Origin of the sequence: Thermococcus sp. CX2 (assembly GCF_012027555.1) — an archaeon.
Classification (GTDB): Archaea; Methanobacteriota_B; Thermococci; order Thermococcales; family Thermococcaceae; genus Thermococcus.
This window is the reverse complement of the sequence record NZ_SNUQ01000001.1, coordinates 162,583-216,854: the sequence shown is the minus strand read 5'-3', so window position 1 is coordinate 216,854 and position 54,272 is coordinate 162,583. Positions and strand designations below refer to the sequence as shown.

At 53.4% G+C, this 54,272-nt stretch carries 59 protein-coding genes and 1 tRNA gene (2 of these 60 only partly in view); 36 read left to right on the top strand and 24 right to left on the bottom strand.

Going from position 1 to position 54,272, the window contains the following annotated elements; genetic code table 11:
* From E3E23_RS01230 to E3E23_RS01215, 4 genes are all read left to right on the top strand, one after another.
* A protein-coding gene (locus E3E23_RS01230; RefSeq protein ID WP_167905824.1) for a formate--phosphoribosylaminoimidazolecarboxamide ligase crosses the window boundary here: on the top strand, nucleotides 1-582 show its 3' portion. Its footprint begins 351 nt before the window's first position; the window shows 582 of its 933 coding nt (coding positions 352-933); the start codon falls outside the window, past its left edge; its stop codon occupies nucleotides 580-582.
* A complete protein-coding gene (locus E3E23_RS01225; protein ID WP_167905822.1) occupies nucleotides 579-1,169 on the top strand; it encodes an IMP cyclohydrolase in 591 nt (196 codons plus the stop codon). Before E3E23_RS01230 ends, E3E23_RS01225 begins: the two co-directional genes overlap by 4 nt.
* Nucleotides 1,170-1,250: 81 nt before the next feature.
* Nucleotides 1,251-3,101, top strand: coding sequence for a prolyl oligopeptidase family serine peptidase (locus E3E23_RS01220; protein WP_167906527.1), 1,851 nt, complete (start codon nucleotides 1,251-1,253; stop codon nucleotides 3,099-3,101).
* A 180-nt stretch (nucleotides 3,102-3,281) separates the two neighbouring features.
* Nucleotides 3,282-3,986 (top strand): ATPase domain-containing protein, encoded by a 705-nt coding sequence (locus E3E23_RS01215; RefSeq protein WP_167905820.1) that lies wholly within the window; start codon nucleotides 3,282-3,284, stop codon nucleotides 3,984-3,986.
* Here the strand turns inward: E3E23_RS01215 and E3E23_RS01210 are convergent.
* Nucleotides 3,978-6,581, bottom strand: a complete 2,604-nt coding sequence (locus E3E23_RS01210) for an ATP-dependent helicase (protein WP_167905818.1) — start codon at nucleotides 6,579-6,581, stop codon at nucleotides 3,978-3,980. The genes E3E23_RS01215 and E3E23_RS01210 overlap by 9 nt on opposite strands.
* Before the next feature lie 91 nt (nucleotides 6,582-6,672).
* Between E3E23_RS01210 and E3E23_RS01205 the strand changes: the two genes are divergently transcribed.
* The 5 genes from E3E23_RS01205 (at nucleotide 6,673) to E3E23_RS01185 (ending at nucleotide 10,954) form a co-directional block, all read left to right on the top strand.
* Nucleotides 6,673-6,948: a hypothetical protein gene (locus E3E23_RS01205; protein ID WP_167905816.1), complete on the top strand. Its 276-nt coding sequence runs from the start codon at nucleotides 6,673-6,675 to the stop codon at nucleotides 6,946-6,948.
* Between the two features lie 29 nt (nucleotides 6,949-6,977).
* Entirely contained in the window at nucleotides 6,978-8,024 is a 1,047-nt protein-coding gene (locus E3E23_RS01200) for a glycosyltransferase family 2 protein (RefSeq protein ID WP_167905814.1), read from the top strand.
* A 108-nt stretch (nucleotides 8,025-8,132) separates the two neighbouring features.
* Nucleotides 8,133-9,050, top strand: a complete 918-nt coding sequence (locus E3E23_RS01195; protein WP_167906525.1) for an inorganic phosphate transporter — start codon at nucleotides 8,133-8,135, stop codon at nucleotides 9,048-9,050.
* A 41-nt stretch (nucleotides 9,051-9,091) separates the two neighbouring features.
* The gene (tgtA, locus tag E3E23_RS01190; RefSeq protein ID WP_167905812.1) at nucleotides 9,092-10,834 is read left to right on the top strand and encodes a tRNA guanosine(15) transglycosylase TgtA; all 1,743 of its coding nucleotides are present in this window, start codon (nucleotides 9,092-9,094) and stop codon (nucleotides 10,832-10,834) included.
* A gap of 43 nt (nucleotides 10,835-10,877) precedes the next feature.
* A tRNA-Val gene (locus tag E3E23_RS01185) sits at nucleotides 10,878-10,954 on the top strand.
* A gap of 337 nt (nucleotides 10,955-11,291) precedes the next feature.
* Here the strand turns inward: E3E23_RS01185 and E3E23_RS01180 are convergent.
* Nucleotides 11,292-11,915 (bottom strand): metal-dependent hydrolase, encoded by a 624-nt coding sequence (locus E3E23_RS01180; RefSeq protein ID WP_167906523.1) that lies wholly within the window; start codon nucleotides 11,913-11,915, stop codon nucleotides 11,292-11,294.
* Between the two features lie 64 nt (nucleotides 11,916-11,979).
* Complete coding sequence (locus E3E23_RS01175) at nucleotides 11,980-13,125, bottom strand: DUF763 domain-containing protein (RefSeq protein WP_167905810.1); 1,146 nt, start codon at nucleotides 13,123-13,125, stop codon at nucleotides 11,980-11,982.
* Nucleotides 13,126-13,295: 170 nt separating this feature from the next.
* Here E3E23_RS01175 and serK point away from each other — a divergent pair, with 170 nt between their 5' ends.
* Both serK and E3E23_RS01165 read left to right on the top strand, forming a co-directional pair.
* On the top strand, nucleotides 13,296-14,024 hold the full coding sequence (gene serK / locus E3E23_RS01170) for an L-serine kinase SerK (protein WP_167905808.1): 729 nt from the start codon (nucleotides 13,296-13,298) through the stop codon (nucleotides 14,022-14,024).
* 111 nt (nucleotides 14,025-14,135) lie between these two features.
* Nucleotides 14,136-14,813: an HAD family hydrolase gene (locus E3E23_RS01165; protein WP_167905806.1), complete on the top strand. Its 678-nt coding sequence runs from the start codon at nucleotides 14,136-14,138 to the stop codon at nucleotides 14,811-14,813.
* A 269-nt stretch (nucleotides 14,814-15,082) separates the two neighbouring features.
* Here E3E23_RS01165 and E3E23_RS01160 read toward each other — a convergent pair whose 3' ends face one another.
* Nucleotides 15,083-16,102, bottom strand: a complete 1,020-nt coding sequence (locus tag E3E23_RS01160) for a M42 family metallopeptidase (protein WP_167905804.1) — start codon at nucleotides 16,100-16,102, stop codon at nucleotides 15,083-15,085.
* A 55-nt stretch (nucleotides 16,103-16,157) separates the two neighbouring features.
* A complete protein-coding gene (locus E3E23_RS01155; protein WP_167905802.1) occupies nucleotides 16,158-17,039 on the bottom strand; it encodes an AEC family transporter in 882 nt (293 codons plus the stop codon).
* 123 nt (nucleotides 17,040-17,162) lie between these two features.
* Between E3E23_RS01155 and E3E23_RS01150 the strand changes: the two genes are divergently transcribed.
* Genes E3E23_RS01150 through E3E23_RS01135 form a run of 5 tightly spaced genes read left to right on the top strand, consistent with a single transcriptional unit; the run spans nucleotide 17,163 to nucleotide 20,956 of the window.
* On the top strand, nucleotides 17,163-17,567 hold the full coding sequence (locus E3E23_RS01150) for a helix-turn-helix transcriptional regulator (protein ID WP_167905800.1): 405 nt from the start codon (nucleotides 17,163-17,165) through the stop codon (nucleotides 17,565-17,567).
* Nucleotides 17,564-18,868 (top strand): hypothetical protein, encoded by a 1,305-nt coding sequence (locus tag E3E23_RS01145; protein ID WP_167905798.1) that lies wholly within the window; start codon nucleotides 17,564-17,566, stop codon nucleotides 18,866-18,868. Before E3E23_RS01150 ends, E3E23_RS01145 begins: the two co-directional genes overlap by 4 nt.
* A 5-nt stretch (nucleotides 18,869-18,873) precedes the next feature.
* A complete protein-coding gene (locus tag E3E23_RS10050) occupies nucleotides 18,874-18,999 on the top strand; it encodes a hypothetical protein (RefSeq protein ID WP_256366221.1) in 126 nt (41 codons plus the stop codon).
* The gene (locus E3E23_RS01140) at nucleotides 18,999-19,655 is read left to right on the top strand and encodes a DUF4097 family beta strand repeat-containing protein (protein WP_167905796.1); all 657 of its coding nucleotides are present in this window, start codon (nucleotides 18,999-19,001) and stop codon (nucleotides 19,653-19,655) included. The genes E3E23_RS10050 and E3E23_RS01140 overlap by 1 nt, the downstream gene beginning before the upstream one ends.
* Before the next feature lie 44 nt (nucleotides 19,656-19,699).
* A complete protein-coding gene (locus tag E3E23_RS01135; RefSeq protein ID WP_167905794.1) occupies nucleotides 19,700-20,956 on the top strand; it encodes an MFS transporter in 1,257 nt (418 codons plus the stop codon).
* Here the strand turns inward: E3E23_RS01135 and E3E23_RS01130 are convergent.
* Nucleotides 20,949-21,464, bottom strand: a complete 516-nt coding sequence (locus E3E23_RS01130) for a cob(I)yrinic acid a,c-diamide adenosyltransferase (protein WP_167905792.1) — start codon at nucleotides 21,462-21,464, stop codon at nucleotides 20,949-20,951. The two genes, E3E23_RS01135 and E3E23_RS01130, sit on opposite strands and share 8 nt — an antisense overlap.
* 192 nt (nucleotides 21,465-21,656) lie before the next feature.
* Here E3E23_RS01130 and E3E23_RS01125 point away from each other — a divergent pair, with 192 nt between their 5' ends.
* A complete protein-coding gene (locus tag E3E23_RS01125) occupies nucleotides 21,657-21,851 on the top strand; it encodes a hypothetical protein (RefSeq protein WP_240920713.1) in 195 nt (64 codons plus the stop codon).
* A 61-nt stretch (nucleotides 21,852-21,912) separates the two neighbouring features.
* Here E3E23_RS01125 and E3E23_RS01120 read toward each other — a convergent pair whose 3' ends face one another.
* Both E3E23_RS01120 and E3E23_RS01115 read right to left on the bottom strand, forming a co-directional pair.
* The gene (locus E3E23_RS01120) at nucleotides 21,913-22,740 is read right to left on the bottom strand and encodes a translation initiation factor IF-2B subunit alpha (protein ID WP_167905790.1); all 828 of its coding nucleotides are present in this window, start codon (nucleotides 22,738-22,740) and stop codon (nucleotides 21,913-21,915) included.
* An 84-nt stretch (nucleotides 22,741-22,824) separates the two neighbouring features.
* Entirely contained in the window at nucleotides 22,825-23,583 is a 759-nt protein-coding gene (locus tag E3E23_RS01115; protein ID WP_167905788.1) for a molybdopterin-binding protein, read from the bottom strand.
* Nucleotides 23,584-23,737: 154 nt separating this feature from the next.
* On the opposite strand from E3E23_RS01115, the gene E3E23_RS01110 reads away from it, so the two are divergent.
* Nucleotides 23,738-24,742 carry a phosphorylating glyceraldehyde-3-phosphate dehydrogenase gene (locus E3E23_RS01110; RefSeq protein WP_167905786.1) on the top strand — a complete coding sequence of 335 codons (1,005 nt, stop codon included), beginning with the start codon at nucleotides 23,738-23,740 and terminating at the stop codon, nucleotides 24,740-24,742.
* Nucleotides 24,743-24,829: 87 nt separating this feature from the next.
* Here E3E23_RS01110 and E3E23_RS01105 read toward each other — a convergent pair whose 3' ends face one another.
* From E3E23_RS01105 to glyS, 4 genes are all read right to left on the bottom strand, one after another.
* Complete coding sequence (locus E3E23_RS01105; protein ID WP_240920728.1) at nucleotides 24,830-25,942, bottom strand: aromatic amino acid transport family protein; 1,113 nt, start codon at nucleotides 25,940-25,942, stop codon at nucleotides 24,830-24,832.
* Between the two features lie 98 nt (nucleotides 25,943-26,040).
* Nucleotides 26,041-26,325 (bottom strand): DUF167 domain-containing protein, encoded by a 285-nt coding sequence (locus tag E3E23_RS01100; protein ID WP_167905784.1) that lies wholly within the window; start codon nucleotides 26,323-26,325, stop codon nucleotides 26,041-26,043.
* The gene (locus E3E23_RS01095; protein WP_167905782.1) at nucleotides 26,322-26,828 is read right to left on the bottom strand and encodes a DUF402 domain-containing protein; all 507 of its coding nucleotides are present in this window, start codon (nucleotides 26,826-26,828) and stop codon (nucleotides 26,322-26,324) included. Before E3E23_RS01095 ends, E3E23_RS01100 begins: the two co-directional genes overlap by 4 nt.
* 35 nt (nucleotides 26,829-26,863) lie before the next feature.
* Nucleotides 26,864-28,567 (bottom strand): glycine--tRNA ligase, encoded by a 1,704-nt coding sequence (gene glyS, locus E3E23_RS01090; protein ID WP_167906519.1) that lies wholly within the window; start codon nucleotides 28,565-28,567, stop codon nucleotides 26,864-26,866.
* Between the two features lie 149 nt (nucleotides 28,568-28,716).
* Between glyS and E3E23_RS01085 the strand changes: the two genes are divergently transcribed.
* From E3E23_RS01085 to E3E23_RS01075, 3 genes are all read left to right on the top strand, one after another.
* Nucleotides 28,717-28,953 (top strand): LSm family protein, encoded by a 237-nt coding sequence (locus tag E3E23_RS01085; protein WP_012571603.1) that lies wholly within the window; start codon nucleotides 28,717-28,719, stop codon nucleotides 28,951-28,953.
* Between the two features lie 34 nt (nucleotides 28,954-28,987).
* Entirely contained in the window at nucleotides 28,988-29,176 is a 189-nt protein-coding gene (locus E3E23_RS01080) for a 50S ribosomal protein L37e (RefSeq protein ID WP_167905780.1), read from the top strand.
* Between the two features lie 122 nt (nucleotides 29,177-29,298).
* Nucleotides 29,299-30,699, top strand: a complete 1,401-nt coding sequence (locus tag E3E23_RS01075; protein ID WP_167905778.1) for an MATE family efflux transporter — start codon at nucleotides 29,299-29,301, stop codon at nucleotides 30,697-30,699.
* 31 nt (nucleotides 30,700-30,730) lie between these two features.
* Here the strand turns inward: E3E23_RS01075 and E3E23_RS01070 are convergent, their stop codons facing one another.
* From E3E23_RS01070 to E3E23_RS01055, 4 genes are all read right to left on the bottom strand, one after another.
* Nucleotides 30,731-31,825: a VIT1/CCC1 transporter family protein gene (locus E3E23_RS01070; RefSeq protein WP_167905776.1), complete on the bottom strand. Its 1,095-nt coding sequence runs from the start codon at nucleotides 31,823-31,825 to the stop codon at nucleotides 30,731-30,733.
* 85 nt (nucleotides 31,826-31,910) lie between these two features.
* A complete protein-coding gene (locus E3E23_RS01065) occupies nucleotides 31,911-33,047 on the bottom strand; it encodes a tRNA (guanine(10)-N(2))-dimethyltransferase (RefSeq protein WP_167905774.1) in 1,137 nt (378 codons plus the stop codon).
* 32 nt (nucleotides 33,048-33,079) lie between these two features.
* Nucleotides 33,080-33,343 carry a 50S ribosomal protein L35ae gene (locus tag E3E23_RS01060; RefSeq protein ID WP_167906517.1) on the bottom strand — a complete coding sequence of 88 codons (264 nt, stop codon included), beginning with the start codon at nucleotides 33,341-33,343 and terminating at the stop codon, nucleotides 33,080-33,082.
* A gap of 106 nt (nucleotides 33,344-33,449) precedes the next feature.
* The gene (locus E3E23_RS01055; protein WP_167905772.1) at nucleotides 33,450-34,103 is read right to left on the bottom strand and encodes a haloacid dehalogenase; all 654 of its coding nucleotides are present in this window, start codon (nucleotides 34,101-34,103) and stop codon (nucleotides 33,450-33,452) included.
* Nucleotides 34,104-34,185: 82 nt separating this feature from the next.
* Here E3E23_RS01055 and pepQ point away from each other — a divergent pair, with 82 nt between their 5' ends.
* A complete protein-coding gene (gene pepQ, locus E3E23_RS01050; protein WP_371807518.1) occupies nucleotides 34,186-35,238 on the top strand; it encodes a Xaa-Pro dipeptidase PepQ in 1,053 nt (350 codons plus the stop codon).
* 58 nt (nucleotides 35,239-35,296) lie between these two features.
* Nucleotides 35,297-36,370: an mRNA surveillance protein pelota gene (locus E3E23_RS01045; RefSeq protein ID WP_167905770.1), complete on the top strand. Its 1,074-nt coding sequence runs from the start codon at nucleotides 35,297-35,299 to the stop codon at nucleotides 36,368-36,370.
* Nucleotides 36,371-36,383: 13 nt separating this feature from the next.
* Here E3E23_RS01045 and E3E23_RS01040 read toward each other — a convergent pair whose 3' ends face one another.
* The 3 genes from E3E23_RS01040 to E3E23_RS01030 are packed head-to-tail and all read right to left on the bottom strand — an operon-like array spanning nucleotide 36,384 to nucleotide 38,609.
* Nucleotides 36,384-37,382, bottom strand: coding sequence for an AIR synthase family protein (locus E3E23_RS01040; protein ID WP_167905768.1), 999 nt, complete (start codon nucleotides 37,380-37,382; stop codon nucleotides 36,384-36,386).
* The gene (locus tag E3E23_RS01035; RefSeq protein WP_167905766.1) at nucleotides 37,379-38,173 is read right to left on the bottom strand and encodes a 7-cyano-7-deazaguanine synthase; all 795 of its coding nucleotides are present in this window, start codon (nucleotides 38,171-38,173) and stop codon (nucleotides 37,379-37,381) included. The genes E3E23_RS01040 and E3E23_RS01035 overlap by 4 nt, the downstream gene beginning before the upstream one ends.
* A gap of 37 nt (nucleotides 38,174-38,210) precedes the next feature.
* Entirely contained in the window at nucleotides 38,211-38,609 is a 399-nt protein-coding gene (locus E3E23_RS01030) for a DUF4870 domain-containing protein (protein WP_167905764.1), read from the bottom strand.
* Between the two features lie 211 nt (nucleotides 38,610-38,820).
* On the opposite strand from E3E23_RS01030, the gene E3E23_RS01025 reads away from it, so the two are divergent.
* The 4 genes from E3E23_RS01025 to E3E23_RS01010 all read left to right on the top strand — a co-directional run bounded on the left by E3E23_RS01025 (nucleotide 38,821) and on the right by E3E23_RS01010 (nucleotide 42,634).
* Entirely contained in the window at nucleotides 38,821-39,054 is a 234-nt protein-coding gene (locus E3E23_RS01025) for a ferrous iron transport protein A (RefSeq protein WP_371807508.1), read from the top strand.
* A gap of 10 nt (nucleotides 39,055-39,064) precedes the next feature.
* Complete coding sequence (feoB, locus tag E3E23_RS01020; protein WP_167905763.1) at nucleotides 39,065-41,041, top strand: ferrous iron transport protein B; 1,977 nt, start codon at nucleotides 39,065-39,067, stop codon at nucleotides 41,039-41,041.
* Between the two features lie 9 nt (nucleotides 41,042-41,050).
* Complete coding sequence (locus E3E23_RS01015) at nucleotides 41,051-41,305, top strand: DNA-binding protein (protein WP_167905761.1); 255 nt, start codon at nucleotides 41,051-41,053, stop codon at nucleotides 41,303-41,305.
* Nucleotides 41,306-41,392: 87 nt separating this feature from the next.
* Entirely contained in the window at nucleotides 41,393-42,634 is a 1,242-nt protein-coding gene (locus E3E23_RS01010) for a sugar phosphate nucleotidyltransferase (protein WP_167905759.1), read from the top strand.
* A gap of 290 nt (nucleotides 42,635-42,924) precedes the next feature.
* Here E3E23_RS01010 and E3E23_RS01005 read toward each other — a convergent pair whose 3' ends face one another.
* The gene (locus E3E23_RS01005; protein WP_167905757.1) at nucleotides 42,925-43,728 is read right to left on the bottom strand and encodes a diadenylate cyclase; all 804 of its coding nucleotides are present in this window, start codon (nucleotides 43,726-43,728) and stop codon (nucleotides 42,925-42,927) included.
* A gap of 100 nt (nucleotides 43,729-43,828) precedes the next feature.
* Between E3E23_RS01005 and E3E23_RS01000 the strand changes: the two genes are divergently transcribed.
* The 5 genes from E3E23_RS01000 to E3E23_RS00980 are packed head-to-tail and all read left to right on the top strand — an operon-like array spanning nucleotide 43,829 to nucleotide 46,849.
* On the top strand, nucleotides 43,829-44,362 hold the full coding sequence (locus tag E3E23_RS01000) for a UbiX family flavin prenyltransferase (protein WP_167905755.1): 534 nt from the start codon (nucleotides 43,829-43,831) through the stop codon (nucleotides 44,360-44,362).
* Between the two features lies 1 nt (nucleotide 44,363).
* Nucleotides 44,364-44,846, top strand: coding sequence for an Lrp/AsnC family transcriptional regulator (locus tag E3E23_RS00995; protein ID WP_167905753.1), 483 nt, complete (start codon nucleotides 44,364-44,366; stop codon nucleotides 44,844-44,846).
* Complete coding sequence (gene cyaB / locus E3E23_RS00990) at nucleotides 44,847-45,362, top strand: class IV adenylate cyclase (RefSeq protein WP_167905751.1); 516 nt, start codon at nucleotides 44,847-44,849, stop codon at nucleotides 45,360-45,362. It abuts the gene before it with no gap.
* 36 nt (nucleotides 45,363-45,398) lie between these two features.
* Nucleotides 45,399-45,833: a class III signal peptide-containing protein gene (locus E3E23_RS00985; RefSeq protein WP_240920712.1), complete on the top strand. Its 435-nt coding sequence runs from the start codon at nucleotides 45,399-45,401 to the stop codon at nucleotides 45,831-45,833.
* Complete coding sequence (locus E3E23_RS00980; protein WP_240920711.1) at nucleotides 45,833-46,849, top strand: endo alpha-1,4 polygalactosaminidase; 1,017 nt, start codon at nucleotides 45,833-45,835, stop codon at nucleotides 46,847-46,849. The genes E3E23_RS00985 and E3E23_RS00980 overlap by 1 nt, the downstream gene beginning before the upstream one ends.
* On the opposite strand, the gene E3E23_RS00975 is transcribed toward E3E23_RS00980, so the two are convergent.
* On the bottom strand, nucleotides 46,824-48,017 hold the full coding sequence (locus E3E23_RS00975) for a redox-regulated ATPase YchF (protein ID WP_167906511.1): 1,194 nt from the start codon (nucleotides 48,015-48,017) through the stop codon (nucleotides 46,824-46,826). The genes E3E23_RS00980 and E3E23_RS00975 overlap by 26 nt on opposite strands.
* Before the next feature lie 104 nt (nucleotides 48,018-48,121).
* On the opposite strand from E3E23_RS00975, the gene E3E23_RS00970 reads away from it, so the two are divergent.
* Nucleotides 48,122-48,946, top strand: a complete 825-nt coding sequence (locus E3E23_RS00970) for an MBL fold metallo-hydrolase (RefSeq protein WP_167905745.1) — start codon at nucleotides 48,122-48,124, stop codon at nucleotides 48,944-48,946.
* Here E3E23_RS00970 and E3E23_RS00965 read toward each other — a convergent pair.
* Together E3E23_RS00965 and E3E23_RS00960 are read right to left on the bottom strand one after the other, a co-directional pair.
* Nucleotides 48,943-49,647: an aspartate racemase gene (locus E3E23_RS00965; RefSeq protein WP_167905743.1), complete on the bottom strand. Its 705-nt coding sequence runs from the start codon at nucleotides 49,645-49,647 to the stop codon at nucleotides 48,943-48,945. The two genes, E3E23_RS00970 and E3E23_RS00965, sit on opposite strands and share 4 nt — an antisense overlap.
* 2 nt (nucleotides 49,648-49,649) lie before the next feature.
* A complete protein-coding gene (locus tag E3E23_RS00960) occupies nucleotides 49,650-49,994 on the bottom strand; it encodes a cupin domain-containing protein (protein WP_167905741.1) in 345 nt (114 codons plus the stop codon).
* 131 nt (nucleotides 49,995-50,125) lie between these two features.
* Between E3E23_RS00960 and E3E23_RS00955 the strand changes: the two genes are divergently transcribed.
* Together E3E23_RS00955 and E3E23_RS00950 are read left to right on the top strand one after the other, a co-directional pair.
* On the top strand, nucleotides 50,126-51,493 hold the full coding sequence (locus E3E23_RS00955; protein WP_167906509.1) for a TldD/PmbA family protein: 1,368 nt from the start codon (nucleotides 50,126-50,128) through the stop codon (nucleotides 51,491-51,493).
* Nucleotides 51,494-51,503: 10 nt separating this feature from the next.
* Complete coding sequence (locus tag E3E23_RS00950) at nucleotides 51,504-52,829, top strand: TldD/PmbA family protein (protein WP_167905739.1); 1,326 nt, start codon at nucleotides 51,504-51,506, stop codon at nucleotides 52,827-52,829.
* 91 nt (nucleotides 52,830-52,920) lie between these two features.
* Here the strand turns inward: E3E23_RS00950 and E3E23_RS00945 are convergent, their stop codons facing one another.
* Entirely contained in the window at nucleotides 52,921-53,916 is a 996-nt protein-coding gene (locus tag E3E23_RS00945; protein ID WP_167905737.1) for a class I SAM-dependent methyltransferase family protein, read from the bottom strand.
* A gap of 67 nt (nucleotides 53,917-53,983) precedes the next feature.
* On the opposite strand from E3E23_RS00945, the gene E3E23_RS00940 reads away from it, so the two are divergent.
* A protein-coding gene (locus E3E23_RS00940) for an extradiol dioxygenase (protein WP_167906507.1) crosses the window boundary here: on the top strand, nucleotides 53,984-54,272 show its start. 497 nt of this gene lie beyond the right edge of the window; 289 of the gene's 786 nt are visible here — the first part of the coding sequence; its start codon is at nucleotides 53,984-53,986; the stop codon falls past the right edge of the window.

Below are 54,272 nucleotides of genomic sequence, written 5' to 3'. Positions count from 1 at the left end.
GAAGAGGCTAAGCCAGACGAGCTTTACTTTGTCCGCCTTGAGGGACCGAGGGGCGGAAGCGGGCACTTCTTGGCTTACGGCTATGAACTGGAGGAGAAGATCAAAGGCCTGAGCGAACCCTACAGGATTGAACGCTTCACAGACGGCGTTTACCTCTACGTCCACTTCTTCTATTCGCCGATTTTAAACCGTTTGGAGCTCTTTGGCGTTGATGAGCGCCTGGTCATCGCGGACGCAAACAAGAGGCGGCCCTTCAGGACCCTCCCCTACACCATAGCGGGAAACAAGGCCGTAGCGCTGAGGGAGTCGCTCATTCCAATGCTCTACGATTACGGATTGGCTTTCGTCAAGGCCATGGAAGAGCTTGAACCTCCCGGCATCATAGGTCCCTTCGCTCTCCACTTCGCCTACGATGGTGAATTCCGCTGCATAGGCTTCGCCTCGCGCATAGACGGCGGCAGCAATGCCAAACACTGGTACTCGGCCCTCTATTGGGAGAGGCCGATGCTCATGGGCGAGAGGATAGCGCGCGAGATTAAGCTCGCCCTCGAGGAGGACCGCCTCAAGGAGGTGGTAACTTGAGATACGTCGGGAGAATGCTCGGCGTGGGCCTAAACAACGGGAGGCCCTTCGCCTTCTACCGCCTGAACTCCCGCTCCTTCCCGAACAGGAGGGCGGTTATTCGGGGAAACGAAATTTACATAGCCAACCAGACTAAAACTGACAACCCCTACGTGAGCTATCCCGTTGTGAAGCTGCTCGAAAACTACGCGGTCGTGAGCAACGGACTGCAGACGGTCTTTATAGCCCAGGCTCTCGAAGAGGAAAGCCCGAGAAAAGCGTTGATCCATGTCCTCGACGCCCTCGACTACGAGCGTGATGACTACAGCACACCGAGGATAGCTGCCATAGTGGAGTGCGGGAAAGCTAGGGGCTGGCTCGGCTTCGTTGGCAGAGAAGAGCTCTGGGTTAAAGCCATTAAGCTGGAGGAAGGGAAGGCCTTCTTTACCGCGACGTACAACGTCGATGGCATTGAAGAGCTGGAGCTGAGCTTTTCGAATGCCGAAGAACTGGCTGAGAAAGTCTTAAGGCTGGAGTTCTCTCATCCCGTGCTGGCGATTGGGGTGGTTGAAAAAGAGGGTGGCTGGAAAGCGGCAGTTAAGCCTTGAACTTTCTCTTTTAAGCTCCCCCAACTTAACACCACGGAATCTTTTTATTGTCTCTCTCATAACGTTAAAGCGGTGATTTTCATGGAGGACCCCTACGTCTGGATGGAGAACCTCCAGGACGAGCGTGTTCTCAAGCTGGTTGAAGAGGAGAACAAACGCTTTAGGGAGTTCATCGGCGAACTCAGCGACGAGCTTTTCCCGGAGGTCAAGGAGCTCTACTTTCTGCCCATCGTTAGAATGGCAAAGCTGACCGAACGGGGCACGCTCGTAATGATCAACGAGGCCGGAAGGCAGGTCATTAGGTGGCTTGACGGTGATGTGATAGTCGATTCCAAAAAGCTTGAAGAAGAGCTCGGCGATGAAGTGCTTTTGCAGGGCTTCACGGCAGATAGCGAAGGAAAGAGGCTCGCCTACAGCTTCTCCATTGGAGGGGCGGACGAGGGGATAACAAGGATAATCGATCTCGAGAGCGGGGAGCTCATCGAGGAGATTAAGCCGTCGGTGTGGAACATAGCCTTTATCGACGAAGGCTACTACTTCTCGCGCTTTTACAGGAAGGAGAAAACGCCTGATGGGATGAACCCGCCAGCAGTGAGGCTCTTTTTCAGGGACTCCAGCGGGGAGCGCATGGTCTTCGGGGAAGGCCTTGGCTCGGGCTACTTCATGAGCCTGAAAAAGAGCACCGAGAGGAAGTTCGCCATGCTCACCGTAACCTTCGGCTGGAACAAAGCCGAAATCTACCTCGGCCCCATAGACGAGCCGGAGAAGTGGGAGAGGGTTTACTCCGCGGAGGTTCCTGCGGAGCCTATTGACGTGGTGGATGGAACGCTCTACGTCCTCACGCGCGAGGGGAAGGGCCTCGGAAAGGTCATCGCAATCAGAGACGGCGAAATTGAGGAGGTAATCCCCGAAGGCGAGTTCCCAATTGAGTGGGCAGTCATAGTCAGCAACAGGATTCTCACGGGAAGGCTGGTCCATGCAAGCCACAGGCTTGAGGTATATTCGCTCGATGGGGAGCTTTTAGAGGAGATAACCTTCGACCTCCCGGGAAGCGTCTACCCGGCCGATTCAGACGGGAAGCAGGTCCTGCTCAGGTACGAGAGCTTCACCGTTCCCTACAGGCTCTACCGCTTCGATGGAAGGCTTGAGCTCCTCGATGAGGTAAAGGTTAAGGGAAGCTTTAAGGTGGAGGAGGACTTTGCAACCTCTAAGGACGGCACAAAGGTTCACTACTTCATCGTCAAGGGTGAGAAGGACGAAAAGAGAGTATGGGTCTTCGGCTACGGCGGCTTCAACATTTCCCTGACCCCGAGGTTCTTCCCGCAGGTGATACCTTTCATAAGAAGGGGTGGAACCTTCGCCATGGCAAATCTGAGGGGCGGCAGCGAGTACGGTGAGGAGTGGCACCGCGCCGGAATGAGGGAGAACAAGCAGAACGTCTTCGACGACTTCATAGCCGTTCTCGGCAAGCTCAAGGCCGAAGGTTACAAAGTGGCCGCATGGGGCAGGAGCAATGGCGGGCTGCTCGTCTCAGCGACGCTCGTCCAGCGGCCGGACGTCATGGACGCGGCGCTGATAGGCTATCCCGTCATTGACATGCGTCGCTTCCACAAGCTCTACATCGGCAGCGTTTGGGTCCCTGAGTACGGCAACCCCGACGATCCGAAGGACAGGGAGTTCCTGCTCAAATACTCGCCCTACCATAACGTTAAAGAGCAGAAATATCCGCCGACACTCCTTTACACGGGCTTATATGATGACAGGGTTCATCCAGCGCACGCGCTCAAGTTCTTCATGAAGCTCAAAGAAGTCGGAGCGCCCGTTTATCTGCGCGTCGAGACCAAGAGCGGCCACATGGGAGCTTCGCCAGAGACGAGGGCGAGAGAATTGACTGACCTGCTGGCGTTCGTGATTAAGGTACTAGGGATTTAGACTTCTTCTTTTTTCATCATCGAGCTGAGTGGTGCCAAGTTAAGTTTCTCGGCCGAAGTATCTGATGATGAATTTTCTCCTAACTATGGGATACTTATCAAGATGTAAGTATCTTGAGATTTGCCGAAGCTCGAAAGGTTCTTATATTCCTTTGGGGAGAGTTAGATTAGGGAGCGAGACATGGAGAACACGCGGATATCAACTGGTATTCCCGGGCTCGATGCAATGCTAAATGGGGGTCTCATTCCTGGTAGAACATACCTAGTCAAGGGAGCCCCAGGAACTGGAAAGACAACGCTTGCGATGCACTTTGCCATGGCAGGCGTAGCCAACGGTGAGAACGTGCTCTACGTGACCCTTGAGGAGCCGGCCGACAACCTCAGGGTGGATATGGCAAGGCTGGGCTTTGACCTGAACAATCCGAGGTTTACACTAATCGACGCCACCCCCACCGCGGATAGATATGTTCTCGTAGACAGTTTCTTTGAATCATTTGCCGATGGCATAGAAAAGATGATAGCAGCCATAAAGGAACAGTTCCGCTTCAAGTACTACAGCAGAATAATCATTGATCCCATCACGATGGTCAAGCTCACAACGACGAAGGAACTCGAATACAGGCGCGCTTTCCTGACCTTTATTAAAACCATGTCCAGGATGAAAGCTACCGTCCTGCTGACCTCAGAACTTCAACAAACCGACGTCGAGGAGTACCTTGTGAGCGGAGTGATTGAGCTCAAGATGTTCGATATTCACGGGAATCTCTCCATGGGCATCAGGATAACTAAATTCAGGGGAAGCGGCTTTGACGGAAGTATGAGGCCGTACGAAATCACAGACCACGGGATGGTGGTCTTCCACGACCGCGTGATTTCCCTACCCTGAGGCCCCTTCTATCATTGCCATTATTCTCCTGTGCAGCTGCTTGATGAGCTCCCTTCTGTCTTCCATCAAAACGACGTCGCTCGAGCCGATAGCCTCCAGGTTGAAGGCGAAGGGGCTTGGCAGCTCGTTGTGTTCGATTACGACCTTAACTTTGCCCTCCCGAACCCAGCTCAGGAAGAGTTCGGCACTTTCCACATCCATCTTGTCCTCCATTATCTCGCGATACACCTCTTTAAGAAGGGGAAAGTCTGGATAGTTCTCCTTGAGCACCTTGAGGAGCGCAACGGCCATGACCTGCTGCCTGCCGAGCCTCTTGCTCCTCCCGATGTAGCGCCTTAAAATGAGCAGTCCGCGATTGGCAACGTGTCTAAACCTCCTCTTCAACAGCTCCGTGTTGTCGAGGGCTTTCCTCAGCGTCTCCCTCAAGTCTTCAATCTCGAAGAGGGCTTTAATATCCTCCTCGCTCAGTCTTTTGTCTGCTGGCAGGAGAAGGACAAAGCCGTTGTCGTTTATCGCTATCCCGACGTTACAGCCCTTCCACTTGCTCACGAGATAGGCAAAGGCCCTGCTTAGAGCGTCGTTTGCCCTCCTCCCGATGAGCGTGTGGAAGAAATAGCGGTTCCTCTTCTCGCCAAGGACCTCCTCAACGAGAACCGTGCCGTCGTCCGGAATCACCGAATAGCGTGCCTGCTCACGGAAGTAGGCTAAAATTGCTCTCGCGGCTCTTTCATCTATGCCGTACTTCTTCATAAGAAGGGACTTTGCGTTCCCCTTGTCTAGAAGGTTCTTGACTTCCCTCCTAAATCTCTGGACATCCAGGGCAAGGTCAAAGCTCAGCGGGAGCATCTCCGAGAACCACGCCGGTATCGTTGGCCTCGCGCCCTCGCGCGGGATAACGTAGATCTTGTTGCCCCTGCTCTTGATGAACTCGTAAGTCCTTCCAGCCAATACGAAGATGTCCCCCTGCATGAGTCTCTCGGCGAACTCCTCCTCTACCGTTCCTATCAGCTTCTTGTCCATCGTGTAAACGCGGATTTTGGCCTCGTCTGGAATGGTGCCGACGTTCATATAGTAGATAGCCCTTGTCATCTTACCGCGCCTTCCGAACTTACCGTCCTCAAGCCATATCTTTGCGTAGACTTTCTTCTCCTCAAGGCCAGCGTATTCTCCCGCCAGATACTTCAGAACGCTCATAAAATCGTTGAAGGGCAAATCGTGGAAGGGATAAGCCCTCTTCACGAGTTTGTAAGCCTCATCAACCTCCCAGACCTGATTCAGCGCCATTCCAAGGAGGTGCTGAACCAGAACGTCGAGCGGATTCTTCGGGATTCTGACCCTGTCGAGTCTTCTATTCCTCGCGTTGTGCGCCAAAACGGTAACCTCAACCAAATCGTCCCTGTCGAGGGCCAAAATGACGCCTTTGCTCACATCGTGAAGCCTGTGGCCGGCCCTTCCAATCCTCTGCAATGCTCTATTGACGCTCTTTGGCGAACCGATGAGGACAACCAAATCTATTGTACCGATGTCAATGCCGAGCTCTAAACTTGTCGAAGTGACAACAGCCTTCAGCTCACCCCTCTTTAGCTTCTCCTCGACGTCCAGACGAACCTCTCGCGAAAGGCTTGAGTGATGAGCTTCGATCAGCCCTTCAAACTCCGGATAGCGCTTCTTCAGGTTGAAGGCCACCCTCTCGGCACCGCTCCTCGTGTTGGTGAAGATTAGCGTCGTTCTATGTTCCCTTATCAGCTCGGCGAGGCGTTTGTAGAGGGCGTCGCTCAGGGTTCCAGCGTCCGTGTAAATCAAATCCTCGACGACGCTCTCGACCCATATTCTGGTCTCTTTGGCGAAGCTGACGTCAACTATTAGGCCCGGCCTCGGTTTGCCCTCATCGTCGAAGCCGAAAACGAACTTGGCGACTTCCTCGAGGGGGTGAATTGTAGCGCTCAAGCCTATCCTGACGAATTCACTATCGGCGAGATTTGCCAGGCGCTCGATGCTCAACGCCAGGTGAGAACCGCGCTTGTTCTCGGCCAAGGCGTGAACCTCATCGATGATGAGGTACTTTACAGTTCTCAGCCTCTCGCGGAACTTCGGCGCGTTGAGCGCTATGGCGAGGCTTTCTGGAGTGGTTATGAGTATGTGGGGCGGCTTCCTCACCATCTTGCTCTTCTCGTAGCTTGAGGTGTCGCTCGTCCTTATGCCGACCCTTATCTCCGGCAGCTCGTAGCCAAGCTCTTTTGCCACTTCCTTTATCTCCGCGAGAGGCCCCTCAAGGTTCCGCTTTATGTCGTTGTTCAGCGCACGGAGGGGTGAAACGTAGAGGACGTAGATTTTGTCCTCCAGCTTTCCTTCCTTGGCGAGGAGGATGAGCTCGTTTATGGCAGCGAGAAAAGCGGAGAGAGTCTTTCCTGAGCCCGTCGGGGAGGATATGAGAACGTTCTCACCCTTGTGTATCTCTATGACCGCATAGCGCTGGGGCGGGGTGAAGGTGCCGAACTTTCTCTTGAACCACTCCCTAACCGGCTCGCTCAGTATCTTGAATATCTCCTCGTCCGCGTATTCTCTCTCGGCGTATCTTATCCTCTCCCCACTCATCGGTCGACCATTTGCTTTTGGATTTTTAAACTATTCGGTTGGCTTAACAAACTTTTTAAGTGCTTATGATGAACCCCAGTTGGGTGAGAAGATGGAAGTGCTCAAAAAGGTTCTTGAGGAGTTCAACAGGCTCCACGGCAGCGAGGCCCAGGCAAGGATAGTCGAGAGAAAAGATGACGAGATAATCATAGAGTTTGAAGGTTCATTCTGCGCCACCTGCGGGCTCCACGACTATTTTGACGACATAAAGTGGGAGGCGATGGAATTTGGCCTCAACATCGAGCCCGTAGAGATCATCGCGGCTGAGGAGGATGAGTTCGAGCACGGGAGATACGTGGTGAGGTACAGGCTCGGGAAGGGCGATTGAGTTTTAAGGCCTCGCTTCGATTTTAGGCCATGCTCCTTGAGTTGGTCCTCGCGGTGATATTCCTCTGGGACGGCTACTTCTTCCTCAATTACATAATTAGCCTTTTCCGTAATTACAGAACTAAAGAATGGACGCCGAAGGTGAGCCTCCTCATACCCGCCTACAACGAGGGAGAGCGCGTTTTGAGGTCCATCAAAGCCGCCCTCGGGCAGGACTACCCAGACTTCGAGGTCATAGTTGTCGATGATGGAAGCGAGGACAACACCTTTGAGGTAGCCAATTCCGTCAAAGATCCGAGGCTCAGGGTTTACAGAAACGAACACAGCGGAAAGGCCAGAGCATTGAACTTCGGTCTCTCAAAAGCCAGTGGGGAGATAATAGTCACCACAGATGCAGACAGCGAGCTTGATGAAAACGCCCTGAAGGAGCTGGTGAGGCGCTTCTACTCTGACGAGATCGTCGGCGTAGGCGGCCAGGTACGGGTTATGGGCTCGTCCTTCCTCGAGAGGGCTCAAGATATTGAGCACCTGAGAATAGCCATGTTCCGACGCGCTAAAGAGCTCGAGGATTTAAGCCTCGCCCCCGGGCCCATAGCGGCCTTCAGAAGGGAAGCCCTCGAGAGAATTGGCGGCTTTGTTGAGGACATAGTCGAGGACTACGCGACTACCAAAGCCATCAAAAAGCTCGGAAAGGTCGTCTACGCCCCAAGGGCCAGGGTTTATACGGAGATGCCTAAGACTCTCTCCAAACTCTGGCGCCAGAGGAAGCGCTGGTTCCTCGGCGACCTGAAGAACCTCGGCGGCGGCTTCACCAAGGACTGGGCTTTTCTGCTCCTCGGCGACTTCGTTGCGTTGCTTGACATTCTGGTCCCACCGCTGCTGCTTGCCCTCGGTCGCTGGGAGCTCTTCCTCCTCTGGTACGGCTTTGAGGTTATCACGATGCTCGTGCCAACGGTCGTTGAAGGGGGCTCACTCCTAAACGCGCTCCTGTTTCCCTTCATCGTGTGGTTCTGGGCGCTGTTCTACCTCACGCTCCACGTTTACGGCTACGTTAGGCTACTCCTGGGCAGGCTTTGACTCCCTTTTCCCTGTCTCTTTTGGACGAAACCTTTAAATGCCCATCCCTGTGCTACATAAACTATATAGACTATGTGTTAGCCAATAGACTAAATAGACGTGATGACCATGATCCTCATAACCGCCGCCCTCTTCATGGCCTGGGCGATAGGCGCGAACGACAGTGCAAAGGCCGTTGGAACCGCCGTTGGGTCTGGAGTTATCGGATTCAAGCGGGCCGTGCTGCTCATCGGGATATTTACGACTTTGGGTGTCCTCCTCGGCGGTTCGGGCGTTTCAGGAACGGTGAGCGGGTTAGCCGAAGGTATGGAAGTCCCGACGCTCGGTTTAGTGCTCTTCAGCGCGGCGGTGGCGGTTACAATTGCAAGCCTCTGGGGAAAGCCCATCTCAACCACTCAGTCTCTCATCGGAGCTTTAACCGGTGCCTCCCTTGCGCTTGGCCTGTCTGTGGACTGGGGAACGCTTGGGAGGATAGCCCTTGCATGGGTTCTCTCCCCCATCCTGGCGGCCCTTGCGGCCATAATCGTCTATCGTCTCTACTCCCCGGTGTTGAAGAGAATAAAGTGCCTCAGAAACTTGGAGCTGACCCAGAGGTGGCTGATATTCACGGCGGCTTCTTTCTCAGCTTTCAACCTCGGTGCAAACGAGCTCTCCAACGTGGCAGGTATACTAGACAGCTTGGGCTTTGATGGGCCGTTCAAGGTCGTCCTTGCCCTCATGCTTGCCATTGGAGCGCTGACCTTCAGCTATGAGGTCATGATGACGGTTGGAAGGAACCTCTCTCCTCTGGGGCCAACTTCAGCCTTCTCATCGCAGTTAGGGGCTTCTTTAGCGGTCAGCGCCGCTAACCTGCTGGGCCTTCCAGTCAGCTCTGGCCAGGCGATAATAGGCGCCATAAGCGGGCTTAGTGCTTACAAGGGCGAGCATGTAAACGTCAGGGTTCTCCTTGGAATAGTCCGGGGGTGGATTCTCGGTCCTCTGGCTGCGGGTGGGCTGGCATACCTGCTCGTCGGCCTCTTAGCTTAGGCTTTTAAACCGACCGCCGAAGGTTCTTGAGGTGTTGCGAGATGGTCGAGTTTAAGTTTGAGGTAAAGGCGAGAGACGCCGCTGGTAGGATTGGAAAGCTTGAAGTTAACGGGAAGAAGATAGAAACGCCTGCCATAATGCCAGTCATCAACCCGAAGCAGCTCATAGTGACGCCGAAGGAACTGAAGGAGATGGGCTTCGGCATGATAATCACCAACTCCTACATAATCTACAAGACGCCAGAGCTAAGAGAGAGGGCCCTCGAGGTTGGCATCCACAGGCTCCTCGACTACGACGGCATTATCGAGGTCGACTCCGGCTCCTTCCAGCTCATGCGCTACGGCGGCGTTGACGTTACCAACAGGGAAATAGTCGAGTTCCAGGAGAAGATTGGCGTCGACATCGGGACTTTCCTTGACATCCCTACGCCGCCAGACGCACCGAGGGAGAAGGCAGAGGAAGACCTCAGGATAACCCTTGAGCGCGCGAAGGAGGCCGAGGAGATAAAGGGGATAGCGATGAACGCAGCGGTTCAGGGCTCAACGTATCCGGACCTGAGAACATATGCCGCCCAAAAGCTCAGCGAGATGAACTTCGAGATTCATCCCATCGGCGCCGTCGTGCCGCTGATGGAGAGCTACCGCTACAAGGATCTGGTTGATGTTGTCATAGCCTCCAAGCAGGGGCTGAGGCCCGACAGGCCGGTCCATCTCTTCGGCGCTGGCCACCCGATGATATTCGCCTTAGCTGTGGCTATGGGGATAGACCTCTTCGACTCTGCCAGCTACGCCCTCTACGCCAAGGACGACCGCTATCTAACGCCTGAGGGGACGAAGCACCTGAGCGAGCTTGAGTACTTCCCGTGCTCATGCCCCGTCTGTTCCCGCTACACCCCCCAGGAGCTCCGCGAGATGCCGAAGGAAGAGCGCACGAGGCTTCTGGCTTTGCACAACCTCTGGGTAATCCGGGAGGAGCTCAACCGCGTGAAGCAGGCCATCAAGGAGGGCGAACTCTGGAGGTTAGTTGATGAGCGCGCCCGCTCACACCCGAAGCTCTACGCGGCCTACAGGAGACTGCTCGAATACCAAGATTACTTAGAGCAGAACGAGCCGATAACCAAGGCAAGCGCCTTCTTCAAGGTGAGCGAAGAATCTTTGAAGTGGCCGATAGTCCAGAGGGCCAAAGCAAGGGCAGAGCGCGTTAAGGCGAAGTTCCCTGAAACAATCAACCATCCGATATTCGGGGAGATTCCCAAGTATTTAAGCCTCAGCTACCCCTTCGCTCAGAGCGAGGGCGAGGAGGACTTTACGATAGAGAAACCAGGGAAGAGTGAGGTCAGGAACTACGTTATGGCCGTAGCCGAGTACCAGTTCGGAGAGGGTGCTGGGGAGGCCTTTAAGGACGCCTTCGTCGAGCTGTCGAGAAAGACGGGGATGCCAAGGCAGATAAAGGCAAAGGGCAAGCACCTCGCAACCTTCAGGGCCGAGGATGGGCTTTTAACGCTCGGTATTGAGGGGGCGAAGAGGCTTCATGAAATCCTGCCGTTTCCGAGGATGAGGGTTGTCGTCAGCGAGGATGCCGAGCCATTTGCAAGGAAGGGCAAGAACGTCTTCGCGAAGTTCGTGATTGATGCCGACGAGAACATAAGGCCCTATGACGAAGTTCTGGTTGTGAACAAAAACGATGAGCTCCTGGCAACAGGGCAGACACTGCTGAACGGAAGGGAGCTCAAGCTCTTCCAGAGCGGTCTGGCCGTGAAGGTCAGGAGGGGAGTTGAGAAGTAGCTTCGAAAATTTTATAACCTTCCCCCTTTTCCTTACTCTGGGCGGGCCCGTGGTCTAGATGGTTATGACGCCACCCTTACAAGGTGGAGGTCCGGGGTTCGAATCCCCGCGGGCCCACCATAACAGCCCTTTGCTTCGCAAAGCGCTGGCGGAAAGAGTTTGACTGCTTCTAACATTGCTGATTTTCTGATGGTGCATTATTGTAAAGGGGCGTTTTGCGTTGGATTTCATCCAAAACAAGCTAATTCTCAAGGAGTCCCTCATAGTATGACGCCCGTTGGGCGTCAGGAAGAACAGGGACTTAAAATCAAAGGCTCCTGTTAAACTGAAATCCCCTTTAACTCATTGGATTTTGCTGTGCACTCGCTTACACACAAAGTTCGAAATTTAAATATTTAACCCTTTCTTTGAACAAAAAGTAAATACAAACCAATCAAAAATAGGATCCTTCAAGAGATCATCTCCTTTTCTTTGACCTCTTTGCCACTACTGTTTGATTCCTGAAAAGCCGTTTTGCTTTTTTGGCGCTTAACGCATAGGTTAAGATTGATGTAGCAATGATTAAGCCCAAGAGGTCGTTTTTTACTTCAGGATTAGATAGATAAAAGAACAGGATTATTACAATAAAAAGAGTAGGGAGAAAAACGAATCCTTCAGAGATCGTTCCAGTTCTGACTTTCCATCTTACATGGGGCTTACCTTTAAACTTAGACCAAGTTATGCCCGATACTGTTAAACTATCTGCAAAAAGGTGAGACATATACCCCACAAAGAACCAAAGAATTGCGACGTAATTTTCGACAATGTACCCTAAAATCCCCCCGACTATCAAAGAAACAACTACTCCCGCTTCAATTGTATGCATAGCTCCCCTATGTTCAACATATCTCGAAACTACATTCCCTATTGGTAATTTCGTTGAAATATACGATTTTGGGTGATCAATGTCAGGAAAAAGTGCTCCAAATGCAGCCACTGCTACGAACACTTCATTAAATTCCATGACTCCAAGAATCTTTCCTACAAATGCAAATACCAAATAGAATAATGCTCCAAAAACTGCATGTGTGTACCACATCATAGTAGTCACCAATAAAAATTTTAAAACATAAAGATTTAACATTTTTGATTTTGACACACTACTATTATGTCGCCCTCTTCTCTTCCTCTGGGAACTTCCAGTTCTTCGTTATCTTCGTCACGTTCCGGACGAGGGCCTTCTCCTGTGGGTTCTTCTCGATGAGCCGTTCTAAGAAGCTTATCAACTCGTCGTAGGTCTTCCTCTCGACCGGGAACGGCACCCTGTCTTTGCCCCCAACGGCGTAGGTGAACTTGAATGGATCCGGCGGGTGTGTTACCGGATCCTTCCACGACGGGTGGACATCGTAAACAAGCTCCAGAACGAGCGATAGAGCCCTCAGCGTGCTCGGGCCGAGGCCCTTCAGGAGGAGAAGCTTCTCGTAGTTATTCACGCTCAGCTCGCGGGCGAACTCAAGGGCTCTCTTGTTAAGCTCCAGCCTACCTAGGCTTTCGTACTTCTGAATAAGGGCCTTCTCATCCACATCGCGGGGCTTGTAATAAACCAACGGGCGGTAGCCCCTCGCTATGGCCTTGAGGCTCTCAAGCTCGCGCTCTATCTTCACTGGCTTTTCCTGGATGATATCGAGAAGCGTCTTCTGGTATTCCCTGGCCTCCTTCGAGACAGTGTTCAGCGCAAACTCCCGTTTAAGGCCTGCTATGCCCTTGTGGGGGTCGAGGGTAAAGACCTCAGCGTCAAACCAGTGGAAGCGCCTCGCGAGCCTTTCCCTCTCGTTCATACCCTGCTGTATCACTGCCCAGTTGCCCTCTTCGTCCAGGAAGAAGACGTGGTGGTACAGCTGATAGCCAGTCTGGAGGGCCACGGTGTCGACCTTTGCCACTAGCCTGGACGTTCTGACGTATGGAGTCGGGTCGAGGTCGTAGATCTCGGCTATGATTTTCAGCTCCTCCGGCGTTGCCCTGCTCTTCTTGCCCTTTCCACCAGCGGCCTTAACGCCCAGCTCCTCCCGCCAGAGGGCGTCCTTTATCATCCCGGCCGTTACCGTCGTGCTCCCTGAGGAGTCCCAGTCCATGCCTATGACGTTGTTGAAGGCCTGAAACCACACCGGGTCGGATAGCCTCTCCAAGAGACCTTTAGTCCCGTACTCATCCACAGCCAGAAGAAGGACTAAGCGGGTGAGCCTTCTCATCCTCTGGGCCAGCCAGGGCGGAACGTGGCCACCGTGGAGAGGTAAATCAGCGACGTTCCTCATCAGGGTTATATCATCACTCAAGGTTTTAACCGTTGTTCCGGAAAATCCTCACGGAAGGGCCAGGTGAGATGCATAATCATCGGTTTAACCTGGCAGTAAAACAAGGAAAGCCTTTTTATCTTCTACTTCGATTTTCGTCTGCAGGTCTAATGCTGAAGGAGGTCGCGATAATGGGAGTCGAAAAGGTTCCGAAGTATGACATCCCGACGGTTAAGGTTGATTACGTTTTTATCGAGCTCGACAAGATGAAGCCCCACGAGCAGCTCGTCCAGAAGGAGCTCGAGGCATTCATCGAGAGCGTCACCGGCTCCGGCCTCTTCTGGAAGCCGATGCTCCTCGCGAAGGTCCCGGGCGAGGACATGTACCTCATCGTTGACGGCCACCACCGCTGGGCCGGCCTTCAGAAGCTCGGCGCCAAGCGCGCCCCGTCGGTCATTCTCGACTACTTCAGCGACGATGTAAAGGTCTACACCTGGTATCCTGCCTTCAAGGGCAGCCTCGAAGAGGTTCTCGAGAGGCTCAAGGCCGAGGGTCTCGAAGTCATCGAGGATCCAGAGGCCGAGGAGAAGGCCGAGAGTGGCGAGATAGCATTTGCCCTCGTCGGCGAGAAGAGCTTTGCCATTCCTGGTGGCCTTGAGGAGCAGAAGAAGGTGAGTAAGGTTCTCGACGAGATGAGCGTTGAGGGCAAGATTGAGCTCATCTACTATGGCCTCAAGGAAGATGCTAGAGAAGACATGGCAAAGGGCGAGATAGACTACGTCTTCATCAGGAAGGCCCCGAGCAAGGAAGAAGTCATGGAGCTCGTCAAGAGGGGAGAAGTTTACTCACCCAAGACCACCCGGCACGTCCTTCCGTTCAACCCCGACAAGATAGACGTCAAGCTTGAGGAGCTCTTCTGAGCCCTAAGCTTTTAACCCCTTTTTCCTTAACTCCTTTCGCCGATGAAGAAGGATCAACCGGCTGAAACCGCGCTTCGCGGTAAAGTGATGAGCAGTCCAGGAGGCTGAGGCATGCTTAAGGGTTTAATCTTCGACGTGGATGAGACCCTCGTCTACTATGAGGGCTATGATCACCGCGAATGGTACGAGAACTGGGTTCTCCCCGCGCTCAGGAGGCAGGGAATAGAGCTGGACTACGAAAACTACCGAAAAACGGTGACCGGTGAGTTGCCCAGGAGCTACGTCGAGCGCTTTGGGATCGATCACGTCGAGTTCTGGAAGCTCGTGGACGAGGTGAACCTGGAATACCGCAGGAAAATGGCGGAGATGGGAAGAATAAAGCCTTTCCCTGACGTTGATGCTCTGGGAGAGCTGAAGGAGATGGGCCTGAAGCTCGCCGCGGTGAGCAACGCCTCCCAGGAGTGCACAGAGTTCGTCCTTGACATCTTCGGCCTGAGGAAGTACTTCGACGTTGTTTACGGCAAGGACTACTCCAATCTAGATGGAGTTAAGCCCAATCCCTACCTCGTGGAGAAGGCCCTCAAGGCGCTGGGCCTCAAGCCGGAGGAGGCCATAGTGGTTGGTGACAGCACTCATGACGTTTTGGCTGCCCACCGCGCGGGAATGAAGGCCGTCAACGTCACCCGCTTCGGAAAGGTGGAGGGTGCTGACTACTACGTAAGCGACCTCTGGGAGCTGGTTGGGCTGATAAAAGAGCTCAAAGGAGAAAATAAAACTCAGTCCCCGTAGAATTCCTTTTCGTAGACGTCTATGCCGGCCTCGAGGGAGTCGAGCCAGTCGAGGACCCATCCGGCCACCTCCAGAACCTTGGCATGGTCAGCACAACGGCCACGTAGTCCCTGAGGGTGCCAGTTCTGCCCGGTGTGGGGCTAAGTTAGAGTGAGGCTTCCCTCTCGATTTTTCTCCTTTGATGGCGATGTAATGAGTAGCTTCTCGCAAGAAGGAGTCTGATAGGAATTTCTGTGGGTCGGCTTTCAGAAGGGTAAAGAAGGAGATGTTCAAACCCCGAACTTCTCCTCGATATAAGCTCTGATCAACTCTTTCGTCGCATTAAGCCCCTTGACGTGAGTGCGCTCCATGCCGTGGCTTGCGTGAACTCCAGGGCCTATGAGCGCCACACGGACGTCCCAGCCCGCCCTCAGGGCGGCGCTCCCGTCAGAGCCGTAGTAGGGGAAGACATCAATGACGTGGGGGATGTCGTGCTTCTCCGCCAGCTCTATCAGCTTCGTCGTCATGCCGTAGTCATAGGGGCCGCTTGAATCTTTGGCCGCTATTGAAACGGCCGTCTCTTTGCCAGCGACGCCATCGCCGACGACGCCCATGTCCACAACGAGCAGCTCCTTTATCGTTGGTGGATAGCCAGCCGAACCGCCGTGGCCGACCTCTTCGTAGGGCGAGAAGAAGAACGCTACCGGAAGCTTCTCAAGGGCTTCGGCTCCCAAGTCAAGGATTAAGTCTATCAGCACGGCCACGCTCGCCTTGTCATCGAGGAAGTGGGCCTTGACGAAGCCGTTCACGTACTCAAACTTTGCATCAAAGGCTATGAAATCGCCTGGCCTTATGCCGAGCTTTTCGGTGTCTTCTCTCTTCTCGACCTCTGCATCGAGCCTTATGTACATGTTCTCCTCCTTGCGCTCCTTCTTTCCGGCATCTCTGTTCACGTGGACGCTCGGGTTCTTGAGGAGGAGCGTTCCGCGATAGCGCTTGCCCGAGCGGGTTATTATGGTGCAGTACTCGCCCTCGAAGGTGGGCAGAAGAAGACCGCCGATTCTTGTGAATGAGAGATGTCCATCCGGAAGGATTCCCTTCACCATCGCCCCGAGAGTATCCACGTGAGCCGCTATCACGAGCTCCGGTTCTGGATGGTTGCTCGCTATCAAGGCCCCTTTGTTGGTGTAGTAAGTATTTACTCCGTTCTCACGCAGGAGATTCCCTATGTGCTCCATGACCTCAACGGTGTAGCCGGTCGGGGAAGGTATCTCCAGAATCTCTTTGAGTACCTCGACCACGCGCTCCATGATAACCACCGCAGAATATTCCTCCGTCTGCTTAAAACCTAATCGGAAGGTCGAATCAGACTCCAAAGATTTTGAGCACCATGAACAGGCCAATAACCGCCAGCGTCAGCACGAATGTAACGCTTATCGCCTCCTCGGCCTTCAGTTTGTACTGGGCCAAAATCGCGTTGGCCGCTATGGCCGGAGGCATCGAAGCCTCGACGAGGACGGAGTAGAAGATGTTCTGGTTCGCAAAGCGCAGGGTGAGGAACACGAACAGGAATGGCACCGCTATCCTGAACGCCCCGACCTCGAGAAGCTTTTTGGCCTGGAACCCGCTGAAGCTTATGCGGGAGCCGAAGTATATGACAAGCAGAGGGATGCTCCACCATCCGATGGTCTTTATCGGGTCGAGGAGTGAGGGAGGAAGCTTTATTCCCGCGATAACGATGGCCAAAGCGATAAGGTTAGCGATGGTCGGGGGGAACTTGAGGGCCTTTATGAAGCTTCTCTTTATCGATGCCCCTCCGCTGGAGTAGTGGGCGGCTATGAACGTGACTATGGGAAGCACTATCATCGAGTTGGTGGTCGAGTAGAGTATGGCCGGCGTTATGTCGTCAAGGAAGAGGCTCGCTATGGGGAAGCCCAGGGCGGCGGTGTTCGGATAAACCGATAGAACCATCAGGGCGCCAGCCCACTTCTTGTCCTTAAGGAAAACCCTCCCATAGGCATAGGAGAGGCCAAGGCTGAGGGCGATTACCAGGAAAACGTAGAGGAAGACAGTCTTGATGCTGAGGAGGTATGCCAAATCCTTGCTCGCGACGTTGCCGAAGATGAAAAGGGCCAAGAGGAAGTCGTTTACTAGAATGCGGAGGTAATCAAAGGGCTTGTCGTCTTTAATCATCAGCTTGAGGACGTAACCTAAAGCGATGAGCCCGAGCATCTCGGCGATGTTCATGGTTGAGAGTGGGGTCTAAGCGTTAAAACGTTTTTGGCATCAGAGACCGATAAACTTTTATATACCTACTGCCCAAGTCAAGTACAGAAAATTGTACTACAAAAGTCTGTACCTGGTGGTAGCATGGAGGATCTGAAGGTTCAGCTCGAGGAGCTGAAAAAGAGGCTGGAGATGCTTGAAGAGAGCATTGACCCCGTCGACGAGGTGATGCTCTCGATAAAGGCCCGGCTCAGGAAGAAGCTCGAGAGCCTTCCAGAGCTTGACGAAGAGAAGGCAGCGAGGACGCTCAAAGCCCTCGCCAACCCGGACAGGATAAGGATACTCAAGATGCTCTCCGAGAAGCCGATGGGCTTCAAGGAGATAAAGGAAGCCCTTGGCGTGGAGAGCCCAACGGTAAGTCATCATCTCAAACTTCTCGTCAAAACGAGAATGGTCAGAAAGGGTGACAAGTACGAGATAACGCCTGACGGCCGTTTGTTTTTGCGTTTGCTTGAGATAATTACTGCCCTGGAGGAGGTGGAAGAATGAGTTTTGAGTGGAAATATCGTGTGGTGACACATGAGAGTCCTAGGTTTAAGCTCGCCGAGTACCTGAAGGGTCTTACGGCTGTTCTGCTTCTCGTCTGGCTCTTCAAGGGACCGCTGATGCTGGAAGCCTACAACGACTACTTAGTTTACGCGGTAATCACCCTCATATTTGCCTTTGAGCTGCTGAGCGTTGGTAAATGGTTTGGAGTGACGGTGAGCGGGGTAATCTTTGCCCTGGCCAAAGGTGCCTTCTGGACGAGCGTATTCCTGTTCTTCGGGAAGTGGCTCGGCATGTCCAAGGAGCTCAGCGGTTATGCTGGGACAGCCTTCGCCTACGCAGTTGTGTTGGTAATAGCCGGTCTCCTTATGGCTAAATTCGACGAAAAGCGGCTCGATATAAAGGTTGAGAAAAGCGCCTACGAATTCGGTGGCGTTGATTTTGACGACGTAAAGCTCACCGGGAGCGGTAAAGCGTACCCCATAAGGTTCGGAAGGAAAAAAGTCGGGTGGGTCATAGAGGGAGAAGTCACCGTTGAAGCGGAAACTCCTCTCGGCGTTGTTAGGAAAAGGCTCCTGCCACCGGTAGCGGTCTGGACTTCTGCCAACATCGCCGGAAAGAAGACCTCCCCAGATCCAGCCTTCGTGGAGAGGGCCAGCGAGCTGATAAACCCGGACAGGATGTATAAGGGCTCCAAAAGGAACACCGTGGTTGACCTCGGCTTCATCAAGGTCTACGAGGGAGAGGGCTTCGAGTACGTCAAGCTGCCCTTCATAGAGGTCATCGAGACCCCGGCGGGCGAGGAGGTCAAGATAGGGCCGATGAGGTTCCGGGAGGGACATCCCGAGAAGCCGCCAAGCGAGATGCTCACCATAAGGGAGCTCACCAACGGATTCCAGCTCACGAAGGTTGGGAACAGGTTGAGGATTGAAACCGAGGACTACTCCATAGAAGTCGAGGGCGAGAGGGTTCTTTACAGGAGCGGGAGCGAAAGCCTCGCCATCGGAAGGGATCACGTTTCACTCCGTTCCGGGGACGTCTCGATAACCGTCGGCAGGGGCAGGGCGAAGATACGCATCGAGGACGTTGTGATCTCCGCTCGGGATGGAAAAGTCCGCATAAGGGTCGGTGGAAAGAGCCACACCATCGAGAGCCAAGATGCATACAGGCTCGTCATGGGGAAGGCCAAGGAGATAGTCGAGGAGCAGAGCGCCGAGCTGATAGAGGGCCTTGGAATAGACAGGGCGAGGCTGAGCAGGCGCGTGAAGGAGCTTCTCGACGAGCTGATGGAGTACCTGGGGTGAGTGGAATGAAGACAGCAGTGGTGATAGTGAGGGACTGCAGCGCTGAAAGCCCCAGTGGAAATGATGCAAAAACTGGCCACGAAAGGCCGCTCTTCGATTTCAGCCCTTCCCTTTTGAAGGGGGTGCTCTGATGAGATTCGAGAACGTTAAGGAAGTCGATATCAAGGCCGTGAACGGAAAGGTAAGGCTCGAAGCCTGGGATGAAGACTACGCGGAGGTCAGCTATACTCCCCACGGCGAGGTCGAAGTGGAAGCGGAGCAGAGGGGAAGCAAGCTCGTCATCAAGGAAAAGCCCACGGGGAAGAGGGTCCTGGGTATTTTCCAGAAGTCCTCGGACGGCTGGGCGGAGATAGAGGTGAAGATTCCGAAAAAGGCCGTGGTGACTGCCAAGATGGTAAACGGGGAAATTACAGCTGAGGGCGTTGGGTTCGAGAACGTCACCGTTGTAAATGGAAAGATGGAACTTAAAAACTGTATTGCTGGAACGATAAGCTCCGTTAACGGCCCTATTAAGGCCCATTTCACGAGTGCGGGCCCGCTCAAAGCTTCCACAGTCAATGGCAGGATGGAGATAACTATTGAAGAGCTTGAAGAAGACGCAGAAATAAGTACTGTAAACGGAAGCGTTAGGCTATACCTCACCGAGTTCTGCGATGCTAGGATAAGCGTGAAGCGCGTGAACGGGAGTGTTCACCTGGTCAACCTCGACGAGCCCGTGATAGGCACGGGTGAATACGAGGTGAAAATACACACGGTCAATGGCTCGATAACCGTCGAGCTTCTCTGAGCTTTCTTTTTAATAGGGACAGCCCATAGAGAGGCGGTGAAAGCGTGAGGTTTAACCGAAACTTCTGGCTCTTCGCGGTTGGAAGGTTCATCTCTCAGCTAGGCTGGGCAGTTCAGGATGTCGCTCTGCCCCTCTACGTGCTTGACCAGACCCACAGCGGGGCAATGATGAGCGTCTTCATAATAGCCGAAATAGTCCCGAGGGTAATCCTCTCGCCGATAGCCGGTGTGATAGGTGACCGCTACAACAGAAAGGCCATGATGGTGTGGTTCGACATCCTGAGGGGGGCCCTGCTCTTTGGCGTTATAGCATTTAGCCTGCTCGACCTGAGGAGCCTTCTCGCCGTTCAGGTCCTAATGAGCATCATGGGAACCTTCTTTTCGGCTGGAACTGGTGCCATGTATCCGGATTTAGTCCCAGAAGAAGAGCTCGCCAGCGCTAATTCGCTCCTTCAGACCTTTGGCGTCGTTGCCAGGATAGCCGGCCCTGTACTCGGCGGAATAATCTATGCCTTCGGCGGAATAAGGCTGGCCATTCTCATAAACGCTGTCAGCTTCTTCGGTTCGGGACTCTTCGAGGCCTTCATAGAGTATCACTGGGAGAAAAAGCCTCTTGGGGCCCTTGGTCAAATTTTGGGGGACATGAAAGAGGGGTTTGCATTCCTTCGCTCCAGCAGGTTCCTGAAGGTGATACTCTCCTACGCCCTCCTGATAAACTTCCTCCTCAATCCGATATTCATGGTGCTGCTCCCATACGTCTACAGAGTACAGCTGGAGTTCTCCGCCCAGTGGTTCGGCCTCTTGGAGACTGCATTTATGGTGGGCATGCTCCTAGGCAATGTCCTCATAATGGCGAAGCTCAGGAACATGGTGGAAGGACTGCTCTTCCACTCACTATTCGTGCAGATGGGGCTTACCATCCTACAGGCAATTCTGATCTCTCCATTTGTGGGCTTTGACGCAAAGATTCTCTTCCAGATTTTCATAGCCCTGAACGTCCTCTGGGGAATCTTCAACGCCCTCATAAACATCCCAATAATGACCAAGATCCAGAAGGCCATCCCGAGTGAACTTAGGGGAAGGGTGTTTTCAGTCTTCGACCTGCTGATTGGCGGGATGATGCCCGTGGGAATGGCGATAGTGGGAGGGGCCCTCGAACGGTTCGAAGCTTGGGAGATAATGCTGGTGGCATGGGCACTCTGGACAGGCGTTACAGTATACTACTTCGTCAGATACAGGGAAGTGCTGGAAGGAACTAGGAAAAGAGAAAGGACAGAATCAACTGTCGTGCCTGCTACTTGACCTCTTTTATCTTTCCCTCCCTCTTTTCTATCGCGCGCGCCATTATGAAGAGCAAATCGCTGAGTCTGTTGAGGTACTTGAGGGCGTCGTTTCCAAAGCCGTAGTCGAGAACGAGCCGCGCAACGGCCCTCTCAGCCCTCCTGGCTATGGCCCTGCACACGTCGAGTTTGGCGCTCGCTATCGTGGAACCCGGCAGGACGAAAGCCTTCAGCTGAACCTCCTCTTCGTACCTCTGTATGAGCTCTTCCATCCACTTGACCTCCTCTTCTCCGACCTTCTTGTACTTACCCTTGCTTGCTATCTCGGCCATGAGCGAGTAAAGCTCGACCTGGATTTTTTCGAGTATCTCTGCCATCTCTTCGGGCACATAGTGTTTGGCCTCGCCCAGAAAGCTGCTCAGCTCGTCAATGTTGCCGTTCGCTTCCATTATCGGTGAGTACTTGGCAACGCGGTCCCCGGTAAAAAGACCCGTTAAACCCTTGTCGCCGGTCTTTGTGGTTATCGACATGGAATCACCTCCTAAATATTGCCCGGGCAGGTTTTATTGTTTGCGAAAATCAATGAACACTATAGACGATGAAAGGCCCTTTAACGTACACTGTGAACAAGCCTAATCCAGCAGAACCCCTACAGAATGGCCTACTACTTCCCATGGTTCACATCAGGAAAGCCGCTCTCATGAGCAAAGAGGTCCTATTCAGTGGACAAGGGCGGAAACATCATTTACGAGAAGGGCTCCAAGCCAATCATCGCTGCAGCTGTAGAAGTCGGAAGCGGCAGGATAGTTGCCTACGGCTCAAGCAAGGCCATAAGCGACGCCTACTACGGCAACTACATCAACACCAACTGGCCGTTCGTCAAGGGCGTGCTCCTATGGCTCGCCCACCAGGAGTGATTTCCTTTCTGCCCTTTTCATATCCTTTTCTGCCTTTTCTGGAAATTGGGGGGCAAAAAAGCTAAAGCTCCTTAGGAGGCACCAGGATTCCCAGCTCCGTTATTATCCCGCGAACGTAGCGCCAGGGCGTGATGTCAAAGAGGTAGCCCCGAATCAGAAGGTGATTCCTCTTGAACTTCCTTTCAACGATTTCTACCTCATCGGAGGTCAGTTCTGGATGGAGCTTGAAGCTCTCGGCCGCGACGTAGAACGGAACGCCATTGTCGTGGCAGGCGAGGGCCAAGAGATAAGTCCCCGCCTTGTTGATTACAGCCCCATCCCCCGTCACGTTGTCGGCCCCGACTAAAGCTAAGGTTGCCTTTCCCGCAAAGAGGCCGATCTGGGCATCAGTGATGATCTCGAAGGGAATCCCTAGGCTTTCCAATTCTCTCGCCAGCGCCAGTCCCTCGTAGTCGGGCGCGCTTTCCGTCAGGATGACCCTGAAGCGCTTGCCCTTCTTCTTGGCAGCCTTGAAAATCTCCAGCACGGCGGAGGAGAAGGAGTGTGTTATGATTACCTCATTCTCATCTATCAGCTCGCTGCCTATGTTGCCGATTTCCCTCCTGGCTTCTTCGCTCAGCTTTATGAACTCCTCGGCCTTGGCCCTAACGAGCTCGGAGTTATCCGTGATTGGAATGAACCTGCTGAGGTTGTAAAGCGAGGCCATCGTCCTGTTCACCGCTGGAATTTCTTCCCTCATCTCTTCGAGCGCTTTTCTGAGCTCTTCGCCGCTTAAAAGCTCAGCGAGCTTTATGTATGCCTCTGCACCTCTCCTAGCCAGATAGCTCGCGCCCCTTATGCGCTCGGCGCGCATCTCTTCGAGGATGGAGCGAATTTCTGGGGGAAGCATGGCTCACACCACGACAACAGTTGATTCCTCTTCGGCTGGATTTGAACCCGATGGAATTGCCCGTTTATCCTTATCACACTTTCGCTACCAGCCCTCTTCAAAGCGAATGCCCCTTTCCTCCATGAAGGCCTTGGCCTTCTCTATCTCCTCCTCGCCCTCGCCGAAGATTATTACCCCAATGTATTTGCCAAAGCCCTTGGGCGAGGAGTGTATTCTTACCTTGAAGCGCTCTACGGCCTCAGTCAGAATCGGGGCAAGCTTCGACTCATCGGTTATCTCTGCCAGAAGCTTCCTCTGGATAAACTTCCTCTCACCGAGCCTTGGGAGGACTTCCCTCTCGAGCATCGCCTTCATCTCACGCGGCATTCCCGGGAGAACGAAAATCTTAACGCCCCCGTGCTCTATGAACGCCCCAGGTGCGGCTCCCTCGGTGTTCTCCAGGGGAACGGCCCCTTCCGGAAGGTAGGCCATCTTTTTCCTTCCCTCATTTAGCTCGGGGTCGTCGATGTAGCCTTCCTTATAAAGGCGCTCATAGAAGGCCTTAATCCTTTCAAGGCAGGACTCACAAAGGGTTAGCTTCTTCCCGAGGGCCTCGGCGACGGCCAGTATCGTAACGTCGTCGTGGGTCGGTCCCAATCCACCAGAAATAATCAGCACATCGGGCTTTCTTGAGAGTATTTCGTGGATAACCGATTTTATCTCCTCGACGTCATCGCCAACGGTGGTCTTCCTTCTCACCCAGTAGCCCCTCTCGGTGAGCTTCTGGGCTATGAAGGCCGAGTTGCTGTCCACGGTGTTCCCGGTGAGGAGCTCGTCTCCTATGGTCAGGATTTCGGCGAACATGCCACCACCGCTGGATATTTTGAGGTCCCCCTTATAATCCCAGCGGGGGAAGTTTTCCATTTATATGTCAAAAATTTCTTTCTCGACGTTGTTTTTCACCAGGAGTGAAAGCAACGCTTAAGTATTTCATGGGTATAAAATGGTTGGTGGTGGCATGAAGGTTAAGGTGGGAATTAACGGCTACGGAACCATAGGAAAGCGCGTCGCTTACGCCGTGATGAAGCAGGACGACATGGAGCTCATCGGTGTAACGAAGACGAAGCCCGACTTTGAGGCCTACAGGGCAAGGGAGCTTGGTATTCCGGTTTATGCCGCAAGCGAGGAGTTCCTTCCGAGGTTTGAAAAAGCGGGCTTCGAAGTCGCTGGAACGCTCACAGACCTGCTCGAAAAGGTTGACGTTATCGTAGATGCAACCCCCGGGGGAATGGGGGCTAAGAACAAAGTTCTTTACGAGAAGGCAGGGGTTAAGGCCATCTTCCAGGGCGGCGAGAAGGCCAGCGTTGCCCAGGTTTCCTTCGTCGCCCAGGCCAACTACGAGGCGGCCCTCGGCAAGGACTACGTCAGGGTCGTTTCTTGTAACACCACGGGCCTAACCAGGACCCTCTCGGCCATTCAGGAGTACATCGACTATGTCTACGCGGTGATGATTAGAAGGGCGGCTGATCCGAACGACATCAAAAGGGGACCAATTAACGCTATAAAGCCCAGCGTAACCGTTCCATCGCACCACGGGCCAGATGTGCAGACGGTCATCCCGATAAACATCGAGACCTCTGCTTTTGTCGTTCCGACGACGATAATGCACGTCCACTCGATAATGGTCGAGCTGAAGAAGCCGCTGGAAGCAAAGGACGTCATAGACATCTTCGAGAACACCACGCGCGTTCTGCTCTTCGAGAAGGAGAGGGGCTTTGAGAGCACCGCGCAGCTCATAGAGTTCGCCCGCGACCTGCACAGGGAGTGGAACAACCTCTACGAGATAGCCGTCTGGAAGGAGAGCATAAGCGTCCGCGGAAACAGGCTCTTCTACATACAGGCTGTCCACCAGGAGAGCGACGTGGTTCCTGAGAACATCGACGCCATAAGGGCCATGTTCGAGCTGGCCGACAAGTGGGAGAGCATAAGAAAGACGAACCAGAGCCTCGGGATTTTGAAGTGAGCTTTTATCTTTTCATCTTTGCCAGACTGATAACGCTTCTGTTAAGGTTCAGCTAGGAACCACTGAAGGAATTGAAATAAAGAAAGCTCAGACCAGCGACGCCACGGAGTATAGGAAAACCAAGAAGAAAATCGCCCCGGTAAGGTAGGCAACGCCGTGTGGAATCCTCACACACTTCGGTGGGTAAACCTTTCCCGTTTTAAGATACATAGCCACGGGCAAGATTCCAGCGTAAAGGAGGCCGCCGAAGGTTCCAGCGAGCCAGAGGGCACTTACAAAGCTCTTCAGCCCTGCGAAGTATATCAGCAGGGGTGGAACCACCGTCAGGAGCCACGCGCTTCTCTTGTCAAGCTTAAACGCCTCGCGGAGGTTGTCCATCTGGGCAAAGCCTATCCCTATGTAGCTCGTGCTTATCGCCGCAAGCGGGAGGATAAGACCGAGCACCTTGCCTAAGCCACCATAGTAGTCTTCGAGAGCCGATGTGGCCAGCTGAGGGGTGTTCCCGCCGAGCGCACCAACGAAGGCGAGGACGAAGAGAGCGTAGAAGGCCATAGGCACTAGGTAGCCTATGAGGACGGCTTTCTTGGTCTCCTCGGCACTGCCTAGTCCCTTGTACATCTCGGGCACAACCATGTGGCTGACGTAGGCGAAGATGGCAACGCCTATCCCAGCAACAGCCGCCGAGACATCGACTGTTGCCATGTTCTCGACGTTGACTTTTGGAAGCATCAGGATAACGGCCAGGGCCAAAGCACCGAGCAGGAGGAAGTTGAGCATCAGCTCGGCCTCTCCAGATGCCTTGAGGCCCATCAGTACAATGGCACTCATAACCAGCCAGAAGGCAACGGCACAGATGGTTTTGTTGATCCCGAACAGGGACGAGAGAATGTCGCCGCTCCCAGCTATGTATGCTATCAGCGCTCCGTAGCTGAGAACGGATATGCTCGCGAGCATGAGCCAGCCGCCCGCTTTTCCGAGCGTCTCGCGCGCAAGGGAGGTGAGCGTTCCTCCCCTCTGGACGGCCATCTCAAGCACGAGGAGAGCCGTGAGAAGCGTAAGAACGCCAACCGCTGCGATAATCGCTATCCCCACAAAGCCGGCATCCTTAAGCGCGTACGGCAGGCCCAGAACGCCCGCCCCTATTTGAGTCCCTATGAGTATGGCACTCGCCTCGGCAAGTGTCAGCTTCTTCATCATCATCACCGAAGCGTGAAGGAAGGTTCATGGATTTAAGCGTTGCTCCGAAAAAAGGTGTTCGTCACTGATACGAGAAAAAGAGCAGAGAACAGACTTGGACGTTAGAGTCCAAGTTTTTTAAGGACTTCTTTGCTGGAAAGGCCCTTAACCAGGAGGTCTTTCTCACGAGAAGTTTCGCCCCGAATTATTTCGACCTCAGCCCCAAGCAGCTTGGAGAAGAACTTGACTACCTCTTTATTCGCCTTTCCTTCCACTGGTGGGGCTTTGATTTTCACCTTCAGCCTTCCGCGCCACTCATCAACGCCTTCAATCTCGTTCTTCTTCGCCTTCGGCTGGACGTAAAGCAGGATTACAACGCCGTCCTTGGTTTCCCTGATGAACTTCATTCCCGACCCTCCAGCTCGTACTCCCAGACTATTTTCGGTGGGAACTCACCGCGCTTAAGCTTTTCGAGTATCCCCCTCGCGATGCGGTATGCAAAGTCGAAAGTCTCCCTGTCAATCAGGCCGTAGTTGAGGGCCATCTCAAGCTCGTCCTCGTCGAGAAGAAAGGCCTCGCCGCCGGGAAAGATGAAGATGTCGAGAAACAGGTCGAGCATCTCTATAGTGTTTCCTTCGCGCTTCGTGTAGGCCAGAACGTCGATGTAGAGACCTTTGAACTCACCGTTTTCGTCGTAGACTTTCAGGATGTCGTAGTTCTCACCAACGAAGGCGAAGTAGACCATCGTGTAGCCGTTCTTAATGACCTCAACGCCGTTCACCCTGAGAGGAGCGAGCATACCCTCGAACTTAGCTTTGGCAACCACTACCTCGCCCAAATCTGCTATCAACTCGTCGCACCGCTCCAGGACGCGGTTCGGGACACGGCGGTAGATGAGGTGGATTTTCATGAGGGACACCAAAAGAGGTTGAGAAAAGGAAGAGCTCACTCCCCGAAAATCAGCTCCCTCAGCTTTTCTGGAAGCTCCTCTATCTTCACCCTCATCTGCTCCCTCGTGTCGCGGTCCCTAATCGTTACCGTGCCATCCTCCGGCGTCTGGTTGTCTATCGTGACGCAGTAGGGCGTTCCAATCTCGTCGTACCTAATGTAGCGCCTTCCTATCGTGTCCTTCTCGTCGTACACCGCTATGAAGCCCGCCTTCTGGAGCTTTCTGAACACATCGTAGGCTATGCTCTTCAGAGGTTCCTTCGCAACGAGCGGCAGAACGGCGACTTCTATGGGCGCCATGTCCTTCTTGAGCTTCAGGTATGTTCTGTCCTCCTCTATGACGAGGGAGTTCTCGAGGAGCAGGTAGAAGGGCCTGTCTATTCCAAAGCTCGGCTCAAGGACGTGGGGCACTATTTTCTCGCCCGTTATCTTCTCCTCGACTTCTTTGATTATGAAGTCGTCCTTCTCAAGCTCGTAGCCGTCTATGATGGCTTTACCGGTCTCGTTGAGGCTCTTGACTATCTTTTCGAGCTCCTCCTGGCTCATCGCCTTGAGCTTCTCGTTTATCCTCTTGGCGTCGCCCTTGAGCTTCGGTCCAACGCGCTTCATGTTGAGGCTGACAATCAGGCGTTTGACTATCTTCGGCTCGTCGTAGTGGATGAGGACGGTTAAATCTGCCCCGCTCATCTTCATGTGCTTGCTGAGGTCATAATCCCCACGGTAGGCTACGCCGACGCACTCCACCCAGCCGAAGCGCTCGCTGTGTATCTCCACATCCCATGTGTCGCTGGAGTAGTGGGCCCTTTCCTCGGGCAGCTGCTGGCGGAAGCGTATGGCACTCTCGGGAATGCCTATGTCGAGGAGAACGCGCTTGACCATGACCATGTAGTAGGCGAAGAAGGTGTTCATGATGTAGCCTCTCTTTACAGCCTCTTCTGCAGTTATCTCAATCTCGCCGAGGTTCTTGAGCTGGTTCTCTATCGGATAGAGCCTTAGCACCTCGTCCTTGACCTCGTCGAAGTGCGGATGTTCAGTCTCATTCGGGTTGAAGAATATCTCCGCCTCAGCCTGCGTGAACTCCCTCAGGCGGAGCATTCCCTGCCTAGGTGAGATCTCATTACGGTAGGCCTTCCCGATCTGGAACACACCGAAGGGAAGCTTGTTCCTTGCGAAAGCGTTTAAGCGTCTGAAGTTCACGAAGATGCCCTGGGCCGTTTCTGGCCTTAGGTAACCCTTCTGGTCGCCGTAGGGGCCTATCTTCGTCTCGAACATGAGGTTGAAGTACCAGACGTCGCTGAGCTCGCCGCCGCACTCGGGGCATTTTATGTCGTGATTCCTTATAAGCTGGGTCAAATGGTCGGCACTCATCCCCTCGGTGTCTATGTCTAAAGCATCTTCAACTAGGTGGTCGGCCCTGAAGCGCGCGCCGCACTTCTTACACTCCACGAGTGGGTCAACGAACTTCTCCACGTGGCCGCTTGCTATGAAAACCTTTTCTGGGGTTATGTCGGGCGTTTCGAGCTCGAAGAAGCCCTCCCTCTGGAAGGCCTCCCTTATCTTCTGCTCTATCTTCCTCTTGATAGTCGCACCGAGTGGGCCATAATCGTAAAAACCTCTCGCACCACCGTAGATTTCAAAGCTGCCCCAAGCGAAGCCTCTCCTCCTCATGAGGTCCTGAAGAATCTCATACTTATCGGCCATGCTCACCACCTGAAAGTCAAGTAAGGGATTTTCATAAAAACCTTTTGGGCGGTCGTTCGTCTAATCGTTAAGATGGGCAAGGGGAAAGAGTTATAAACCGAATACCTCGTTATCGCTATGAACTTTGATTATTTGGGAGGTGTGTGAAAATGGCGGAAAGACCACTTGATGTTATCCACAGGTCCCTCGACAAGGACGTGCTCGTCATCCTGAAGAAGGGGTTCGAGTTCAGGGGCAAGCTCATCGGTTACGACATTCACCTGAACATCGTCCTCGCCGGTGCCGAGATGATTCAGGACGGCGAGGTCGTTAAGAAGTACGGTAAAATCGTTATCAGGGGAGACAACGTCCTGGCGATTTCCCCGGTTGATGTTGGTGTTGAGTGAACTTTAGTGAGCCGAGAGTTAGTGGGGTGATACTATGGGAAGCGGGACTGCACCAAAGGGCAGGAGGAACCACACTCCAACTCACATAAAGTGCCGCAGGTGCGGCAAGAGGTCATACAACATAAGGAAGGGCTACTGTGCCTCGTGCGGCTTCGGCAGGAGCAGGCGCATGAGGAAGTACCGCTGGTCCCACAAGTGGAAGAAGAAGAGGAACCTCCTCTGAACCTTTTCTCTTTGTTTGTTCCTTTTTGGCCCTTTTCGTGGCGTGTTTGACCCGTTATATTAGGTATCCACCACAACCCTTTTAAGCTCCACTCTTATCTCACCGTTTAGAGGGACGTCTTAATGCTGCACCTCAAAGAGGATCAGCAAAGGCTATGGAAGCTTGCCTGGCCGGCCATCATGGGCAACATATCCCAGACCCTCCTTAACTTAGTTGATATGATGATGGTTGGCCAGCTCGGGGCGCTAGCCCTGGCCGCGGTTGGTCTCGGCGGTCAGGTCAGCTGGTTCATGATGCCGATAATGGCGGCGGTTGCTACGGGAACCCTCGCCCTCGTCGCGAGGTTCGTCGGTGCCAAGGACGAGGAAAACGCGACTTTGGCTTTAGAGCAGAGTCTTTACCTGTCTTTTCTCCTCGGAATTCCCGTGATGCTCTTCGGCTGGTTCTTCGGCGATGATATCCTTAGGATTATGGGTGCCAGCGATAACGTCATTGAGCTCGGCTACGAGTACATAAAGGTGCTCTTTGCCTTCTACCCAATAAGGTTCGTCGGATTCACAGCCTTTTCCGCCCTCAGGGGGGCCGGAGACACAAAAACGCCGATGAAGCTCGGCATACTCATGAACATCGTCAACGCGGTTTTCGACTACCTGCTAATCTTCGGAAAGTTCGGCTTTCCAAAGCTCGGCCCAGTTGGAGCGGCGTGGGCCTCTGGAATTGGTATAACGACTTCCTTCCTGATAGGCCTCTACCTCCTCAGCAGCGGCAGGCTTGTGCTTCACTTCAAGCCAAGCTGGTCTTTCCACACCGACATGGCCAGGAGGGTATTGCGCATAGGCATTCCAACGATGGTCGAGCGCGGGCTGTTCAGCTTCTACAACTTCCTCTACATGAGCATAGTGACGCGCTTCGGGACCATAGCTTTGGCCGCACACCAGGTCGGCCTTAGGGTGGAGAGCATAGCCTACATGCCGGCCTTTGGCTTCAACGTGGCAACGGCCGCTTTAGTTGGCCAGAGCCTCGGCGAGGGAAGGCCAGATAAAGCCGAAAAGACCGTCTACGAGGCCATCAAGATGGTCAGCCTCTTCATGGCCACCATGGCGGTGATCCTTATAGCCTTCCCGCGCTACCTCGTCATGCCCTTCATCAGCCCCAGCGACCCGAATTACGGAGAGGTTCTCAGGCTCGCGGCGATTTACCTGATAATTGTCGGCATAAGTGAGATACCCCTCGGCTGGCTCTTCGTCATTGGCGGAGCTTTGAGGGGAGCGGGAGACACCAAGAGCCCGATGTACATAACCGCGGTGAGCAAGCTGCTCTTCAGGATAGTCCCCGCATATCTGCTCGGTTTTGGCTTCACTATTCCGGGCTTTACACTTGGCCAATGGACATTCCCGGGATTCACTTTTGAGGGTCTCGGCGTTATAGCGGCCTGGATAGCCATGAGCCTCGAGACATTCACTACAGCTGCCCTCTTCTGGTGGGTGTTCAAGCGCGGAAAGTGGAAGCATGTGAAGGTATGATTGCCTGAGAAAATCCAAAGAGAAGGGAAGTCTAAAGCGCCGAGACGTTGAAGAGGGCCTCCATCAAGCGGCCGAAGAGGTAGCTCAGGAACGCGGCTCCGAGGCCAGTCGCGACCATCTCTGCGACCTTCTTTCTTATTGAGATTCCCGACAGGAGCGAGATCAGCGTTGCGACGACGGCCAAAGCAGAGCCCGCGAACAGTATCGAGAAAGGCAGCGCCGTTAGGGAGCTTGAAGCCAGGAAGTAAGGCGTAACTGGGAATGCGACGCCGAGCAGGTAGGCAAAGCCCGTGTATAGTGCCGCCCTCACTTCGTTTTCATCGGCCTCTGGAATGAGGAGCTTCATTATGGCGTCGCTGTTGTTCGCGAGTTCTTCAGCCACCTCCCTTGCGACTTCTTCGGGCATTCCTCCTTCGATGAGCTTATCCATGAGTTCCTCCTTTGCCCTCTCAGGGGAAACGCGGAAGAGAACCTCCATTCTATCCCTAATGCTCTCGTTCACCTGCCTCTGGGAGCGGACAGAGATGAAGCTGCCTATCGCCATCGAGAGCGCTCCAGCAACGCCGACGATGAGACCGCTTATTCCGACAAGCTGGGGGTTGTGAGGATAGACGGCTGAAAGGCCAGTGACCGCACCGAGTATCTCAACTAAGCCGTCGTTCATGCCCAAGACGAGGTCGCGGATGTTCTCGACGTGGAAGCGCTGCTTGCTCTCGTAGAAGAACTTTTCATGCTCGAGCTCATCGAGGATGACCTCCCGTATCTTCCTCATTTCTTCCTCGGAAAAGCGGTCGGCGTAGGTCGTGAGGTACTTGAAGTACTCCTGTATCGCGCTGTTCTCGCCCATCTCAAGGAGGGAAGCAACCGAACCGGGACCGAGGAGCTTCCTTAGGAGCTTGGTGCTCCAGATGGTGAGCCTCTTAATGCTCGGCTTCGGGACTTCTCCACCGTGCATCACTATGAAGTCGTGCCAGAACTTGGCGTGCTTCGACTCTATATTGGAGAGCCTCAGAAACTCCCCCTTGATTTCTTCATCCTTCTCGATTTTGGCCAGCTGGGCATAAAGCACCGAATCCGCGTACTCGTCCTTGTAGAACTCCCTAGCGAGTTTGAGCATCTCGTCCATCTGCCCACCCCCCATAAGAAATCCGAAGAAAGGTTAAAATGCCTATCGGAAGAGTAAGGAATTCCGACTTCTTGTCAATACGAAATCACTGAAGCTCCCTCAAAGCCTCGAGCACCTCCTCAAAGGGTGCGTCCGTTTTAAGAGCCGTCGGCGAGAAGTGCGTTCTCGTTGCCTTGTAGCCCTTCTCGCGGAGTATCTCGATGACTCCAGCCAGCTTCCTGACCTCGAGGCCGTGCCTTCTGGCTAAAGCGTGGGTGTCGTAGTGGAACGGAACGTCCAGCTCGTCTCTGAGTAGCTCCAGGAACTCGGGGGTTTTCTTCGCGTTGCCGAGCGGAGAGGCTCTGCTCAGCTTATAGAGCTCCTCAACGAACTCCTGGCTCTTCAACGGGCCGAACCAGAGCGGGCCGTATGCTTTGACTTTTGACGGCAGAAAGGCCCTCTCGTAGTCAAACCTCCCGCTCGGCTCCTGATACAGATAGCCGAGCTGCTTCATACTCTCGTCGGCCTTCTTCGCACCGCTCCTGAGCCGGAGGAAGGCCCTGAAGTAGTGGTCCCTGTAATAAGCCAACAGAACTTCAACGCCGAGGTCATACTTCGCCGCGTATCTGACGAGGGTCCCGATGAGGATCCTAAGGCCTGCCTCGTGGCAGAGCTCACCCCTTATGGGCTCTGCAAGGTATTTGCGCAGGCAGGCGTTCCTGTAGGCCCCGCAGAGGACTCCAGTGTCGGTCGCGGTGATAGCCAAAGTACCGCGCCTCTTCACGGCTCTAAGGGCCGAATCAAGGAACTCCATCGGCGAGCCGAAGGGGTCTAAGTCAACAAAGTCGAAGTACCTAAACTGCTCGTTCATCAGCCTGTTGGCATCTGCGTTCATTGCCACGAGGGTCTTGTCCCCTCTAAGAACCACTTTCTTCTCGCGGAACTCAGGCTCCCCCGAAAAGTTCAGCTTCAGGTTCTCGACTATCAGCCTAAAAGCGTCGGGGTTTATGTCGTTGAGCCACACTTCCTCAGCTGACGTTTCGAGGGCGTAGCGGATGCCCCTTATCCCCGTTGCCGAAAGGGCATCGAGAACGCGCTTTGAACCGAGAACCTTCAGAGCAAGAACGCTTACGTCCCTGTTCAGCGCCATAACGGGGTTGTAGAAGACGGGGGCATCGTAAATGCGCTCGGCCTTTGGAACGAGAATCCTCGCGAGACCTTCGTGAACCTCAACCAGCTCCATTCTCTCACCGAGGAAAGAAAAGGTTGGGAAGTTTAAAGGATTTCGACGTAGTCGCCGAGGGCCTGTCCAGGGAGGCCGGGCTTGAAGTAGGCCTTGACCTCTCCCTTGTTGCCGTGGGGCTTGAGAATCTTTCCGAACATCTTCCTGCCGGTTGGGGTCTTCCAGACGACCTTCCTGCCGATGAGCTGGGCCGCCTGCTCCCTGCCCTCAACCCCAAGGGGCTTGAGAATCATGTGGTAGTTGTCCTGGTGCTCCTTGGTTCCGGCGTAGGCAAGGACGATGGCCTTCCTCCTCATCGCCCTCACCTCCACCGGGAGGGATTCAAGAACGGGGTCTTTTAAGTTTTACTTTGTCCCCCTGGAAGAATCCTGAGAGTGGACCGGAGCGTCGTTTGAAGGGAGACTACAGAAACTCCGTTAGGCTTTTATCTATGTCAAGAAGCTCCCTGAGGCTCTTGATCTTAAGGAAGTTCTGCCTCTCGAAGAGAAGAGCAACATCCTGTTTGTAGGGTGAGGCCTTTTGGATGAGGAGGGTGTTCTCATCGGTAACGAAGGTGAACCGGCTCGGACTGTCGTCAACCCAGACGAAGGGCTCGTCTGGATAAAGCTCCCTGAGGGTCTCAAACTTTTGGAGCATGTCCTTTGTTCCCTTGAAGGTTATGACATCGTCGAACTCATCGTACCAGTTAGTCTTCTTCATGAAAATGGCCTTCCCACCTGGGTAGGTGTGTTCGCCGGAGAATGAGATTACGTATCTTCCTCGCTCTCTAAGGGTTCTCACGATGTCGCGGGCAAATGGAAAGTCTTTGATGTACTTGGGCATGAGCTGATAGTACTCATGTATCGTTCCCTGAGCGACGAGCTCGTGGATGACACCGAGGTACTGGTAGGTGAGCTTGCCCTTGATGAAGAGGAAAAGCGCCTTATAATAGTCACCGTATAGGTCGCTCTCTATAACAGCTGGAATCGTCTTCTCGATGGCTATCCTCAGGGCCTTCTCGACGGCCTGCCTGCTGTCAACAAGCGTTCCATCGAAGTCGAATAAGTAAACCACCATAGTTGGATGTATCACGGGCTGAGTTATAATCCTTTTCCTCCCGAAAGGATTTTATTCATAAAACCCATCATCAGGTTTGGTGATTATGATGAGAATCGAAAGGCTCCAGAAGTACATCTCCGAGAAAGGCCTTGATGCTGCTCTAATAAAGAGGAGGGAGAATCTCTTCTACTTCACGGGAAGCTCACCCGTCCTCGGCGGTTATCTAGTCGTCACCCCAGACGAGAGCGTTTTTCTTGTCCCGGAGCTGGAATATGAAGAAGCTAATGAGACCTCTAAAGTCCCGGTGGAGAAGTTCAAAACCTCGATGGAGCTGTTTGACAAGCTCAAATCGTTCAAAATTGAGAACCTCGGAATCGAGGAGAGCGCCAGCTTCGGCTTCGTCAACTCGCTCCGGGAGAAGGTGGGAGTTAATAACTTCGAATCCATCGATGAGCTTATCAGAGAGATGAGGATAATCAAGACGAGGGAAGAAATAGATGTCATCAAAGCAGCATGCAAAATAGCCGATATGGCCATGATGGTGGCCGTTGAAGAGATAAGCGAGGGCAAGCGCGAGAGGGAAATAGCCGCCAAGATGGAATACGCTATGAAGGTTAACGGGGCAGAAAAGCCTGCCTTTGACACTATAGTGGCCAGCGGCTGGCGTTCGGCGCTCCCCCACGGTGTCGCAAGCGACAAGAGAATTGAAAAGGGGGACTTAGTCGTTATCGACGAAGGGGCTCTCTACAAACACTACCACTCCGATATAACGAGGACAATAGTCGTCGGAAACCCGAACCCGAAGCAGAGGGAAATCTATGAGATAGTCCTTGAGGCCCAGAAGAAGGCTGTTGAAGCGGCAAAACCGGGCATGACTGCCAAAGAACTGGATAGTGTTGCGAGAAGTGTCATAGAAGAATATGGCTACGGCGACTACTTCATCCACTCAACGGGCCATGGCGTCGGCCTCGAAATCCACGAGTGGCCACGCGTCAGCCAGCAGGACGACACCGAGCTCAAGCCCGGAATGGTGATAACCATCGAGCCGGGCATTTACATCCCCAAGTTCGGGGGAGTCCGTATAGAGGACACCGTGCTGATAACCGAGAACGGGGCAAAGAGGCTCACCAAGACGGAGAGGGAGCTCATCTAACTCCTTCTTTCACAACTTTTTAAAGTTTCTAGGCCAATTCTTCTAGGGAGGTGAGGAGATGCAAATACTGCACGAGGACCCAAAGGAGGGCAAGGTGAAGGTCAAGGCAGAAACCCTCGATGACCTCTGGCACCTCTACCACATCATCGATGAGGGGGATGTAGTCTACGCGAAGACCCTGAGGAAGCAGAGCCAGCGTGCCGACTCTCTCAGGGCAGAAAAAGTCGAGGTCATCCCCGTCTTTCTCGGCGTCAAAGCCGAGAAGATTAACTTTCACAAGTTTGCCAACCAGGTGCGCGTTACTGGACCGATAGTCTACGCGAGCAGGGAAGACGTTCCCCTCGGCAAGTACCACACCATAGCAATTGAAGAGGGGACGGTCGTTACAATTCAGAAGCCCCGCTGGAGGGAGCACCACATCGGACGCCTTCGCGAGGCCGTCGAGGCTTCTAAGAGGGCCCGCGTGATGATTGTGGTCATTGACGACGGCGAGGCTGACATGGCGCTGGTGAGAGAATACGGCGTCGAGATACTGAGCAGCATAAGGTACAACCTCGGCGGGAAGAGGTACAACACCGACAGGGAGGCCGAAGAAAAGCGGTTCTTCCATGACGTGGCGAAGACGATGGAGGAGATAATGGGCAGGGAGAGAGTGGAAAAAGCCATCGTTGCGGGTCCAGGCTTCGTGAAGGAGGATTTCTACAAGTTCCTCAGGGAAAACTATCCAGAGCTGGCCAAGAAGGTAGTCATAGAGGACACGAGCGTAACGGGCAGGACGGGCATATATGAGGTCATAAAGCGCGGAACCGTTGACAGGGTTTACCACGAGAACCGCGTTGCCAAGGAAGTTCAGCTGGTAGAGAAGGTCCTGGAGAACATAGCGAGGAACAACGGCTTAGTAGCCTACGGTCTCAGGGAGGTAGAAGAGGCTGTGAATTACGGGGCGGTCGAGACCCTCTTGGTCCTCGACGAGCTGCTCAAGGGCGAGATGAGAGAAAAAATAGAAGAGCTCATGGATTCGGTCAGGTACTCCCGCGGCGAAGTCATTATCGTCAGCTCGGAACACGAAGGCGGTGAGAAGCTTAAGGCATTGGGCGGTCTCGCGGCCCTGCTGAGGTTCAGGGTTAAGTGAGCTTTCTACGGATTTATCCCTTTCCGTAAAGCTCCACGTAGGGGTCGCCATCGAAGGTTGGGAAGGGTCTCTCGTCCTTCCCCTCCACTAAAATCTTCTCCTTCTCCTCCGTAAACTCGCCGAGCTCGAATGCCACAATTCCATTTTTATGTAATTCTGCAATTAAAGTATCGGCTTTATCAGGAGGCGTTATCGCTATTAGAGTCCCAGTTGAAGAGACGTTCCAGGGTTCAAGGCCATAGAAGTCGAGAACCCTTCTGACGAGTGGATCGAGGTAGAGCCTATCTGCGTAGACCCTGAACCCAACCCCCGAGTTCTCGGCTATCTCGTGGAGGGCCGTTAGGCCACCCTCCGTCGCGTCGTGCATGCCCCTGACGAAAGGCTTGGCAATTAGGGCATCAGGAAGGGTGGTCTCAAATGCGAAAAGCCTCTTAAGCCTCTCAATCTCCTTGAAGGTCAGGAACTTTCTCAGCTCCTCCTCCAAGAAATACGCGGCAGAAACGGCAAACTCAAGGCCGATCTTGGCGGTGACGATTATTTTATCGCCCGGCTCCGCCAGCGGGAGCTTTAGTTCGTCTTTCCTTACCAGACCCATCGCGGTCGTTGTAGCGGTGGGCTCAGTTATAGATGGATAGACACCGGTGTGGCCACCAATTACGGAGCTTCCATACTTGCGGCACTCGGTGTTTAGACTTCTCATGACGTTTTCCAGGAAACTTCTTTCGGTTCTTGGCGAAAAGAGCAGATCAACTATCAGCCACCTAGGTCTGGCACCAAAAACAGCAACGTCACTCGCTGCAAAGTGGTAGGTGAAGAATCCGAAGGTTTCTTCAGGCACGCCAAGTGTCGGGTCTGTGGCGACGATTAAGTAGTGCTCGTGGTCGTATTCGAGGACGGCCGAGTCAAACCCCTCCCTCGGCCCGTAAACTATCCTGGGGTCTTCGATGCCGAGATTGGGAAAGACCACCTCCCTCAGGATATCGTTGCGGAGCTTGCCGAGCGGGAGTTTCATCTTCTCTCCTCCCTGAAGGTCTCCACGAGCTCCTGAGCTTCCCTCAGCGTTTCCTCATCGCAGTCCCAACACATTATCTCAAAGCTCGGAACGCGGACGCTCATGCGAACTTTCTTCCTCCTCGCGAGCTTGCTTATCTCGTAGTTCGCCCTGTAAGCCAAATCCATGAGTTCGGGCGTTACAATCTCCTCACGGTCTATGTACTGCAAAGGACAGCCCTCGCGCCACTGCCTCCTCCTGGCGTGCTCGTACATGCGGTAGGGCCTTATGCCAGCCTCTTCTGCAAGGGCTTCAACTTCCTCGGCGGTGTATTTAATCAGCGGCCTGAAGAAGGGAACGCCTACCCTCGGAATGTCACAAAGCCGTATGTCCGATTTACACTGGTCGAGGAGGGCACCGATGATTTTGTCATTGGCGTTGTCGCCCTTGGCTAAGATGTCAAAGCCGTTGTTGAGTGCAAACCACTTGGCGTTCCAGAGCATGACTTTCTTGCAGTTGATGCATATCGGCCCCTTCCTCCCAGCGGCCTCCCTGAGAAGGCCCTCAGTAACATCAACGAGATAATGCTCGACTCCGAGTTTCTTGGTAAACTTCATCGACCAGTTCAGCGTTTCCCTCCAGCTCCAGCGGTGGAAGAAGGTTAAAGCCGACACTTCCAAGCCGGCTTCCTTGAGCAGGTAAAGGGCCAGACTGCTATCTTTCCCGCCGGAAAACATGAGGAGAATCCTCTTTTCGTAAAGTCCGTTTCTCTCGGAGAAGTTCACTATGTCTTCCACAACGCGCCCAATCATGGGGAAAAATATAAGAGGGGGCTTAAAAACCTAAGCCTCAGACGTTCACTTTGCCGACCCACTTCTCGGCGAGGTCGCCAAAGATTGGGAACTTGTAGTACTCGCCCTGGTAGGCCTTGATCATTCCGAGTACCCAGAAAATCAGACCCACAAGGTTCACGAGCATGATAAAGATCCCAATGAGAGCCACCAGTGGGCCGAAGACTGCTCCAAGGATCACACCGATCATCCACAGAACTATCTGAATAATGTTGATCCCGAGGAATGTAATCGTTGACTGCATAGCGTGGAAACGGACGAAATCGCTTTCCTTTTCGAGTACCAGAAAGATTATGCCAGTGAGCCACATAAGCACATAGGCCAACAGAGCCTCGATGTTCTCGTCCATGCCGAGGGAAGTTTTCTTCTTGGGTTCTTCGGGGGAGATCTCCTCCATAAATAACACACCTCCGGAGTTCAATTAGTTATATTTTCTCCCATCCTTTAAATATCTTTCCAAGTTCCAAAGTTTTAACATGCAGATTTCGAGTGTGCCTACGTTGGAACCTGAGATTTTCTGATTTCGAACCATTAGGCTTTGTTAGGCTCACCAAAGCTTTTTAAGGCTCTCTATGTATTCAGAACAGAATTAGGATAACCTAACGGTGATGCACATGATTGTACCTTTAAGCGCCCTGGGGCCGAGAGAAAAGGGAATCGTGGTGAACATAGCAGGTGGGCACTACGCGAGGCAGAGGTTAGTTTCCATGGGGCTTAGTCCCGGGGCGATGGTTCAGGTCATCGAATCACACTCGATGGGGCCAATAATCTTCTCCGTTGGAGGGGCAAGGTTCGCAATAGGCAGGGGACTGGCGAGCAAGGTCATGGTAAGAAAGCTCTAAGGTGTCCGCCATGATGAAGATCGTTGCCTTGGCCGGAAACCCAAACGTCGGAAAGACCACGATTTTCAATTCACTGACTGGAATGCGGCAGCACGTTGGCAACTGGCCCGGCGTGACCGTCGAGAAAAAGGAAGGAATCCTTGAATACCGTGGGCAGAGGTTTTTAGTAGTAGATCTGCCCGGAACGTACTCCCTGACTGCCCATTCCATCGATGAACTTGTCGCGAGAGATTTTTTGCTCAAGAGGAGTGCGGACGTTGTAGTCCACGTCCTCGATGCAACCGCCCTCATGAGGAACCTCTTTCTTACAATGGAAATACTCGAGATGGGCCTCGACAACGTTATCGTAGCCATCAACAAGATAGACCTCGCGGAGAAGAGGGGCATTGAGATAAACGTCAAAAAGATGGAGGAAGTCCTTGGAGTTCCGGTGGTTTTCCTCAGTGCTAAGGAGGGCATCGGCATCGAGGAACTCAAGGAAAAGATATACCGAATGGCGAACGGAGAGCTGAAGGCCAAGCCTGTTGTTCCAACCTACGATCCGGAGGTTGAGAGGGAGATCCGGCACATAACCGAGGTTCTCAGCGGGACCTCCCTGGCGGAGAAGTACAACCTCCGCTGGCTTGCCATCAAACTCCTGCAGAGGGATGAGGAGGTAATAAAGCTCGTTCTGAGGCACCTTGGCGGTGAAAAGCTTGACGAGATAATGACCCATATAAGCGAGGTCGAAGAGCGCTACAAGCGTGCAATGGATCTGATCATCGCCAGTCAGAAGTACGAGTTCATCGACGGTCTAATGCATAAATTCGTCAGGTACTCCCATGAGCAGGGTGAGACCTTCAGCGACCAGCTCGACCGGGTTTTGACTCATCCGATTTATGGCCTCATTGCCCTCTTTGGAGTATTCTATCTAATGTTCAAGTTCGTGTTTGCCTTTGGAATGCCCCTCCAGGGACTGCTCGACGAGGCCTTCTCGAGCTTTGGCGAGTGGCTCGCGCCCCACATAGCGAACGAAACCCTACGCGGCCTTCTGGTCGATGGAGTGATAGCAGGAGTTGGCTCGGTGCTTAGCTTCTTCCCGCTGGTGTTCCTCCTGTTCCTTGCCATGTCCCTGCTCGAGGACATCGGCTACATGGCGAGGGCTGCGGTGGTTATGGAGAGGATTATGCGCAAGTTCGGGCTTTCCGGGAAAAGCTTCATACCCCTCGTCCTTGCCTTTGGCTGCAACGTTCCAGCGGTGATGGCCACGAGAACCCTCGACGACGAGAGGGATAGACTGCTGACCATGCTCGTCAATCCACTCATCCCGTGCAGTGCTAGGCTGAGCGTTATAAGTTTCCTAGCCGGGGCCTTCTTCGTGGAGCGTCAGGCCCTCGTGGCGGTAAGCATATACGCCACCTCCATACTCCTCGCGCTCTTGATGGCCTGGGTCATCAGCAGGTTTGTGATAAAAGGGGAGGAGAGCCCCTTCATAATAGAGCTGCCCGAGTACCTCGTCCCCTCCTGGAAAACCCTCCTGCTCCACTCTTGGGAAAGGAGTAAGGAGTTTATCAAGAAGGCCGGGACGATAATACTCCTCGGTTCAATAGCCATCTGGTACTTGAGCACCTACCCCGTACCGATCGGAACCGGAGGTAGCTACGCAGAAAGACTCGGCAAGTTCTTCGAGCCATATATAGGGCTGATGGGCTTGGACTGGAAAGCTGCTGTCAGCCTGCTCTTCGGGATAATCGCCAAGGAGAACGTTATATCCACCTACGGGATAATCTACGGAAGCGAGGAAGCGATAGTCGGCATCATGAGGCCCCTTCAGGCCTACGTGCTCGCCCTTGTAACGACCCTCTACGTTCCGTGCATAGCCACCATCGGCGCGATAAGGGCCGAGAGCAGCTGGAAGTGGGCCGCCTTTACGGTGTTCTACATGATAGCCCTTGCCTCGGTTGTTGGGATAGTCGTCTGGCACATCGGCATTGCCCTGGGTTTTTGAGGTGAAACCATGCTGGAGCGCATCCTTGAGCTGATAAGGAAAGGTAAAGGCATAGAAGAAATCGCCGAGGAGCTCTCCCTTCCACGGGAAGAAGTTGAGGGAGCGCTGAAGGTCCTGGAGAGCTTGGGCTACGTGGAGAAGGTCGAACTCGGAAGCTCTACCTGTGAAACGTGTCCGCTTAAAAGTATCTGCCCTGGCTCTTGCTTCCGATTCAAAGGGGAAGTCTACACCATCGCCGAGTTCAAACTCAAAGAACAAAAATGAACATCACATCCTTCCCGTTCATCGTGGGGCATATTTAACAGCCGTAAAATATATAAGTTTTCCGTCCGAGTGTTAAACGGTGATACCATGAAAGCCGTTATTCTTGCTGGCGGTTTTGGAACGAGGCTCAGGCCACTTTCATCGACCAGACCAAAACCGATGGTGCCAGTTCTCGGCAAGCCCAACCTTCAGTACCTTCTGGAGAGTCTGGAAAAGATACCCGAAATCGATGAGATTATCTTGTCGGTTCACTACATGAGGGGAGAGATAAGGGAGTTCATCCACGAGAAGATGAGCGACTATCCTAAGACCATTCGCTTCGTCAACGACCCTATGCCACTGGAAACTGGCGGAGCACTCAAGAACGTTGAGGACTACGTGAGCGAGGATTTCCTCGTCATCTACGGTGACGTCTTCACCAACTTCAACTTTGAGGAGCTCATAGAGGCTCACAAAGAAAAAGATGGCCTTATCACCGTTGCAGTTACTAAAGTCTATGACCCAGAGAAGTATGGTGTCGTCGAGGTTGACGAGGAGGGCAAGATCGTTCACTTTGAAGAGAAGCCCAAGAGGCCAAAGACTAACCTCGTTGATGCCGGAATATACATGGTGAACAAGAAGGTTCTCGAGACCATTCCAAAGAACAAGGAGGTCTACTTTGAGAGAGAAATCCTTCCAAAGTTTGTCGCCCAGGGAGAGGTTTACGCCCACCAGATATCCCGTGAGTACTACTGGATCGACCTCGGAACGTCAGACGATATCTTCTACGCCCACCAGATAGCAATGGACGAGATAACGAAGCAGAATGGCTACTATACCATAAGAGAGGGCGCAGAGGTTCCGGAGGACGTTGAGATCCAGGGGCCTGTCTACATCGATGAGGGGGTCAAGATAGGCCACGGCGTCAAGATAAAGGCCTACACCTACATCGGCCCGAACAGCATCATTGAAGACAAGGCATACCTCAAGAGGGCCATCCTGATAGGCAGCGACATCGTCAAGGAGAGGGCCGAGATAAAGGACTCCATACTCGGAGAAGGCGTCGTTGTTGGCAAGAACGTCCTCCTAAAGGAGAATGCCGTCGTCGGCGACTACGCCAAGATATACGACAACCTCGTCATCTACGGCGCAAAGGTACTCCCATGGAAGAAGGTCGAGGAGTACGAAGCATATATCAAAATAAAGCTTGACCCAACCAAGGTCAGGCCGGGTGTTACGCCGGAGCGCTGCCCGCTCGGACTGGTCGAGTGCATCTACACCAAGTTCAAGGCCATAGCCGGCGAAAAGCCGCCCTGTGATGAGTGTATCGAAAACCAGTGGCTCTTCTGAGTCTCTTCTCTTTTTGAACCTTTAGGACAAGCTTTGAAGGCTCGCGAAAAGAATGGAACCTCCGTAAGATAACAGATTGAATATGAATTCTATGTTATTGGGCGCCTTAAAACGCGAGTTCAACGTTTTTAGACGCTTGGCGGGCGTTGAGCGAGAGGAACTCAAGTTAAACTGCCGATTGAAGAGGAAATCCACTGTAAACAAGCCCATCATAGTATAATGCAACCCCAAAATTTAGTTCGTTAAAAGCCAAAAACTTTTGATGAAACTTTGCTGGCGCAAAGTTTCCTTCAGTACCTAATTCTTGGGTTGTACTCAAGGAGCATCAGACCGTTCTTGAAGATTCTTATCGTGCCGCTCTCGGAGAGGCTTATGGAGACTGCCTTTGTGAGTTTGGTTATCCCTGCGGCCGCTATGTGCCTGCTTCCCAGCCCAGGTGGGAGCATTAGATCAATCGCCTTGGGATCAACCTCTATATACCTCCCACCCGCAATGATTCTGCCCGTGTTGCTTATGACGAAGGCCCCGTCAAGCTGGGCAAACTCCTTAATGATTTCCTTACTGTCTCTGTCGAGGACGTTTATCTTGTGGCCCTTAAAGGGGTTGGGTATCATCTGGTGAGAGTGCTTGAGCACGTTCCTCGTGTCGCCGATGACGAAGAGCGTCCCGACTGGAGTACCCTCTCGTCCCTCGATGCTCAGCTCGATGGCTATCTCGAGGAGCCGCTGGAGGACGTTCTGGTTCTGGGCAAAGAACCCGCGCATCGCGGAGAGGCTCTTCTTGACCGTTTTGACTCCAATCAGCTCACTGGTGACGTAAACGAAAGAATCCCCTTCCTTGACTATATCGTGCTCGAGGAGAAAAGCCGAGATAAGGTTGAGAACGTTATTTATATCGAGGTTCTGAGGAATGGAGACTCGTTTGATCCTGTCGTTCTCCACATCGAAGGAAGAGCTTAGTATCACAACCGTAACGTCTATATCCGGGATCGTGTTTGGATCAACATCCTCTAAAACAACTAATGCCTTTCCACCCAGTTCTTTCACAACCGTAATCGCGCTCCTTATCATTATCTCTGGGATCCTCTTGGTCATGTCAACCAGCCGTTAATAAACTAACTTCGGGGTGTATAAAAACCTACCGTCCTCAGAAAACGTTAAAACTAAGCGTGCCATAGGGCATTTGGTGTGAAACATGAGGATAGTGGTTGCAATAACAGGGGCGAGTGGCGTAATCTACGGTGTGAGATTGATTGAGGTTTTACGTGACATGGGGCACGATGTTGTGACGGTTGCTTCCAAAACCGGGCTGGCGGTCATAAAGCACGAACTTGGCATTGACTTCAAGCCCGACTACACCGAGGACAACCTTTTCGCCCCAATCGCCTCCGGTTCCCACAGGTTCGACGCCATGGTAATTGCCCCATGCTCGATGAAGACTCTCTCCGCTATAGCCAACGGCTACGCCGATAACTTAATAACCAGGGCCTCAGACGTTGCTTTAAAAGAACGCAGAAAACTTGTACTACTTATCAGGGAGACGCCACTAAACTTGATACATCTCCAAAATATGGTGAAGGTGACTCAAGCTGGCGCTATTGTGATGCCAGCTTCTCCAGGATTTTACACAAAACCCAAAACTTTGGACGAAATGGTAAACTTTATAATTGGAAAAATCTTAGATGTTCTTGGACTCGAAAACGAGGTATACCCGCGATGGGGGAGTTAGTATGATTCAGCTTGATGACCTCGATAGGGCAATACTTCGCCTCCTGAAAGAGGACGCAAGATTAACAATATCAGAAATAGCCGAGAGGCTTGGTAGGCCCGAATCTACAGTCCATTTTAGAATTAAAAAGCTCCAAGAGCGGAACGTCATTGATAAATATACCATAGTTCTTGGCGAGAGGCTCCAGCCCAAGAGCCTTGCCATAGTTTACATACAGGCCGAAACCCCGATCATAGAGGACTTCCTCGAGAAGTACATCCTGCACATAATGAAAACTCTTTCCATGTTGCCCAATGTCCTGGCCGTTGCAAGGAGTGGAAAGGCCGGGATTATAGCCCTAATAGGTGAAGAGAACCGCGAAAAGCTCAATCGCTTTGTGGACGAAACCATAAGGGCACTCCCAACTCTCAAGAAGGTTGAAGTGTTTCCAATAGATAGCTTCACCAAGGGCAAGGGGCTTGTTGGCTTCTTAGTGGGGGTCTAAATGGAGATAGAGATCAAGTTCCGAGTTGAATTCAATAAGACCAAGGCGGCAATAGAGTCCCTTGGCGCTGTATTTGTGAGGGAAGAAATTCAGGAGGACCTATACTTTTCCCTTTCTCTTCCGGAGCTCCTCCGAATAAGGAGGATAGTCAATTTGGGGCGCGCTTTTCTGACCTACAAACGGATTGAAGATCCTGGAAAGAACGAGGAGTTCGATGAGATAGAGGTGGAAATCTCAGACTTCGAAAAGATGCGGGAGATACTGAAGAGGCTCGGCTTCGAGGAGGACATCTGGGTCAGGAAAAGGCGTTTAGTTTACCGGCTCAATGACGTGACATTCGAACTGAGTGAAGTGGAAGGGCTAGGGGCCTTTCTCGACATCGAGGTAATGAGCGACGATGTGAGCTATGCCAAAAAACGGATATGGGACATCGCAAGAAGGCTCGGGTTGAGAAAAGAAGACGTCGAACCAAGGCTTTACCAAGAGCTCCTTCACGAACTCGAGGATAAAACGTAAATATATTTACCCCCCAATGTATTAGCGGGGATGCGTATGGACTCCCGCAAAGGCCAGGGTTCCCTCGAATATCTCTTTATGATAGCGGCCGCGTTGGTGGTAATCCTCTTAGTAATCCGCGCAATAGGTGCAATATCGGCACCGTACTCAACAGCACTCACCGTGACCCCTGGAAGTATGCCAAATCAGGTGGAGGATCAGGGAAGCTTTAAATTTGAAGTCTGGCTGGAGGACAACGGAGACGGTACATACAAGGTTAACTACCGCATATGGGCTGTTAAGGACTCGATAAACGGTGCCAAAGTCCAACTGGTCTGCTTCGGTCCTGTAGAAAACGTTGCCGGGCTTGACCCCATAGAGCACGAAGGCACCCTTGAGCCCGTCAACTACTGGGCAAACTACTGGACACCGGTGCCAGAGGGGGCCTTCCCATGTCAAGTTCAGTTCACCGTTTGGAAGCGGGGCCTGTGATGGGCCCTCTTTTACTGATTTTAATTGGTATGTTGAGCCTATCATTTCCTGTATCCGCAAGTTTTGCGGTTTACTATGGCCCCGTTGGTCCGGACGAAACTGCTCAGCTCGATAAGTTTGACATCCTCATTCTTCCGCCCACCATTGACCCGACCTATGTTTCCCGCCTTTCTGCCAACCACACCGTCGCCGGCTACGTCAGCCTTGCGACCGTTGGCGGCTGGGAGCCGTGGGCGGAAGACGTTCCCCAGTGGCTCTTCATAGGCGAGAACGAGAACTGGAACGAGGGAGTGGTTGACTTTGCTTCGCCGGAATGGGAGCGCATAATCCTCGAGGAGGCCGTTCCGTACATTCTCTCAAGGGGTTTTAACGGGGTTTTTCTCGACAATCTTGACTACGTGGATTTGTACCCCTCTAAGAGAGAGGCCATGGTCGAGCTTGTAAAGGCCATAAGGGAGCGCTATCCCAACATAACGATAATCGCCAACAGGGGCTTTTCGATAGCGGGGGAGATAGCTCCCTACGTTGATTACGTTCTCTTCGAGGACTTTGTGAGCTACTACAACTTCACGAGCGGCCGCTACGAAATCTTTGGCGAAAACGAGCTCGAGTGGGAGTTCGGGCAGATAGAGAAGCTCAAAGGCTTAAACGTTTCAGTACTCGCGCTGAGCTACGTCAACCTGAGCGATGAATCGCAGGTGGAGGAGTTCTCGGCTTTAATCTGTGAATACGCCAAAGAATGGAGGATTAAAGACGTTTATCTCGCCGACGTGGACCTTCAGCGGATTGGGGTTGACCCGTGCGTAGAGGCGTCAAACCAAAGTCCTGCTGGTACTTCCACGACCACATCATATGGGGAATACAACAAAGACACCCTGACTCCAAGCGGTGAAAGTTCACCCAAAGAAGCCACAGAAAATGGTGAAAATGGAAGCGAACCCAGGGTTATCTGCGGACCCGCGTTAATGGTGGCCCTTCTGCTCCTCGCGCTCACCTCGCGGTGGCGACGATTTTGATTATGTCGTTGAACTGGAGCTCGTAGTCCTCTCCGACGCGCCTGTGTGTTTTGGCATTAACAGCGTAGAGGAAGGTCTTCCCGAGGTCGGTGTGAACCTTGTAGGCCAAATCCCTTGGCGTCGAGCCCTTGGGGAGTAGGTGGACGTGCGGCAGGACGTTGCCGAACTGGTCCGTGAGCTTGTGCTCGTCCTCCACTGGATAGACCGGGATCAGCTGGAGGAGCTCGAAAACAGCCCTGTTGATGACCTCCTGGACGCCCGTGGAGCCGAAGCGGTCTAGAACCCTCTCCTTTATCAGCTGCAGTGCTTTTTCCTGCTTGGTGCTCATCGGCTTCAGGATTTTGAAATCACTCGAACCAGGAACGTAGTCTATGAAGCCCGCCTTGGCCGCTTTTCTAAGGGTCAGCTCGGCGGCGGCACTCGTTGGGACAACTATGTAGCCCCTCTTCTCCCCTTCCCGCTTGAGCCTTTCAAGCTGCTCATCGCTCGCTGCATCGGCCTTGTTGGCGGCTATTATTATCGGCTTGTTCACTTTCCTCAGCTCCCTCACGAAGGCGAGCAGGTCTTTGTCGCTCCACTTCGTCGGGTCGCTGTCCAGACCGAGCCTGTGTATGGCCTCGAAGGCGTCTTCCTCGCTGACGCCTATCCCCGTCAGCTGGTCGGCTATAGCCTGCGCCAACTTGAGGTGCTGGAGCTTTATCCTCTTGGCGAACTTCTCCCAGTTTTTCCTGAGTATGCTGTATATCCAGTAGTCTATCTCCCTCTCGAGGAACTCAATGTCTTCAACAGGGTCGTGATAATCAGTTGGCTGGCCCTCAGCGTCTGTTTTACCAGTAGCATCAACGACGTGGATTAACGCCGAAGCCATCCTCAGGTCGTCGAGGAACTTGTTGCCCAGGCCGCGCCCCTCGTGGGCCCCCGGGACGAGGCCGGCGACGTCTATCATCTTTATGGGGATGAGTGCGAGGCCGTCCTTGTATTCGTAGTTCTGGGGGTTTGGCTTACAGCCGAGCTCCTTGCAGGGGTGCTCCGCTACCGCGTAGGTAACGCCGACGTTGGCATCTATCGTTGTGAAGGGGTAATTGGCAATTTGAACGTCAACGAGGGTCGCGGCCGAGAAGAAGGTGGACTTCCCGACGTTCGGCTTTCCTACAACTCCTATCTCCATGCTCACCACCGAGGTAAATTGGAGGAGGGGTTTTAAAGGCCTGCGGTTTGGTAGCGTGCCGAAAAATATAATTCGGGAAATGCACTAATCCCTCCGGTGATCCTATGAAGATATACACCCTCGTCGAGGACTACTCCGGCTATGAGAGCCCCTTTCTGGCACAGCACGGCGTGAGCTTTCTCATCGAGCACGGAAACAAAAGGATTCTCTTCGACGTCGGCCAGAGCGCTGGGCCGATACTCCACAATATGAGACTCCTTGAGCTTGAGCCATCGACCATCGACTACGTCTTCCTCTCCCACTGCCACTACGACCACACCGGCGGGCTTTTGGAGATGTTAAAGGCAATTGGCCGCAGGGTTCCAGTTATAGCTCACCCTACCATCTTCAGGCAGCACTTCATCACCAGGCCCTGCCTGAGGGACGTTGGCGTCCCCTTCAGGCGGGAGGAAATCGAAGAGCTCACCCAGCTCTTTCTCACGGCCGAACCAATCGAGATAGTCGAAGGGGTTTACTCCACGGGCGAGGTTCGCGAGAGGGAGGACTTTGAGCGGGCCAGTCTTGATGTTTACACCATAAAAGACGGGCGCGTTGTGAAGGACGAGCTCCTTGACGACATGAGCCTTGCGATAAGAACTCCCAAAGGGCTCGTCGTGGTTAGCGGCTGTTCCCATGCTGGAATCGTGAGCATAGTGAAGCACGCCATGAGGCTGACCGGCGAGAAGAGGGTGAGGGCCGTCATTGGGGGCTTTCACCTGATAGATGAAAGCACTGAGAGGATAAAGAGGACAGTGAAGGCGTTCCTCGACCTGGGCGTGGATGAGGTTTATACTGGCCACTGCACGGGGCTGAGGGCGGAGGCGGCATTCCTCGAGGCCTACGGGGAGAACTTCCACAAACTCCATTCCGGGATGGTGGTGGAGTTTTAATCACCGAGCTCCTCCATTCCAAGGGCCAGCCTTACTGCCTTCTCCGCTATGACATCCAGGGGGTCTATCAGGGGAACGCCCAAATCATCTGGCCCAATCGCCACGCTCACCTCAGTGCAGCCGGCTATTATAGCCTCGCTCCTCCTTTCCAGCCTTTCGGCAACTTTGAGGAGCAGCTCCCTACCGAGCTCGAGGTTTCCAGCTTTGACGCCCTCGTATATGCCCTCCATTACGAGCTTCTGATACTCGGGGTTTGGCACGGCTATCTTTATTCCCCTGTTGAGAAGTGCCCGGTGGTATATCAGGCCCTTAATTGTCCCGTCCGTGGCGAGCAGACCGACCTTTCTAATTCCCATCTCCTCTATCCTCTTTGCGGTCTCCTCCACCATGCTGACGAGCGGGATCTTTATGGCCCTCTGGATGCTTTCCGCAAAGAAATGGGCTGTATTGCATGGCATTATTATGAAGTCCGCTCCCCAGCTCTCGAGCTTGCGGGCGCCCTCTATGAGCTCTGGCCTTGGATCCTCCCCCTTCCCAAGGATAAAGGCCGTCCTGTCAGGGATTTTAGGGTTGTTGTAGATGATTATCCGAGGGTGATCCTGATCCCTCTTTGCCGGTGTCTTCTCGATTATCCGCCTGAAGAGTTCCGCGGTGGCTAATGGTCCCATACCGCCGAGGATTCCTATGACCTTTTCGGCCATCGCTACTCCTCCAGCCAGACGGAGTCGTCCCCAAAGTAGTTCAGCTTGACGACGAAGAGCCTGAAGGGTTCGTCCCTCTCGTTGATTACCCAGTGGACGGTTTTTGGTTTGACGAGGAAGATGTCGCCCGGCTTCGCAAGGTATTCTGTCTCGCCTATGCCGAGCCTGGCCTCGCCGCTTATTATGTAGAACAGCTCATACTGCCTTTCGTGATAGTGCCTCTTAACGGTCTGCTTGGGCTTTACCTCAACTATCTGGACGTAGCTCCCCTCTGGAAGTTCGCCCTCGAAGAGCGGGAGCTTTCTGTAGGTGCCGCGGTCGATGAGGTTCTTGATTTCGGCCTTCACGCTCTCACCCCTGAACACACTCAACCAAGGAATTGAAAAGCTTTGCCCTTTCGATTCCCATCTGAATGCTCAAAAGACTTTTATACGTTGACTGCGGAGGCATTAATGGACAAACGTAAACGGTGATGACCATGGAGGCACTTGAGAAGGCCCTTAGATGGGCTGAGGACAACCTGAAGGCGGACTACATAGAGCTGCGCTATGAAAGCCTGAAGAAGACGACTCTCGGACTCAAAGACGGTGTTTTTACGAGCTTCACCGGGAAGCTCCAGCAGGGTGTCGCAATAAGGGTTCTCGCCGATGGTGCTTGGGGTTTCTCTTCAACGAACAGGCTGGAGAACCTTGAGAGGGCCATTGAGGAGGCTTACAAACTTGCAAAAGCCGCCTCCCAGACCAAGAAGGAGAAGATAGAGCTGGCTGAGATAAAGCCCGTCCAGGACTTCGTGAAGAGCAAGATGAAAATCAAACCCGCCGAGATAGACGTCGAGGAGAAGGTGACGCACCTCCTTGAGCTTGAAAGGCTTCTCAAGGAGGACGAGGCCGTTAAGTCCGTTCAGATTCGTTACGAGGACGGCAGTGGAGAAAAGGTTCTCCTCACGAACGAGGGGACGCACATTACCCGGGACTACAACTACCTCTTCCAGGGAACCTACGTCACTGGAAAGAAAGACGGAAAGCTCGCCATGGCGAGGGACAGCATCGGAGCGGTGGACTACGGCTGGGAGCTCATGACTGAACATGAACCCAACGAGAAGGTAACCGAGAGGCTCCTCAGGAAGATGCACTCCCAGCTGGACGGCATCGCTCCAAAGCGCGGCGAGTTCCCGATAGTTGCTGGCCCAATAGTCGTCGGCATCATCGCCCACGAGGCTTTGGGCCACTTGGCCGAGGCTGACCTGACCATAAACTCGCCCTTCAAGGATCTCATTGGAAAGCAGATTGCCCCTGAGTACGTCACAATGAGCGAGCGTTACGTTGAGGGAGGTTTTGGCAACGACAAGTACGACGACGAAGGCGTCCCCGTTAAGGACATCCACATCATCGAGAACGGAATCCTGAAAGAGATAATGTTCAACCGCGAGTATGCGGCAAAGTGGAACATGGAGCCGAACGGACACGCGAGGGCTCAGGATTACACCTACCCGCCGATAATCAGGATGCGCAACACCGTTTTTGAGCCTGGAGACTACTCCTTTGAAGAGCTAATAGAGGACATCAAGTTCGGCTACTACGTGGTAGACTTCCGCGGCGGCCAGGCCCAGCTGAACAGCGCATTCCAAGTCGGAATCCAGGAAGGGTACGTCATCAGGAATGGCGAAATAGCCGAGCCGATAAGGGACACCTCGATTACTGGAGTTGCCATAGAGGCCCTCAAGAAGATAAGCGCGGTCGGCAAGGACTTTGGCCTTGAGGTCGGCTTCTGCGGCAAGGGACAGACTGCCTTCGTAAGCTCTGGCGGGCCGCACATGCGCTTCGATGGGGGAATACTCATCGGGTGAGGTGGTGGAAATGGAAGAACTCATACGCTTTGGCGAGAGATTTTTTGACGAGCTCGAGATTGCCATCTACAGAACGAGGGGCGTTAGTGCCAGCATCGAGCTCAACGAGATTTCAATGGCCAGCGTTAAGAGCAGGGCGATCACGATAATCCGTGGAATAAAGGAGAAGCGCCTCGGTTTAGCTATAATAGACAGCGAGGAGCCCGAGCGGATTAAGGAAGCGATAGAGACTGCTGCAAAGATGGCGAGGCTCAACAGCAGGGATGAGAAGTGGGACTCCCTCCCCGAGCCGGGCAAATACCGCGAGCCAGTCAAGCCGAACAAGGAGCTCAAGGAGGCCTCTCCCGACCAGCTCGTCGAGATGGTCGTCAGGGGTATAAAGCTCGCCCGCGAGAAAGACCCAAATGCCGTCGTTGCTGGAGGTGAAGGCGGCGTAACTTGGGAGGAAAAGCACATCGTCAACTCCCACGGGGTAGATGTCTTCCAGGAGGGAGGGATGGCCTACATCTTCTTCGAGCTCGTGGGAAGGAAAGGCGGCGTGGTGACGCCGGGCATATTCGACTTCGACGCGCGCAGAGATTTGAACCTCGACGTTGAAGGAGTAGTCGAGAGGGTCGTCCGGAAGGTCGGCTGGGCCTACAACGTCAAGGCCAGCAAGAACGAGGAAGTTCCCATAATCCTCGGTCCATGGGCCATAGCCGGACTCCTGAGCTACGCCCTATTCCCTGCCTTCAGCGGTGAGAAGCTCGTCAAGGAAACCACGCCCCTCGCTGGGAAGGTTGGAGAAGCTGTAGCGAGCGAAGTGCTGACTATTTACGACGACCCGTTCCACGAACTGAGCATCGAGCCAGTCATAGCGGACGGCGAGGGTGTTCCAACGAGGAAGAACGTCCTCATCGAGAAGGGCACCTTTAAGGGCTTCGTCTGGGACAACTACTGGGCGAAGGTTTACGGGACGGAGAGCACGGGTAACGGAAAGAGGGACCTGAGAAGCGGAGGAATAAACATAGGCTTCCACAACGTCGTAATCGAGAACGGAAAGAAGAGCTTCGAGGACATGATAGGCGAGATAAAGCACGGCTACTTCGTGGACGGCTTCCAGGGTGCCCACTCAAGCAACCCCGACAACGGAAACTTCGCGGTGACGGCGAATCCAGCGTACCTCATCGAGGATGGCGAGGTAGTAGGCTCGAGCGTGTTCCTCATCGCTGGAAACGTCTACGAGCTGCTCAAGCAAGCCAGCGAGGTCAGCAAGGAAGTCACGGTAATGCCCTTCATGACGGCCGTAACTACGCCCTTCATAAGGTTCGAGGACGTGAAGATAGCGGGGAAGTGAGGCTTTCTTTTCCCCGTTTTGCATCTCTTTTTGCACGTGGATCAATGAAGCAATCGGCCACTCACAGCCGAGGTGTTCTACACTCAGAACATCACTTCAGCACCCGGAAGTCTATGGCTATGTTGAACTGCCTCGGCGCGTAGGGGCGGACCTTTCGTCCCTCTAAGAACTCCACGCGGAAGCCGAGCTCTCTGGCAACTCCCTTTATCTTTGCCTCGTGCTCCGAGAAGAGGTCTTCTTCAGGGCCGAAGCCGTAGTAGTGGACTACCCCACCGTTTTTAACGCTCAACATGGCCTCCCTCAAAAAGCGGTCAGCGAACTTGGGGAGGTTCATTATTACCCTATCAGCTTCGATTTTTCCAGCGATTCTCCTCACGTCGCCGAGGATTGGAAGAACATTGGGAGTCTTGTTGAGGAGCCTGTTCTCTTCGAGGTATCCCACCGCCCAGGGGTTGATGTCGCAGGCGAAGACGAGCTTTGCTTTCTTCGCGAGGAGGACTGAGTAGGGCCCAACCCCCGCGAACATATCGAAGATGACCTCTCCAGGCCGGGTTTTCTCAAAAATCCTCATCCTCTCCGTTGCCAGGCGGGGCGAGAAGTAGACCTTCGCAACGTCGAGCTTCAGCCTTATCCCGTTCTCCTTATGGATAGTCTCGGTTCTCCTCTCACCAGCGAGGTGAATAAGCTCCCTGACGCGGTATTCTCCCTCGACTTTGCTCCCCTTAGCGAAGACGGCCTTTATGTGGCGGTGAACCTTGAGGATGGCCTCTCCAATGGCTCTTCCATAGGGCATGAGCTCCTCGGGGAGCTCGATTATTGCGATGTCGCCGATGATGTCGAAGGAACTCGGAAGAAGGGGCCTGACCTCCTCGGGAACCTCTACGACCTCGCGGTAGCTGTGGGGCCTCTTTTCGGTTCGCTCGAATTCATCATCGATTAACTCGAAACCCTCGACTGGCCTAGTGACGGGAAAAAGGACGTAATCTCCCTCGCGCTTCACGGAGTAGCCCTTGGCCAAAACGCCGAGCTCCAAAAGCCTTCTCCTAACCCTTTCGGCCTCGCGTTTGTGAACCTTAACGGCGAGCATCGGTGGGAGTAACTTTTTGCCTTCAAAAGGTTTATCATCGCGGCGAGAACTATCAACGGTGGTGCCGATGCTTGCTGGAATAGCTATGATGCCCCACGGCAACGATGTCCTTGCCCCGAAGGACGAGGAAACGAAAAGGCTTGCTGAACTTCTGAGAGGGATAGGGAAGGAGTTCAGCGGTTTGGATGCCTACGTCCTCGTAACGCCCCACAACCTCAGAATGAGCGATCACATTGGGGTTGTCTTTGCCGAGCACCTCATCTCGTGGCTAGGGTTTGATGGCGTCGAGCTTCCGGGGGAGTACGAGACCGATAGAGAGCTCGCGGGGAGGATATACACCAACGCAAAGAACGCCA

Coding starts and splice junctions, on each gene's coding strand:
- E3E23_RS01165 (WP_167905806.1), top strand. CDS start 14,136: ATGCTTAAGGGTTTAATCTTCGACGTGGATGAGACCCTCGTCTACTAT.
- E3E23_RS01160 (WP_167905804.1), bottom strand. CDS start 16,102: ATGGAGCGCGTGGTCGAGGTACTCAAAGAGATTCTGGAGATACCTTCC.
- E3E23_RS01145 (WP_167905798.1), top strand. CDS start 17,564: ATGAGTTTTGAGTGGAAATATCGTGTGGTGACACATGAGAGTCCTAGG.
- E3E23_RS01175 (WP_167905810.1), bottom strand. CDS start 13,125: ATGAGGAACGTCGCTGATTTACCTCTCCACGGTGGCCACGTTCCGCCC.
- E3E23_RS00970 (WP_167905745.1), top strand. CDS start 48,122: ATGAAGATATACACCCTCGTCGAGGACTACTCCGGCTATGAGAGCCCC.
- E3E23_RS00945 (WP_167905737.1), bottom strand. CDS start 53,916: ATGCTCGCCGTTAAGGTTCACAAACGCGAGGCCGAAAGGGTTAGGAGA.
- E3E23_RS00985 (WP_240920712.1), top strand. CDS start 45,399: ATGGACTCCCGCAAAGGCCAGGGTTCCCTCGAATATCTCTTTATGATA.
- E3E23_RS00955 (WP_167906509.1), top strand. CDS start 50,126: ATGGAGGCACTTGAGAAGGCCCTTAGATGGGCTGAGGACAACCTGAAG.
- E3E23_RS01100 (WP_167905784.1), bottom strand. CDS start 26,325: ATGAAGTTCATCAGGGAAACCAAGGACGGCGTTGTAATCCTGCTTTAC.
- E3E23_RS10050 (WP_256366221.1), top strand. CDS start 18,874: ATGAAGACAGCAGTGGTGATAGTGAGGGACTGCAGCGCTGAAAGCCCC.
- E3E23_RS01215 (WP_167905820.1), top strand. CDS start 3,282: ATGGAGAACACGCGGATATCAACTGGTATTCCCGGGCTCGATGCAATG.
- E3E23_RS01095 (WP_167905782.1), bottom strand. CDS start 26,828: ATGAAAATCCACCTCATCTACCGCCGTGTCCCGAACCGCGTCCTGGAG.
- E3E23_RS01150 (WP_167905800.1), top strand. CDS start 17,163: ATGGAGGATCTGAAGGTTCAGCTCGAGGAGCTGAAAAAGAGGCTGGAG.
- E3E23_RS00950 (WP_167905739.1), top strand. CDS start 51,504: ATGGAAGAACTCATACGCTTTGGCGAGAGATTTTTTGACGAGCTCGAG.
- E3E23_RS01110 (WP_167905786.1), top strand. CDS start 23,738: ATGAAGGTTAAGGTGGGAATTAACGGCTACGGAACCATAGGAAAGCGC.
- E3E23_RS01220 (WP_167906527.1), top strand. CDS start 1,251: ATGGAGGACCCCTACGTCTGGATGGAGAACCTCCAGGACGAGCGTGTT.
- E3E23_RS01000 (WP_167905755.1), top strand. CDS start 43,829: ATGAGGATAGTGGTTGCAATAACAGGGGCGAGTGGCGTAATCTACGGT.
- E3E23_RS01205 (WP_167905816.1), top strand. CDS start 6,673: ATGGAAGTGCTCAAAAAGGTTCTTGAGGAGTTCAACAGGCTCCACGGC.
- E3E23_RS01085 (WP_012571603.1), top strand. CDS start 28,717: ATGGCGGAAAGACCACTTGATGTTATCCACAGGTCCCTCGACAAGGAC.
- E3E23_RS01075 (WP_167905778.1), top strand. CDS start 29,299: ATGCTGCACCTCAAAGAGGATCAGCAAAGGCTATGGAAGCTTGCCTGG.
- E3E23_RS01140 (WP_167905796.1), top strand. CDS start 18,999: ATGAGATTCGAGAACGTTAAGGAAGTCGATATCAAGGCCGTGAACGGA.
- E3E23_RS01030 (WP_167905764.1), bottom strand. CDS start 38,609: ATGGAGGAGATCTCCCCCGAAGAACCCAAGAAGAAAACTTCCCTCGGC.
- E3E23_RS00965 (WP_167905743.1), bottom strand. CDS start 49,647: ATGGCCGAAAAGGTCATAGGAATCCTCGGCGGTATGGGACCATTAGCC.
- feoB (WP_167905763.1), top strand. CDS start 39,065: ATGATGAAGATCGTTGCCTTGGCCGGAAACCCAAACGTCGGAAAGACC.
- E3E23_RS00975 (WP_167906511.1), bottom strand. CDS start 48,017: ATGGAGATAGGAGTTGTAGGAAAGCCGAACGTCGGGAAGTCCACCTTC.
- E3E23_RS01155 (WP_167905802.1), bottom strand. CDS start 17,039: ATGAACATCGCCGAGATGCTCGGGCTCATCGCTTTAGGTTACGTCCTC.
- E3E23_RS01045 (WP_167905770.1), top strand. CDS start 35,297: ATGCAAATACTGCACGAGGACCCAAAGGAGGGCAAGGTGAAGGTCAAG.
- E3E23_RS01130 (WP_167905792.1), bottom strand. CDS start 21,464: ATGTCGATAACCACAAAGACCGGCGACAAGGGTTTAACGGGTCTTTTT.
- E3E23_RS01115 (WP_167905788.1), bottom strand. CDS start 23,583: ATGTTCGCCGAAATCCTGACCATAGGAGACGAGCTCCTCACCGGGAAC.
- E3E23_RS01005 (WP_167905757.1), bottom strand. CDS start 43,728: ATGACCAAGAGGATCCCAGAGATAATGATAAGGAGCGCGATTACGGTT.
- E3E23_RS01070 (WP_167905776.1), bottom strand. CDS start 31,825: ATGGACGAGATGCTCAAACTCGCTAGGGAGTTCTACAAGGACGAGTAC.
- E3E23_RS01025 (WP_371807508.1), top strand. CDS start 38,821: ATGCACATGATTGTACCTTTAAGCGCCCTGGGGCCGAGAGAAAAGGGA.
- E3E23_RS01060 (WP_167906517.1), bottom strand. CDS start 33,343: ATGAGGAGGAAGGCCATCGTCCTTGCCTACGCCGGAACCAAGGAGCAC.
- cyaB (WP_167905751.1), top strand. CDS start 44,847: ATGGAGATAGAGATCAAGTTCCGAGTTGAATTCAATAAGACCAAGGCG.
- E3E23_RS01065 (WP_167905774.1), bottom strand. CDS start 33,047: ATGGAGCTGGTTGAGGTTCACGAAGGTCTCGCGAGGATTCTCGTTCCA.
- E3E23_RS01200 (WP_167905814.1), top strand. CDS start 6,978: ATGCTCCTTGAGTTGGTCCTCGCGGTGATATTCCTCTGGGACGGCTAC.
- E3E23_RS01180 (WP_167906523.1), bottom strand. CDS start 11,915: ATGATGTGGTACACACATGCAGTTTTTGGAGCATTATTCTATTTGGTA.
- E3E23_RS00995 (WP_167905753.1), top strand. CDS start 44,364: ATGATTCAGCTTGATGACCTCGATAGGGCAATACTTCGCCTCCTGAAA.
- tgtA (WP_167905812.1), top strand. CDS start 9,092: ATGGTCGAGTTTAAGTTTGAGGTAAAGGCGAGAGACGCCGCTGGTAGG.
- serK (WP_167905808.1), top strand. CDS start 13,296: ATGGGAGTCGAAAAGGTTCCGAAGTATGACATCCCGACGGTTAAGGTT.
- E3E23_RS01210 (WP_167905818.1), bottom strand. CDS start 6,581: ATGAGTGGGGAGAGGATAAGATACGCCGAGAGAGAATACGCGGACGAG.
- E3E23_RS01010 (WP_167905759.1), top strand. CDS start 41,393: ATGAAAGCCGTTATTCTTGCTGGCGGTTTTGGAACGAGGCTCAGGCCA.
- E3E23_RS01120 (WP_167905790.1), bottom strand. CDS start 22,740: ATGCTTCCCCCAGAAATTCGCTCCATCCTCGAAGAGATGCGCGCCGAG.
- E3E23_RS01080 (WP_167905780.1), top strand. CDS start 28,988: ATGGGAAGCGGGACTGCACCAAAGGGCAGGAGGAACCACACTCCAACT.
- E3E23_RS00980 (WP_240920711.1), top strand. CDS start 45,833: ATGGGCCCTCTTTTACTGATTTTAATTGGTATGTTGAGCCTATCATTT.
- E3E23_RS01055 (WP_167905772.1), bottom strand. CDS start 34,103: ATGGTGGTTTACTTATTCGACTTCGATGGAACGCTTGTTGACAGCAGG.
- E3E23_RS01035 (WP_167905766.1), bottom strand. CDS start 38,173: ATGATTGGGCGCGTTGTGGAAGACATAGTGAACTTCTCCGAGAGAAAC.
- E3E23_RS01195 (WP_167906525.1), top strand. CDS start 8,133: ATGATCCTCATAACCGCCGCCCTCTTCATGGCCTGGGCGATAGGCGCG.
- E3E23_RS01015 (WP_167905761.1), top strand. CDS start 41,051: ATGCTGGAGCGCATCCTTGAGCTGATAAGGAAAGGTAAAGGCATAGAA.
- glyS (WP_167906519.1), bottom strand. CDS start 28,567: ATGGCCGATAAGTATGAGATTCTTCAGGACCTCATGAGGAGGAGAGGC.
- E3E23_RS01040 (WP_167905768.1), bottom strand. CDS start 37,382: ATGAAACTCCCGCTCGGCAAGCTCCGCAACGATATCCTGAGGGAGGTG.
- E3E23_RS01105 (WP_240920728.1), bottom strand. CDS start 25,942: ATGATGATGAAGAAGCTGACACTTGCCGAGGCGAGTGCCATACTCATA.